Here is a 57,671-nt window from a genome sequence, read left to right as displayed (position 1 = left end):
GCGCCTATGCCCGCGAATTTCCGCTTCATCTCTAACCCCGCCTAACGCCATCCGCACATACTTGCGGTTGGTGGCCCGCGCAATCGACTGGCCGAGAGAGGTTTTACCAACCCCCGGAGGACCGACAAGACAAAGAATAGGCCCTTTCAACGCCTTGACACGCTGCTGTACGGCAAGATACTCGAGTATCCGCTCTTTCACCTTGTCCAGGCCGTAATGTTCGGCTTCCAATACTTCTTCGGCCACTTTCAAATCGTGGCGAACCTTGGTTTTCTTTTTCCAAGGCACGTTGACCATCCAATCGATGTAATTGCGAACGACCGTCGCTTCCGCCGACATCGGCGACATCATTTTCAGTTTATTCAGCTCCGCAGTCGCCTTGGTTTTCGCTTCGGCGGACATGCCGGCTGCAGCTATTTTCCTTTCCAGTTCTTCGATTTCATTACTGGCTTCGTCCATCTCGCCCAGTTCTTTTTGAATGGCCTTCATTTGCTCATTCAAATAGTATTCGCGTTGGTTTTTTTCCATTTGCTTTTTAACACGGCCGCGAATTTTCTTTTCCATTTCCAAGATATCGACTTCGCCTTCCATCAACGTCATCAGATTTTCCAGTCGCTTGGCAACATCGACCATTTCCAACATCAGCTGCTTTTCTTCAACCTTTAACGCCATGTGCGCCGCCATGGTATCGGCTAAACGGCTAAGGTCGTCGATTCCGGCAAGTGAGTTCAACACTTCCGGCGGAATTTTATTATTCAATTTCACGTATTGATCGAACGAGTTAATCGCCGTGCGTTGCAAAACTTCAGCTTCCTGCTCGGAAATATTTAACTCGTCGCCCAATTCAACCACGCTAGCCGCGCAATAATTATCGACTTCCTGATATTTCGTCACCGAGCAGCGCTGACTACCTTCCACCAATACTTTAACGGTACCGTCCGGCAATTTCAGCAACTGCAAAATATTGGCCAAGGTACCGACCGTATACAGATCATCAAAACCCGGCTCATCGACATCGGCCTGTTTTTGCGCAATCAGCAACACTTGCTTGTCCTGTTTAATCGCGGCGTCGAGAGCATCGATCGACATACCTCTACCGACAAACAACGGAATTACCATGTGCGGGTAGACCACCACGTCCCGCAAAGGCAAGACCGGAATCAATTCATCTTTGGATTTTAAATCAGTCATTTCATTTGCTCCCTTGAGCAGCTCAAAACAGTAGATGTCATCCTATATGAGGATGAACTCGCAGAAAACAAGTATCTTTAATTTCGGGCAAAAAAAAGGGGACTTTGCCAACAAAGCCCCCTTTTTACTTGATTAGTCCACCCTAAAATCAGGCGGACAATATCGAATCCAATAGCTAAACGTCCGAAGCCACCAACTTTTGCTCGGCTTCGTAGACCAAGATGGGCTCCGAATTACCCAAAATCACACTCTCATCGATCACAACTTTCGATATTTTGTCGTTGGAAGGCAATTCGTACATGGTATCCAACAACACATTCTCGACTATCGTGCGCAAACCTCTAGCGCCGGTCTTTCTTTCCATCGATTTACGGGCAATCGCCGATAAGGAATCATCCCTAAATTCCAACTCAGCGCCTTCCATTTCAAACAAATGTTTGTATTGCTTGATCAAGGCATTTTTAGGCTGGGTCAGAATTTGAATCAACGCGGCTTCATCCAGTTCGTCCAGTGTCGCGATAACCGGCAGACGACCGACGAATTCCGGAATCAATCCATATTTGATTAAATCCTCGGAACGGACATCGGCAAAAATCTCGCCGACGTTACGTTTATCGTCTTTGGTTTTAACCTCGGCAGAAAAACCGATACCGCCCTTCTCGGTGCGATGTTTGATGACTTTATCCAAGCCAGCAAACGCACCGCCCACAATGAACAGAATATTTGCAGTATTAACCTGCAAGAAATCCTGTTGCGGGTGTTTACGACCGCCTTGCGGCGGCACGGAAGCCACCGTACCCTCAATCAATTTCAGCAGCGCCTGCTGGACACCCTCACCCGACACATCCCGAGTAATTGAAGGGTTGTCGGACTTTCTGGAAATCTTGTCGATTTCGTCGATGTAAACAATCCCTGTTTCTGCCTTTTCCACATCGTAATCGCATTTTTGCAGAATCTTTAGAATGATGTTTTCAACATCTTCGCCAACATAACCTGCTTCGGTCAGAGTCGTGGCATCGGCAATGGTAAAAGGCACATCCAGTAATCTGGCCAAAGTTTCAGCCAGAAGGGTTTTCCCGGAACCGGTAGGCCCGATCAGCAGGATATTGCTTTTCGCCAATTCGACGTCGTTCTTTTTACTGTTGCTGCGCAAGCGTTTGTAATGGTTATATACAGCCACGGCCAGAATTTTTTTGGCATTTTCCTGGCCGATGACATAACCGTCCAACTCTTGCTTGATTTCCTTAGGCTTGGGCAAAGCTCCGCCGGCCACCGACATCTCGTCTTCCAGCAACTCATCTCTGATGATGTCATTGCATAATTCCACGCATTCGTCACAAACGTAAACGGATGGGCCGGCAATCAGTTTCCTGACTTCATTTTGACTTTTACCGCAAAAAGAACAGTAAAGAAGCTTTTCATCGTCTTTACCTTTCTTGTCTCTACTCATAGACAGACTCCACCGTGATACATTGCCTCGTCATGGCGATGAAATATATCAAAAACCAACATTCAAATCACTCCGCACTCTAGACGAGGCAACGCGACACTTATCAAACAGTACGACTGGTCAATACCTTATCGATCAAACCGTAATCAACCGCTTGCTGAGAACTCAGGAAATTATCCCTATCCGTATCCTGCTGGATTTTTTCCAACGGCTGCCCGGTATGATGAGCCAGAATCTTATTCAATCGATCGCGAATAGCCAAAATCTCTCGGGCATGAATATCAAAATCCGATGCCTGACCTTGAAAACCACCCAAAGGTTGATGAATCATCACCCTGGAGTGCGGCAAGCAATAGCGTTTACCATTGGCGCCACCCGCCAACAACAGAGCCCCCATACTGGCGGCCTGACCGATACACATGGTACTGACATCCGGCTTGATAAATTGCATGGTGTCATAAATTGACATACCGGCCGTCACCGAGCCGCCCGGAGAATTGATATACAAATGAATATCCTTATCCGGATTTTCAGACTCCAAGAACAACAATTGCGCTACCACCAGATTAGCCGAGTAATCTTCCACTTGACCAACCAGAAAAATTACCCGCTCTTTCAGCAAACGGGAATAAATATCGAACGATCTTTCCCCACGGGCTGTTTGTTCAACCACTATCGGCACTAGACCGCCCGCCGCTTGCGGCGCCATCATTTCGCTCATCACATTTTGGTTAAACACGTTTAGCCCTCATTCGTTACTGTTTTTCCATGACATCATCAAAACCAACTGTTACGTCGGTGATTTTAGCCTGACTGACAATCCACGCAACAGCTTGATCTTCTAAAACCATCTGCTGCACATCATTTAGACGGGCCTTGTCGGCATAATACCAGTTCACAACGTCTTCGGGGCGCTCATAACTCTTCGCCATATCCTCGATAACCGTACGCACTTTATCGGCATCGACTTTAATATCATTTTTTTGAATGATTTCGCCCAATATCAGACCTAACGCCACTCGGCGCTTGGCTTGGCCTTCAAAGGCATCTCTCGGCAAATTCAGATCTTCCAGCTTCAAACGCATATTTTTCGCGCGTTCTGCGTAAGGCTTCATCAACGCTTGAATCTCTTGATCGATAAGCGCATTCGGCATGGCAATGCTGATATTTTCATATAACGCATCCATCACCGCATTTTTCAACTTGTTTTTCAGGCCTTGGCTTAACTCTCGCTCCATATTGGCGCGTACGTCGCTACGGAAGCTGGCAGCATCGCCTTCTTCCACACCGTAAGCCTTGATGAACTCTTCATCTACCACAGGCAACACAGGCTCTTCAATTTTGCTCAGCTCGATTTCAAACTCGGCAACCTTACCCGCCAATTTTTCGCTGTTGTATTGCTCGGGAAACGTAACCGAAAACGTTTTATTGGCACCAGCGACTAACCCTTTCAGCTCGTCTTCGAAACCCGGAATCATCTGCTTGCCGCCAATCTCGACCTGATAATTTTCTACTTTACCGTCGGTAAAATTCTCGCCGTCAGCCACACCGGAAAAATTAATCGTCACGCGATCGCCTTCCTGAGAAGCGCGCTCTACGGTATTCCAGGTTTTCTTTTGCTGACGGAGCTTTTCTATCATGTTGTCGACATCAGTCTCTTCAACCGTTGCCGAGGGACGATCCACTTTCAAATCGCTAACACCGTCCAATGCAATTTCCGGATACACTTCAAACTCGGCCACATACTCGAAGCCTTCGGTTTTTTCGGTCGGCTTGATATGCGGGTGGCCCGCCGGATTCAAGTCTTGCTGTTGCAGCGCTTCGAAATAAGTCGATTGAATCAGGTCACCCGTCACTTCGTTTCTGACTCTATCGCCGTAAAGTTTTTTAACCATGCTGGCGGGTACTTTACCGGGACGAAAACCATCCACTTTTACTTCGCGAGCGAGTTTTTTAAAGCGAGTTTCCATTTTTTCCTGAACCACGGCATCAGGAATACTAACTGTCATTTTTCGGCTTAATTCTGATGTCTTCTCGACAGAAACTTGCATTGCATTACCTCAAAAAATTAAAAATACGGTTTTATATTTTGGGAGACCTGCCGGCGATGTTTAAATCTGGGGAACTTAAGGTCGTATCGTTACGGATAACGTGGGAATGGTGCGAGCGGGGAGACTCGAACTCCCACGGGGTTACCACTGGAACCTAAATCCAGCGCGTCTACCAATTTCGCCACGCTCGCAAAATAATTGAACGCGGCATTATAATCAGCCGCCCCCTCAAAAACAACTTTATATTACCGGCGCCCAGTATGAAACCACGATTACTCAGCCATTTACTCGGACCGCTATTACTGATTATTGCCTGTTGTTCAAAGGCAAACGAAAACCCGCGAAGCGAATTCAACAGACAAATCACGTTTGAAGAACAACAACGAACCGTCTACGTGGCTATCGCCGCCAATGAAAGCGAGCGCGAACAAGGCTTGATGTTTCGTCAGGAACTTGCCGGAGACCAAGGCATGCTATTTATCTATCCAGACCAAGCGCGGCGCGGCATGTGGATGAAAAACACCTTGCTGGCATTGGATGTCGTGTTTTTGTCCGGCGAAGGCTATATCGTGGCGTTGCTGAAAAATTTGCAACCCTGCCGCAAAGACCCGTGCAGGATTTACGATTCCAAAGCGTCTGCCAGATACATGCTGGAACTAAACGCTGGCTTTATCGATAAGCACGGGCTTAAGGTCGGCCAAAAAGTGACATTACCCTAGCGCTTGCGGCGCCATCAAGCGGGGCCATTCACATCGTCGGCATCGCCCTCATAGGGTGTAGCATATTTGCATTCCTTTTGCGGACAGACTTTTTCAGTCCCGCGGCGCTTGGTGGTCTTTAAGGTCAAAATCGGCCAATTGCAATCCGGACAGCTTTCCTTGATCGGCGCGTCCCACAAGGCATAATCGCACTTCGGGTATTCCGAGCAGGAATAAAAGATCTTGCCGCTACGCGCTTTGCGCTTAAGAATTGCGCCTTTTTTACATTGCGGACATTCGACACCGGTATCGGACGGCTTTTCCAAGGGTTCGATGTGCTTGCATTTCGGATAAGCGCTACAACCGACAAACTTGCCATAACGCCCGGTTTTGATCACCAGCGTAGATTCGCACTTCGGACAAACCCGCCCTTCCACCACTTCCGGTTCGGCCGCTGCGGCGCCGGCATTGTCGTCACCCAGATTACGCGTATAGGAACAAGTCGGATAATTGGTACAGCCGATAAACCGGCCATTACGCCCCAAGCGAATCGACAGCGGACTGCCGCATTCCGGGCAGTGCTCATCTATGCTTTCTTGCGTCACATCCTTGCGCTGCACGCTTTCTTCTTTCTCATTGATCAACTGCGTGAACGGCCGCCAGAAGTCGTTCATCAACGGAATCCAATCCTTCTCGCCGCGCGACACGGCATCCAGGTCGTCTTCCAGATTGGCGGTAAAACTGTAATCGACGTATTTCGTGAAATGCTCGGTCAAGAACTTGTTAACGATGCGCCCCACGTCGGTCGGATAAAACCGCTTGTTGTCAATCGTCACATATTCGCGGTTTTGCAAGGTTGAGATAATCGTCGCGTAGGTGGACGGCCGGCCGATGCCGTGCTCTTCCAAGGCTTTGACCAGACTAGCCTCGCTGTAACGCGGTGGCGGCTCGGTAAAATGCTGGGTTGCCGCAATTTCATTCAAGACCACCGGACGCCCTTCTTCCATCGGCGGCAGCAGACTATCCTGATCGTCGGCGGCTTCCTTGCTATCGTCCACGCCTTCCAGATACACCTTCATGAAGCCCGGATTGGTCACCGTGGAACCGGTTGCGCGAAATACATTCTGACCGCTGCCGCAATTCAGATCGACCGCCACTTGATTCAAGGTGGCGTGGATCATCTGACAAGCGACGGTACGCTTCCAAATCAGATCGTAGAGCTTGAATTGCTCGGCACTGAGCCGGTTTTTCACCTGCTCTGGCAGCCGCTGCACGGACGTCGGCCGTATCGCTTCGTGCGCTTCCTGAGCGTTTTTAGATTTGGTTTTGAAGCGGCGCGGCTCCTTTGGCACATCGTCGGCACCGTATTTTTCCGCGATCAGTGTGCGAATATCGGCAAGCGCCTCTTCGGCCAGATTCACCGAGTCAGTACGCATATAAGAAATCAAGCCGACGGTTTCGCCGCCCAGATCGATACCTTCGTAAAGTTGCTGTGCCACCATCATCGTCCGCTTGGTGGTGAAGCCCAGCTTACGGGCCGCTTCCTGCTGCAAGGTAGAGGTAATAAACGGTGGTGCCGGATTTTTGCTGCGCTGTTTTTTCTCCAGTTTGGCAACGATTAACTGTCCATCGGCCGCATCCAGTAAGCTTTGTTTGACTTGGTTGGCTTGGACTTCGTCGGTAAAACTGAACTGATTCAGCCTTTCGCCATTGAAATGCGTTAGCTTGGCTTTGAACGGCAGCCCTTGCGCACTGGCTTCGGCAGTATGCGACCAATATTCGCGGGTCTTGAATGCCTCGATTTCCATCTCGCGCTCGACGATCATCCGCAAAGCCGGGCTTTGCACCCGGCCGGCCGACAAACCTCTGCGAATTTTCTTCCACAACAGCGGCGATAAATTAAAACCGACTAGATAATCCAGAGCGCGCCGCGCTTGCTGGGCATTGACCAGGTTATTCGATAATTCAGTGGGATGAGCAATGGCATCGGTCACGGCTTTTTTGGTGATTTCATGAAACACCACCCGCAACACCGCTTTGTCTTTTAATAGCTTTTTTTCCTTGAGATGCTCGAACACATGCCACGAAATCGCCTCGCCTTCGCGATCAGGGTCAGTAGCAAGATATAGCGTATCGACGTTTTTGATGGCTTTGCCAATCTCCTGCAGATGCCGTTGATTGCGGTCGATGACCTGATATTTCATCGCAAAACCGTTTTCCGGATCGACAGCCCCCTCTTTCGGTATCAAATCGCGAACATGGCCGTAGGAGGCCAGCACCTGGAAGTCTTTACCCAGATATTTTTCTATGGTCTTGCATTTCGCCGGCGACTCTACAATGACTAAACTTTTGCTCATGCTATCCGTGTAAAACTCAGTGTAAAGAGGTGGGTATCAAGTCGTAAACGATGTCTTCCATTCGGGAAAAAGCGGCGCTATCGCCGGGTTGACTCAATAACACCATCAAAACAATCCATTTCAATTTATCCAGCGTAATGTTTTCGTCTTTCAGGGCCATGGCACGATCAATCGCTATTTCGCGGTTGATTGGCGTCAGGATGCCGCTGTGTTCGAGGTACATCAAAAAATTGCGGCACTCCATATCGAATACGGCAACTTCCTGTCCGCTAAAAATGCGGAATGAGGAAGAAACCGCCGGTGTGATGCTCTCAATTTCGGCCAGAGACTCCAGCCAATCGAACGCCTTATTGACATCAGGCTGTTGAAAACCCGCATCCAGCAATTCGCTGGCGATTACCGAGGTGTCCGGATAGTTATCGCTGTCGCCATCCAGATAATTTTCAAACAGATAAATGAGCACATCGAAAATGTCTTCTTTCATTAGAACCTTTATTTGATTCGGAGGTAGCCACCGCCGGCAAGCCCGGAAATGAAGCCCTGCAACTCCAGCACCAACAGCATTGAGGAAATTTCTTCCACAGTCCAACCGCTTTCTTGCACCAGAGTATCAACCGTTGTGGGGCTGTACGGAATCAATTTCAATAGATTTTGCTGCTCCAGGTCAAGCGAAGTCTGCACCATTTCCGACTCGGCTCGCATATACTGTTGATTATAATGACCTAATTCTTCAAAAATATCCTGAGCGGTTTCCACCAATTTGGCTCCCTGGCGGATCAGCGCGTTGCAACCGCGCGCCAAAGGGTTATGAATCGATCCGGGAATCGCAAAAACCTCCCTGTTTTGCTCCAACGCCAAACGGGCAGTAATCAAGGATCCGCTTTGTTGCGCCGCCTCAACCACTAATAGCCCAACGCACAAACCGCTAATAATCCGGTTCCGCCTGGGAAAATGATTTGCTTTGGCATTTGTGCCAGGCGGAAACTCCGAAACCAATGCACCGTGTTCCGCGATTTGCGTGGCCAATTGTTTATGACAGGCCGGATAGACCCGATCCAGTCCGGTACCCGCTACTGCTATGGTACGACCGTTCACATTCAATGCACCTTGATGACTGGCGGCATCGATACCCAATGCCAGACCGCTAGTCACGGTAAAACCGGCTTGGGCCAGAGCTTCGGCAAATTGGATCGCCGTACTGACACCGACCGGAGAAGGATTACGACTGCCGACCATCGCCAATTGCGGCTCGAGCAGCAATGCCGGATTGCCCTTAACAAACAATAACGGAGGTGGATTGTTGATTTCTCTAAGTTGTGCCGGATAGTCGAGATCGTCGAAGGTCAATGCGTGGTTGCCGGCTTGCGCCAACCACGCCATATCCTCTTCAACCTTTTGCCAATCCGGCTTTTGCAAGGCGTCGATCAATTTTTCACTAAAACCCAAGCCGTTTAAACTGGCGCGGGAAGCGGAAAACACTTCGGCAGGCTCAAAATGTTCCAGCAGACGCTGAATGGCTTGAGGCCCGACGCCGGGGCAACGCAGCATCGCCAGCCAATATTTGAGTTGCGGTTTGAGTGAGACTTCCAAAATAGGGTTAGGTTGAGAATCTGATCGACGGCAACCCGATCGATTGACGCTTCATCAGGGCGTTTGCACTCGATCCAGCGTGTGCATCGCAGCAGATGCCTGCATTACCAAGGCATAACTAACGCGTTCGAACGGCCGAAACACCATTAACACTCCCGCCAATTCATCCGGCATTTTCACCGCCACCGCTTCCTGCGATTGATAGCGATCGACAACGATATGCCCTCTACGGTAAACGTTCAAAGTGTGTCCGACTTCCAAGCCGTCGGCGGTTCCCTTATCGATGACCACCACATCGTGCTGACCGATCTGCGACACACCACCCTTAACCTGGATAATACTGCCAACCACCTGATGGCTTGGCGGCCTAGGAAAATAATTCAGCGCCAACTCACCCTCCGCCGTCGGCATCAATCGATCGCCGCGCTGGATTTCCCTATCGGATTTATTGATGACCAAAGTGGCCGGGTCTCCCGGCTCCTGCAGGGTGGTATCGGCGATATACTGCGCTTCGTAGCCCAAAATTTCCTTCGTTACCGGACTGATATAAGGCTTACCTTGGCGATAAATTGTGTAGCCCAAGCCCTGCGGATCTTCGATTGCCCTGACATATACCCCATCTCCGGCACCGGCGATCAGATGTTCGCCGACAAAACCTATTACATAGGGCGCATGCTGTAATTCCTCGGCGCTAACGATTTTTGGCGAATTCAAAAACTGCACGATAGAATCACTGGGAATCATTTTAATCGCCTGATCGATAGACGACTCGCGCATACGCGGCAGCATCTTTTCCTCGTTGCCTTCCGGTGAAAAACTCAAACGCGGCACACCGTTCACATACGAGAAATACAAAGTATCGCCGGGATAAATCCAATGCGGATCCTTGATTTGCGGGTTATTGTGCCAGAGTTGCGGCCATTCCCAAGGATGCTGCAAAAACTTGCCGGAAATATCCCACAAAGTATCGCCTTTCACCACGGTATATTGGTCGGGATGATTGGGATTGATCTTCAGCTCGTCAGCCCAAGCGACAGAAGTAAAAAACAACGGAATCAAGATTCCCAGTATCACGTGAAGAAACATAATATATCCTGCCAGAGGCTTTAAAACCGTTCAAAATCCGCCAAACACCTAGCCTGCACACTCGGCCGGCATCCGCCAACACGCCGTGTCCCACTTGAGCATAATTGAAACAATTGTCTGAACGCCAACAATCGATTTTGCCGGACAGTTTAGATGAATTCACATAGAATGCCAGCGGCACCGCGCCCAGCCTAGCAGATTCGCACAGGACCGCTCCGCTATCCATGCACCCATATTTCCTTGCCTGCATTTTGGCTTCACATTCAAACTACAGTCAATTTCGGATAAAATCCCGCCATTAAAGTTAGCATGTGGAGTAATGGGTGAGTATTCTTACGATTCTGGAGTTTCCCGATAAACGGCTGCGCACGGTCGCTGCGGAAGTGAGCACAGTCGACGACGGCATCAGAACACTGGTAGATGACATGATAGAGACCATGTATGCCGCCAAGGGCGTCGGCTTAGCGGCGACCCAGGTTAACGTCCATAAACGCGTGATCGTGATGGATGTCAGTGAAAACAAAGACGAACCGATTTGCCTGATCAATCCGCAAATCATAGAACGCGACGGTGTGGAAGAATCCGAGGAAGGCTGCCTATCGGTACCAGGCTTTTTCGAAAAAGTCAGCCGCGCCGAGCACATTAAAATCAAGGCCTTAAACCGCGACGGCGAAAGCTTCGAAATTGAAGCCCGCGATCTGCTGGCGGTGTGTATTCAGCATGAAATGGATCATCTGGAAGGCAAACTGTTTGTCGATTATCTATCGACTTTCAAACGCAACCGCATTAAAGCCAAGCTGGATAAAATCCACAAGGCGCAAGGTTAATAAGGAAAACCTATGAAAATCGTGTTCGCCGGGACGCCGGATTTTGCGGTGCCCAGTTTGCAAGCCTTGCTCACTTCGCGGCAGCAAGTGTGTGCGGTGTATACGCAACCGGACCGACCGGCGGGACGCGGCCGTAAATTGACCGCCAGCCCGGTCAAGGAATTGGCCGTATCCGCCAACGTCCCGATTTATCAGCCGGAAAACTTCAAAAACCCGGAAGCCGTCGCCCAATTGGCAACATTGGACGCCGATTTACTGATCGTTGTGGCTTACGGCCTGATATTACCGCAAGCAGTGCTGGACATTCCGAAACTCGGCTGCATCAACGTGCATGGCTCGCTGCTGCCGCGCTGGCGCGGAGCCGCGCCGATTCATCGCGCGGTCATGGCCGGCGACAGCAAAACCGGCATCACCATCATGAAAGTGGTGAAAAAACTCGATGCCGGCGACATGTTATATAGAATCGAATGCCCCATCGAAGCCGACAGTACGTCCAGCGACCTGCACGATCAATTGGCGCAAATGGGGGCTGAGGGCTTGCTCAAAGTGGTCGAGCAAATCGCTGAAGGCACGGTTATCGCCGAGCCGCAAGACGACACCCTGGTTACCTACGCCCACAAATTGGAAAAACAGGAAGCCATATTGGACTGGCGACATTCAGCCATCGAACTCGACCGTAAAGTGCGCGGTCTGAATGCCTGGCCCGTGGCGCAAACCCTTTATACGGGCCAAGTATTGCGAGTCTGGCGTAGCGAAGTGTTAAACAAAACAGCAGAGCTTCCGCCCGGCACTATCGATTGTGGCAATCACGCCCTGGACGTGGCGACCGGCGATGGCGTATTGCGGCTTTTGGAAGTACAGCTTCCCGGCGGTAAGCGCATTGCCGGCAAAGACTTTATGAATGCCCACCCGTCCGACCGCGTCGTACTTGGTTCATGAATCTGCGCGGCTGCTCGGCACAGATTCTCTCCCGCGTTCTTAGCGACGGTCAATCCTTGACGGCTGCGCTGGAACATGGCCTGCCCAAATTAAAAGACAGCAAGGATAGGGCTTTCGTACAAGCTCTGTGTTTCGGCGTAATTCGCCACTATTACGCGCTGGATTTCTTGCTGAGCCGCCTGCTCAGCAAACCGCTCAAGCAAAAAGACAGCGACATTAAGGCTTTGTTGTTGGTCGGCCTATATCAACTACAACACATGCGCGTTAAATCGCATGCCGCGGTATCGGAAACGGTGGCGGCGACCAGTCACAAACCCTGGGCCAGATCGCTGGTTAACGCCATACTTCGACAATATCTGCGCGATGCCCAGCCCCTGCAACAAGCCTGTACCGAGGACTGCCAAGCCCGTTACAACCATCCTCAATGGATAGTGGACTTGCTTCGCCACGACTGGCCCGACCATTACGAAAAAATCCTGCACGCCAACGATCAGGCGCCACCGATGGCTTTGCGCATTAACCTGCTGCAAGGCAGCCGTGGCGCCTATCTTGACGAACTGACCGCCCAAAGCATAGCCGCACAACCAGTGGACTGTTGCGAGACCGCGATACGGCTCGATCAAGCCCTGGGCGTCGAGCAGTTGCCGGGGTTTGAGCTAGGCCGAGCCTCGGTACAGGACACCGCAGCGCAGTTGGCGGCCGAGTTGCTGGAGCCTCAAGCCGGCCAACAGGTTTTGGATTTATGCGCAGCACCGGGCGGTAAAACGGCGGCAATTTTGGAGCGCCAACCGGCATTGGCCGGCTTGCTGGCGATAGACATTGATCAGCAACGCTTGCAGCGCGTTACGGACAACTTGCTGCGCTTAAATCTGCATGCCGAGACACTGGCCGCCGATGCGGAACAGACATGCAACTGGGCCAACGGCCGCCAATTCGACAGAATATTACTGGACGCTCCCTGCTCCGGTTTCGGCGTGATTCGCCGCCATCCCGACATCAAGCTACTGCGCCGCCCAGACGATATAACCGCCTTACAGGCGTTACAAGCCCGAATTCTGCAAAACGCTTGGCAATTGCTCAAACCCGGTGGCCTATTGTTATATGCCACCTGCTCGGTTTTGAAGCAGGAGAACGAAGAGCAGATAGGCCGATTCCTCGCCGAACAAAGTGACGCCAGCGAAATTCGTATCGACGGCCACTGGGGCATCGCCCGCCCGCATGGCCGGCAGATCATCACCGGCGACCGGCAAATGGACGGCTTTTACTATGCCAAGCTGTATAAATCCGCTTAGCTACGGCCTGCTGCTGCTTTGCCTACAATTTGGCCCGGCCGTCGCCGAGGCCGGCGATTTCGCCGCTAGAATCGACTCCGCCGACCTGGAATACGGCGACGCGGGCTACACCGTACAGGCCCATATCGATTACCGGCTCAGCCCGACCGCCAAGGAAGCGCTCCACAAAGGGGTGCCGCTGAGCTGGAACGTATCGATTGAACTGCGCCAACCCGGTTGGCTTTGGGACAGCGTGATTCTTCGCCACAACCTGGCTTACAGCTTGCAATTCCATGCCCTGTTGAATCAATACGCAGTCCAAACGCCTTACGACCATAGCGAAATGTTTCTTACCTTGAGCGCCGCCTTGAACTTTCTGGCAACGGTACACGACGACACGCCGATTCCGACCGACGTATTGCCACCCGGCAAACCCTACCTATTGGCGGTAAAAACCCAGTTCAACCGCGAGCTGTTACCGATACCCTTACGTCCAGTCGCCTATCTCGATCACCGTTGGTTTCTCTCTAGCACTTGGCACATATGGCCCATTCAAAAATAAAATTGCCGGCCAGCGCCTCGATCATATTGCTGTTCGGCTTCGTGCTGCTGTCGCTGCAATTAATGAGCAGCGCGACCCAAGAATCATCCGAACTCGGCGAATTGTATTCCTGGCTGCTGGTAATCAACACCCTGGGATCGGTAATTCTGCTCGGACTGGTCGTATTCAACGCCTATTCGCTGGTGCGGGAACTGAAAAAGAAGGAAGCCGGCTCCCGACTGACAACGCGCATGGTGTCGCTTTTCGTGTTGCTGGCCCTGGCGCCGGCTGCGATCGTGTTTTATTTCTCCGTGCAATTCCTGCATCAAGGCATAGACAGCTGGTTTAACGTCGAAATCGACCGGGCCATGGACGACGCGCTGGAATTGAGTCAGTCGGCGATGAATCAGCGTATGAACTGGCACATCAAGCAAACCAAACAAATGGCCGATCAGCTGCGCGATAAATCCGAAGCCTTGATCGCGCTCGAAGTGGGCTCGCTATGGGCCGACTCGGGGGCATTGGAAATTGCAGTATTTTCCAATCAGGGCCGGGTATTGGCCTCCAGCAGCGTCAATCCCAGCGATATTCTGCCGCATCTGCCGGACGAACAAATCTGGCTGCAACTACGGCAAAACAAAGAGTATTTTGCCTTCGACCCCGGCGATAACGACGAAATGCTGGTACGCATCATCGTCGCCATTGAAGCTAACCAAAGCCGGTTTTTACAAGTCTTGTATCCGGTCCCGGTGCGCGTCACCGATTTGGCCGATTCGATCGAGTTTGCCTTCATCCGCTATCAGGAAATGAATTTCCTCCGCGATTCGCTGAAAACCAGCTTCTCGCTGATCTTGCTGCTGGTATTGCTTTTGAGTTTGCTGGCGGCGATCTGGGTAGCGTTCATCAGCATCCGCAACATCGTCGCGCCGGTGAAAGAACTGGTAAAAGGTACGCAGGCGGTGGCCGACGGCGATTATCAGCAACAATTACCTGTGATGAGCCAAGACGATCTGGGCTTTCTGGTTGAATCGTTCAATCAAATGACCCGCCGCATTGCCCGTTCCCGCGACGAAACCCGGGCGGCAGGTTTGGAAGTGGAAAATCAGCGCGCTTATCTGGAGACCATACTCGCCAATCTGACCGCTGGCGTCATCAGTTTCGATGCGGCGTTTTATATCCGCACCGCCAATCAAGCCGCGTACCGGATTTTACACATCCCGGTCAGTCATTTTGTCGGCCAGACCCTGCCGACCCTGGCCACAATGCACAGTGAATTGGCGGACGTGCTGACTGCGATCCAAAGCCTTCTGGAAAAAGCCGACGATATCTGGGAGCAACGCATCGTATTTCTCGGCCCAAACGGCCGGCAAGAGCTGCTATGCCGAGGCACGCCACTGTTCTCGCAGCATGGCAGCCGCACCGGGGCGGTTGTGGTATTCGATGACGTCACCGACTTGATTCAAGCGCAGAAAAACGCCGCCTGGGGCGAAGTAGCGCGGCGCCTGGCCCACGAGATCAAAAATCCGCTAACGCCTATCCAGCTTTCCGCCGAACGCTTACAGCACAAGCTATCCAAGGAATTACAGGACGGTTCCGCCGAATTTCTACAGCGGGGTACCCGCACTATCGTGCAGCAGGTGGAAGCGATGAAACGCATGGTGGACGATTTTTCCGAATACGCCCGCCCCTCCAAAAAGCAGGTGGAAAAAATCAATCTGGTCGATTTGATTCAGGAAATCATCGCCTTGTACCTGCCGTCCGGCATCGTATTCAGTACCTTGTTCGCCAGCGACCGAGTGTTAGTCGAGGCAGACCCGGTCAGTATCCGTCAGGTGCTGCATAATCTGATCAAAAACGCCCAGGAAGCCACCACGGCGCCCTGCCGCATCGAGATCAAAATTGCCAAAGTTAGCCGCAACAATACCGATTACGTCGAATTGGGCATATACGATAATGGCAGCGGCCTGAATGCGGAACAGATTGAAACCATTTTCGACCCATACGTCACCAGCAAGGCCAAAGGTACCGGTCTGGGCCTGGCCATCGTCAAAAAGATCGTCGAAGAACATGGCGGAGTGATTTGGGTTGATACGTCTTATAATGGCGGTGCGGGGTTTTTACTCCAGCTGCCGGTTTTTGAATTTGGGAACTTTAAATGAATAAGCAAGCACCGTATATATTGGTGGTCGATGACGAGCAGGACATTCGTCAATTGGTGTCGGAAATTCTAGAGGATGAAGGCTACGATGTAGCCATGGCCGAAAACGCCACGGAGGCCAAAGCCCTCAAAAATCAGCGCCCGCCTAATCTGATCCTGCTGGATATCTGGATGCCAGACAGCGACGGCATCACCCTGCTGCGGGAATGGGTTAGTGAAGACGACGCGCTATGCCCGGTGATCATGATGTCCGGGCATGCCTCGGTGGAGTCGGCGGTGGAAGCGACTCGACTTGGTGCTTACGACTTTTTGGAAAAACCGCTATCGCTGGCTAAGTTGCTGTTAATCGTCGAACGTGCGCTGGAAACCAGTTCCTTACAACGCGAAAACGCCGGCTTGAAACAACAGCTGATGATAGGCGTGGACCCTGTCGGTAAAAGCGCGGTAGTGGAACGTACCAAGGATAAACTTAAACGTCTGGCACAACACGACGCTAGGGTATTGTTCGTCGGCGAAGCCGGGGTCGGCAAGGAAATGTTCGCCCGCTATTTGCATAACAACAGCTCCCGACGCGACGGTTCCTTTGTAGACGTGTCGGTGGGCAGTATCTCGCCGGAAAACTCTGCGGTGGAATTTTTCGGCCGAGAGGACAATGGCCGGGTTTATCGCGGCCTGTTGGAACAAGCCCATCGCGGCACGCTGTTTCTGGGCGAAATTGGCGGCATGGATCCGGAAACCCAGACTCGCTTGCTTAGCGCGCTGGAATCCAGCTCGTTCCTGCGGGTTGGCGGTAGCCAAGCGGTGCGCGTAGATGTCCGAGTCGTCGCATCGACCCGAATGTCTTTGGAAGAAGAAGTCAACAGCGGCCGCTTCCGCCAGGATCTGTATTATTTGCTGAATGTGGTGACGCTGGAGATTCCGCCGCTGCGCGAACACAGCGAAGACGTGCCTAGTCTGTTGAATTTTTACGTCGATCATTTTGTGACTCAAGAAAAGCTGCCATTCCGGCGTTTCTCGATGGCGGCGCAAAATTATTTGCGTAATTACAGCTGGCCGGGTAATGTGCGCGAACTGCGTAATCTGGTACAGCGCTTGATGATACTAGGCGCCGGTGACGACATTGAGCTGGACGAAGTGAAAACCGCGCTTGGATCGATCGCAGAACAACCCAAGCTGGGTCTCAATGTACCGGAGTTTTTCAATTTGCCGCTGAAGGAAGCTCGCGACCATTTCGAAAAATCCTACCTGGAATATCATTTCGAAAAAACCGGCGGCAGCGTCGCCAAACTGGCATCGGCTATCGGTATGGAGCGCACCCATTTGTACCGAAAACTGCATTCCCTGAAAATTAAGCTCTAATGGGACTTGAAGTTAACGGCCCTATTAAGTACAATTCACGGTTTTTATAGCCTCAACAGACTAAAAAGCAAAGATGAAAACATTTAGTGCAAAGCCCGCAGAAGTTAAGCGCGATTGGTACGTGATTGATGCAGAAGGAAAGACATTAGGTCGCCTTGCTACTGAAATTGCACGACGTCTTCGCGGAAAACACAAACCCGAATTCACACCACACGTTGATACCGGTGATTACATCATCGTTATCAATGCCGAGAAAGTTGGCGTAACAGGCAACAAAGAAAAAGACAAAATGTACTATCACCATACTGGTTATGTCGGTAACATGAAGTCTGCTTCCTTGGGCAAGTTAAGACAAACTTTTCCAGACAGAATCATCACCACCGCCGTTCAAGGCATGCTGCCCAAAAATCCATTGGGGCGTGCAATGTTCAAAAAATTGAAAGTTTACGCTGGTTCTGAGCATAATCATCAATCTCAGCAACCTAAAGTTTTAGAATTCTAAGCAGGTAGATAGTTTATGGCAGCTCAATACTACGGAACAGGTCGTCGCAAAAGCGCAATCGCTCGCGTCTACGCCACCATCGGTTCAGGAAAATTCACTATCAACAAACAACCTGTTGAACAATATTTCGGCCGTAAAACCGACGAAATGATTGCCAGACAACCGCTGGAATTGTTGGGCAAAACCGGTGATTTCGACATCAATATCATCGTTACCGGCGGCGGCCCTTCTGGTCAAGCTGGCGCGATCCGTCACGGCCTAACCCGTGCACTGATGGTTTTCGACGAAACCTTGAGACCATCGTTGAGAAAAGCCGGTTACGTCACTCGCGACGCTCGCGAAGTGGAACGTAAAAAAGTCGGTTTGCACAAAGCCAGAAAGCGTCCTCAATACTCAAAACGTTAAGCGTTTCTTTATTGGGATCAACGAAAAGCCGCTGCACAGCGGCTTTTTTGTGCCTTTTGAAATGGAGGGCGGCGTCGCCGGCGGAGCGAAGCCGGTTCGCAGCCGGTGTAGTTATACACAATGGCATAGGCAAATATCTGGCGGATTTTGGCACGTAGATGGTGAGCGGTTTCGAGCTTATTTAACTGGATCAGCGTTTTTAGTTTCGCCAATACATCCCGATGATTTGATCTCCTTTATTGCCTTGTCGCCAAGAATTGGGAACACCAAAAGCTGTTTTTGTGTAGAAGGGTAGCGGGTTAGATGCGAATCGAGTGTAACTATTGGTGGACCACAGTCGATAAAGTTATCTTGTATATAAGTCCTGCATAGACTAGATTTTCTGGATTCCGGCTAGCTGTCGGGCTGTTTTGATTCATTTCTTCCCTCTCTTGGATCTAAATCGTCCGCCGACAGCACGACGGGCGGACTTGAAACAAACAAATAGCCCTTTAAAATCAATATCAATAAATTTACAGGACAAAAGTTACTGTAAAAGTTACTGCGTTTCTAATTTTTACCCCCCAAAGACCGCATCACCGCCAACCCTTATTCCACGCATCCAACATAGCCTTGGCATCGGCCATTTCCATGCGGATGGCGTGAGAAACTGAGCGGATTGTATCCGGCCCCAACGCGTCACGGCGATCTTCCTCGCCGGCGACCTCCATCATGTCGGCAAGCCCCTCCGCCCGTCTTAGTGTGTACATCATGCTTTCGTAAAAGTTCACATTGATGCGGTGGGAAAAATCCGGCGTGACTTTGTTGATCTCTTGGCTTTGTTCACTCATGGCCGGTCTCCGGATTACCGTAGCGAGTGGAACGCTCCAGACAAATTTTCGCCAACAGATTGGCATCGTCCAGCTCCGCCTGGATTATCTCGGCAGCGGCGCGAACAACTGCGGGATTTAGGTTTTCAGCATCCCAATTTGCTGCCGTTTCCAATAACTCGGCCACAGCCCTAGCTCGCTCCAGCGGAGAACAGATAGCATCCTCAATGTGAAAGCTCTGTAGCCGATCATCGCTATCCCAAGGGATACGGTGTTCGAAATTGATTGGGCTTGTGGTCATGACTCACCTCCTTGAGGCGTTGCAGTTTCGAGCAAAAAGGCTCTGACGTGGGTTAATTCGCGAGTGGCGACAGCACCAGACCGGCGCGATTTTGGAAAAGGCGGCGCCAAGCTGCCCCCATTCGCTTGACCGGTCGGCCGTTCAGGTGGCCGGCCGGGCTTGCTGGGCGAACGCCCGCTGTGGACGGCGCCGGCTTCGCGCGCCCGCGCGTTATGGTTATTTGGGTTATATGGTTTGGGTGACGAGGTGTCACCGGTTTTTGCTGAAATGTCACGGGTTTTTGACATGGTGTCACCGGTGTGGATAACTTCAGGCGGTGACGCCGTGTCACTGGATGTTGAAAAGCCTGCCAAATCCGGCGACATGGTGTCACCGGCTGTTGAAAACTTTTCAACCATCAACAGGTAACGATTCGGCCGGCCATTGTCCCGCACCACGACCACCATCCCCAGCGCCTCCATCTCGGCGACGGCCCGCATGGCACTGCGCCGCGAACAACCAGCCCGCAGCGCAATATCTTCAAGCGACGAGCTACAGTATCCGGCTCGGTTGGCACGATCCGCCAACGCCACCAACACGGCTTTGGCCGAACCCATCAGCCGCACCTGAAAAGCGGCGTTTAAGTATTCGTTACTCATGCCTCACCGCCTTGTTCTTGATCGTTATCGGTGACCTGCCCGATCCGGCATTCGAGCGATTCCACATCACCAAAAATCTGCCCATTGGCCACCAGAATAGATTCGAGCAAGCTGCCGCGGATATTGTTTGACTTTACTTCGCTAGGTATCTGATCACCGCAATCGTCATCGATCATGAACTTGAACAACAAATTTGCGCTGCCAGCGATAGCGCTCGACGCCATAGTGATATTTTTCAGATACGCATTCAGCACGTTACGGTCACCGCTGGTCAATACCATGGCCCTGGTTTCTTTCGGCGCCGCTCCGGACTCAAACATCAATGTGGTCAGCGCCGATTGAGAAGCCGCTAACATGTTGATACTGGCGCCGACCATATCGCGCAAGTCGTCGACCGATAAACAGCCTTGTTTGGCTTGATTGACGGCCTCGCCGTGACTGTTGATCACGTAGCCAAAGGCCTGGGTTAAGTTATTAACCAAGGCAAGCTGTTGCTCGATACGAGCGGAATCGGTTTGCTGGCTCATTGTGCACCGCCTTGCGCCCAGCGCTGAAAGCACTCGTCGCCGTTGTCCAGGTAACAATGAATTTCCTTGGCGGTGGCTCTGGCATCGAGCGCCAGCACGGCCATGCAGTCGTCGAACAAGTTTTTATCCAAGCCGCGCAGCGTGACCAGATTGAAGGGGAAGCGGTGGCCGTTGTACAGACCCAGCAGAAAAGCGCGGACGGTGCCGGCCTGGCCGGTGTCGCGGTTGGCAATGGCCGCCAGCCGGGTCAATGCCGGCAGTCCGGCGGCGGTTACGGTTTCGCGCTCGGCGTCCAGAGCGGCCATTTGCCGGAAAAAATCATCAACGGCGTTGGTGGGTTGGGTGGTGATTGGGCGGACTTTGCCCAAGGCGTGAGTATTCATATCGGTTACTCCATGACAGGTAGATAAACCGCCGCCGAAACTTTCCACGGTATCGGGCGACGGACTGAATGGGGTGGAAAACCGGGTCATGGATCCGGCCAGCGCCTAACGCTGCCCAGACAGTCCGCCATAATGTAAACACAATAAGGCTACGCAAATTTTGGGCGTAAAAAAACCGCGATGAATGCGGCGAATTTTCGCCATGACCAGACCAGGTTTCCACGCCCGGTGCCAGTGTTTTGACTGGCGGAAATCATTCTGCTCCGTTATTTGGTTACATGTCAAATTATTTGTAGAGTCTGCCCGAAGGTCAATCGCGTTTCAAAGCGTTTAATTTAAGGTTCAATGTGCCTCAATATGTGCTCTGTGTTGTGTCTTCGGGCAAAATAACCGATGGTCCAATTTTCTTAGATTACCGAGTTCGGCCAATTGCCGCCAATCAAGATGTTTTGTCGAACGGCTGGTTTAGATCAATGATTGAACACTTTGACCGAGACCGTCCACGTTGATGGCGTTAGCCATTTAGCTGGGCCACGCTGACGAGAGGACGAGTATCGGAAAACGCGCGAACGAATGATGCTTCCGCTTCCACGGGAAGACCAACAAGTATTGTCGCGCTGCTGTCCCAGCATACTATTTCAAAGAGCGCGCCATCAAGTTGTGGCAATACTTCATGTCCACTCCAGTAACTCGGATTGTCGTATATGTACGGTGGCGTCTCGACAACGAAACGAAACCCTTTCGGTACAGCACTGAACACCGCCCAAATAAACTGAACATCGTTTTTCTCCAGGAACTCTTGCAGCTCCCGTCCAGAAATCCACCTGTCGTCCTGAGAAAACATCGAATCAGGGCAATTTGTCTCTATATCGCTGACATACCAATCGTAATCTGCGGCGGATAGCCCGAGAGCCTTGAATATCAACAACATGTTGGTGAAGTAACGAACTTGGTCTGTCTTTTCGAGAATGAGGTTCACGTTGCACTATCCGAAATAGTTAACACAGAGCCCACTAGCAAGCAAAAGAGGCATATGTGTAGCGATTGGTTATAAATCATTTTCTTTATTCCAAGTCTTTGGGCCTCTATACCATGTTGTTTTATCGGGTCTCGCTCGCCAAGGGCTAATAAAACCAGATATTTTCTCGAGAGTTGCTATATAACCAAATATCTCTGAATTACCATTATCGTCAACATCATCATCGTAAATAAATACTACCATTCCTTCCTTAGGCTTTAATTCTTTCAGCCTGACTCGATGCAAAGAATAAATGCAGTTATCATCTGATTCTTGACTTAAACCGACTGCATTGAAATCCGCCCAAATTACTGGAATATCTTTTGGTAGTGGTGATCCTTCAGTTTGCATGATGAGTTATAACGACCGGTAATGATCAAGTTGCTGCCATTCAATCAGACAACGCGATAGACTGCAAAGGGTCGGTTTTACTCTTTCAATCCTGGCCATGAAGCATCCTTGATTGGGATGGCAGAAATAAGAATCCGCCGGCGAAATACCGGCGGAAGCCTAAGCGCGGACAAATGACCTACGCATCTCGGGTGCCGATGGTGCGATAACCTACCTCGACCGGTTTGGCATTAGCAATACCACGCGTTTGCGCCGGCGCCACGCGCATGCCGGACGGGGCATTATCGAAGCTTACCCGCACATCGACGGCTCCGCGATTACCGCCTATCAGGCTTTGCTTTTGGTAATAATCGGGCGGACGCATGTCGCCTGCGCCCTGCACCGTCAAATCGGGGAAGTCTGGTAACAGTTTGCCAACCGAACGGCCCAGATAGAGCGGTACGCTGCCAATCGCTTTTAACACTTTGTTATCGTTGACCTGCTTGAGCAGATCAACCATCGACTGGGTTAACCCCTTGGTCGATTCCTTGATGCTGTCGAAATTGTCGATGATCAACGGTGCGGCAACGATGGCGGCCTGTGCGAATAGCATCAAGGGATTCATCTTCAAGGCGGCGTTTAATAAGCCAACGCCGCCGGCGGCGGCCCAAGCAGCGACTTTGACGCCGGTAAACGCCCCGGCCATCTTGACCGCAGTCATGACCGCCGGCCCGTTTTGATCAATAAAGCCGGTTAGACTTTCCGAGATATGGTTCATGTTGTCGGCGGCACTCTTGAGTTCTGGCGCGTAGTGACTGCCGAATTTCGCCATGAAATCGGACCAGGTGCCGCCGGCTGTCTCCACCTTGTTAGTAAGCGTGCCGGCGGAGTTGGCGACTTTGTCCAACAGACTGCCTTGGTTGGCCATCGCCTGCACTTGCCGGTTATAGCTTTCCAAGGTTATCAGCGCGGCTTTGCTGGCGTGTTCCTTGCCGAACAGACCTTCCAATTTTGCATAGCGTAACTTGCTCGGCAGGTGGTTCATTTTGTCCAAATCGGCAACCAGCTTTGGAATGCCCGTGAATTTATTCATTTTTACTGCCTGATTGATAATCTCGCGAATCCCGGTCCCGGCCTCTTCGCCTGAAATCCCTGCGCTGGTAAAGACCGAGACTAGCGGCAACATTTGGTTTGCTACCTCCAGGCCTTGTTTCCCGGCGACCTTTAGCGAGCCAGACACGCGGGACATAGCATATTGCAACTCATCCAACTTGGTGCCGTTGAACAACACCCTTTGAATCGAATCGGCAAACGGCACCATATCCTTATCGGCAATGTTAAACGACCGACTGAGCTTGCCCATTGACTCGGCGGCACTCTCATAAGTCACATTGATGTCTTTGCCGACGACGCCAAGGTAAGCAGTGGCCTTTAATACGCCATTGGCAATGGAGTTTGCATCAACACCAAGGGCTTTCAGTGTTGACGACATCGCGTTAAAGTCGGCTGTTGATCCCGGCAACTGTTTCCCCAGCCTTATCGCTTCCTCGCTAATTTTCTGGAATACCGCCGGGATATTCCCGTTCTTATCCATCAGGGTGTTTTGCAGGTTGACGGCGGAATTCTCCAAATCCATAAACGCCTTAGCCGGCGCCGCCATCGACGCGACAAACCCAGCCGACAACATCGGCGCACCTTTACCGACAGCGCTTAATTGTCTTTGGAATACGTTGAGGTTTTTGGTGATGTTTTTCAGCGTGGGTGACATCCGGTCAACCATGCTGATCATCGCTTTCAAATCGAAATCTTTTGACATGATTAATTCTCCTGCACGTTATTGGACGGAATACAAGCCGCCAAAGCGCGCATGTTGGGTTTTAAACCAAGGCGGCGCGTCGGCCGTTACCGACCGGCAGAAAGCAGCGCCCTGATCGTTAAATAATTCCACCGCCCAAAGCTTTATCTCGGGGTGGGCGGCTTCCAGTTGTTTCTTGATTTCGGCGAACTGCTTGGCCTTTTTCACCGTCAGGCTTTGCACAACATCCTTATCGAAACTGGTATCCAGGTAAACGCCTTGGCCTTCGCGCTTGAGCTCGCAGCGCGTTAAAAAATGCCTTTCGGCGGTGGTAAGGGTGAATCCGACTTTTCTCATGATTGAATCCTTAAGCTATTGGCTTGTTAAATCAACGCATCGCCAGCATGGCGACACGTCGAGAGGTTGGTGTTTGCCGTTGGGCCTGGCTGGTTGTTCCCAATAGTTGATCGAACGATTTCACGCCGTCAGCCATGCCTAGCTTGACGGCATCATCGGCGCCGACAACACGGCCTTGGCCCATGCCCTGGGTGACGGCTTTCACCGACTTGCCACGGCCACGCGCCACACCGGCAACGAAACGGCGGTAAACCTCATCAACAGTGCTTTTAATAAACCGTTTTCCTTCCTTCGATAGTGGTTCGAACGGATTGCCTTCGGTTTTGTATTGGCCGGCACTGACCAAGGTCATTTTTACGCCGTCGTTCTTCAGTGCTTTGCTATGGTCGGTGTGCAATTGGTAAATACCGATGCCGCCGGCTTCGCCGGATGGCGTAACGTAAAATTCGCCGGCCTGGCTGCCGATCCAGTAGGCGCCGGCCACGGCCACGCTATTGGCGATGGCAACCACGCGCTTTTTGCTTCTGGCCCGAAAAACCGCGTCGGCCAGTTCTTGAACGCCATAAGCCGAGCCTCCTGAAGAATCGATCTCGATCACGATGGTTTTCACATCGTCGAACGCCAGGTAACGATTCAGCAATGCGCCGGCTGCTCGCAAGTTGCCGCGCGGATGCAGCCAGCCATACAACGGAATCACTGCCGTGGCGCCGACTGTCTTCGCGGCTGACTGGGTACGTTGAGCGAAGGCGGAGTAGTTGAAGCGACCGGCCGTCAACGCGGCAGGAGATAGGGACACCAGGGCTTGCAGTTGATAGGGGTCACAGGCTAGCGGGGTGGTAAGGTCTAAGATTTCCATAGAATCAGACTCCATAAGAGCGCCGCCCGATTACCAAAGAGACAATCGGGCGACATAGGGTTAGGCCGCTTCGCCGAAGTACTTTTCACCGACTTCGGCAATGCGCACCGAGCAGCCATACTGAGGGTCAAGCTCGACTTCCACCGATTGACCAGGCTTGAGAAGCATGATTTTGTCGGGACCGGCGTCGATATGGGCGGTTTGGGTTCTGTCGTGATTGGTGACGGTAATTTTGTTAGACATGGGTTTTTCCTTTTCTAAAGTTCGAGGGAATTAATACTGCGGTGCATCAAGCGGATACGGATAAGCGGGTTTGCCGTCCTCATTGGGCGGGCGAACTTCGTCGAATTCGTCAAGCCAGGGCGGGTTCATGCTGGAGAGCTTATTGAGCACGGGGATCAGATCGTCGGTCATTTTCCGCAGGGCGGCGGTGACTTCGGCGGTACTGAGAGCGGATAGTGCCAGCGCATCAAGGTCGTTTTTGGTTTTGTCCAGAAGAGTCATTGCTGAACTAACGTCTTCCAGGTTGTTTCGCCATTCACGGTCAAAATAGACCCTACCCCACAAACCCTCTTCTTTCTTCTCAACATGTTCGATCCATCCTTTATCGGCGAGGCGCGCACGGCCCTGGATATTGCCAATTTCGAAGCGATAATCGGCAATGCGCGGATCAGCGCCGGCCAGCAACTCATCGTCGATAGCCTTGATTTGCATGCCTAACTGATGGCCGACGCCGCCACTGACCAGAGCGGCCAAGCGATTCGCCTCCCTGGCCGCATAAAACTCGGCTTCTGCCGCCCTTAAACGCGCGAAAGCAGCTTCAGCGACCTTCGCAGCATCTTCCTGGCTTTTTTTAAATTTGGCCGGCAATTCGGCTTTTTCGGCGATCAACTCCCGGCGACGTGTCAGCCGATCCGACTCATCACCATTGAGAATTTTTTGGATGTCAGATCGTTGAATGAATTTGTTTAATTCAACGCGGTCCGGTTTTGATATTTTCAGACCGGTGATAATTTTGTTTACTACGTGATTCATGATTTTGCCTCCAAGTAAATTGAATCGAGCGAGATGGCCGCCACATCGGCGGCTTGCTTGGAGATCATGTTAAACCGGGAAATATTTCCCAACAATAAAGAGGCTGTCGCAACAAAACGCTCAGAAAATCATTATTTTTCAATAACTAATGAAAATAAGAGCACGTCGGGGGAAATTTTAGTCCGGGATTCCCAAATTAATTTCGATATCGGTAATACCGCCTAGCGCTTCGCGAAGTATATTTCCGGCCCTGAGCGGTCCACGCGGCCCCTTTACACCCAAACGAGACAACTGGCCCTCTAATCGCTGAGAAATCCAGGTACCAGAAGGCCGGGAACCAAACTTTTTTTCGTAATCCAACATAATTTCAATCCCAACCTTCCTTGCGACCGCTTTCCAATTGTCGTCTTCTAGTATTTGATTTTTAGCTGAGGACTCAACATAGCCCCACGGCCATTCAGTTTTGACATAAGGCAGGAAACCAAACGACAAGCCATACCACCGCCATTTCTCGGACTGCAACTCATTCAGCGTCGCCTGCTTACACTCCCATTCGGTAAAGGTTTCGGCGCGCAGCGGGTTAATTTCGGTCAACTCGCGTTCGATAAATGCCAGCTCACCCAAGGCGTGCTCTTGCAACTGGCCAGCGGCTAACCGCAGCTGGTCGAGCGACAGTTCCGCCAGGCTTAACGGGCTGTGAAGATAAACCGGTTCAACAACGTTCAACATTTCCAACCTCCCAATCAATATCAATACTCACCAACAGCGACCCCGCGCCCAGCGATAACGCCAAACGCGGTGGCCGCATTCAAAATCATCCGGCGCAGCCGCCATTGACCAACCACCAACCAAGCCACCACCCCGCGCCCAGACTGGCAACGCCAAGTGGGTGGTGGTGCGCAGGGTTGGTAGGTTATCCACAAGGCTGCCGGCCAGATAGCCTATTCCTGTCGATATACCCCCCCTTCGAAACTCGCGCGCCTGCACAAAACTAGTCGCTACCGGTCTAGAGGCGAAAGGCTTTAAGGAATTTGACCCCCTACCCCCTATTTCAAGGGTAAAACTACCTACTTTGGCCGAAATCCAAGTGTGGATAACTTGCGCCCTGGGCTTTTTGTATTCAGAAAATCCTCAGCGAATTTTTAGCTGGCGTACGGGTCACGGGCAGCGAAGCCCTAGAGATTTGCTACCCCTACACCTACACGCCACACTTGCCAGCAATCCAGACCTACAGCCCACGGCCGGCGCGGATTAGTGCGGCGATGGCTTTAGAAAAAATATTTTTCTCTATATACCACCCCGGAAAAGCTGGGCAAATTGGGCAAAATCCCCTGCAAGCTAGACGCTACAAGGGTTTGACGTTGCCCAGCCGATTAAATTTTCCGGGCATTTGCCCAAAAACTTTCGGGCAAGTTTTACGACGACAGCAATTCAATCGATCAGCGATACAATTCAAGCTTGCCCAGTTTTCGGGCAAATTGCCCATTTTAAAATTAGGTACTGGGCAACATTAAGAATATGATTTACAAAGATAATTCTTAATATTGCCCAATTTGCCCAGCAATTAGAGATAAGGATTAACTTTTCTCTTCACTGCCGGCCGGTAACAAATGGCCAGCGTCCAATGCCAGGATTCGTTGACTTATGCCGTCAATGGTCTTCCGCTTGAACGGACGGCTCTCGGCCTTGTTCTCTTCGCCTTCAATAAAACCTCGGTGCATCATCATCCGCCACAAACTCTTGGCGTTGCCACCAAAGAACGGTTGGCGCTGACGACCGGCAATGCTTTGCGCCACCTCGAAAGCGGCATCGGGCAGCAAGTACACCTTAGCGCTATGCGGCGCTTTCGGTGGATCGAACCAACCAATGCGCTTGCCGTTTGGCGTGTAGTCTTCGCTGCCAGGCCCGGAACGCCCCCAGCCGCAAGCGTGCGGCCTGACCTTGGGCGCTTCCTGAGTATTCTTATCCGGCAAGTGTGCGTCGCCACTGGCCAGGGCGGTTTGAATCAGCTCAACGAAACGTAGGCAGGGATCTTGATCATCTTGATAGGTGCGCTGGCCTTCGAACGCCAATTGCAAAGCGCTTTCAATCTCCGCCTGAAAGGCGTTGATTTCAACAAAGGTCATCAAGTCGCATTCCTGCAAAAATTCGCTAAAGATTTCCACGGCCGCCACCAAACTGGCGTAAATACCGGGGGCGCGGGGATGTGAAACAGATAAAGGTCTGGCTGTTTCAGAATCGGCCAATTGCACAACTAATGCCGGGAATTCCGACTTGAGGCGGTCAAGATTAGCAGCCAACCATTGCAGGTAGGCAGACATCAAGCCGGCGAACTGTCCTGCATCTGAGGCGATTTGCAGAGCCGTCAATGATCGTTCGTCGACATCGTCGCGGGTAATCTCCATTGTCAGCATCCGCGCGAATGTTGATTGCGTCTTGGGCGTGTCCTCGCCTGTGCAAATCAAGGTGCAGCGGCTACGCTGACCATTGCGCAAGCGCCGGTCGGCGGTCAAGGTATCGCGACCCGAGCCGTTGCCGATCTGCATAATCAAGTCGTTGGCGGTCTTGATCAGGTCGTCATCGCTACGCCCGCCGGTGTATTTCAAATCGTCGGCAATGAATACCGTATCCTTGGCCAGGAAGCATTGCATCGGCACGGCCTTGGGTGAGCTTAACCAGTTACCCGGAAAGCCTCGGTTACGCTCGCCACGCGGCGTAAACCCCAGCCCATGAAAGCCCAAGGCCAGCTTAGCAACGGATGATTTCCGGCTACCTGTTAGACCGTGCAGGAACAAAACAAAGTCTGTATCCAGACACTCGTTCAGCGGCGCACGTAATGCCATACACAGCAGCGCCGCGCCCACCTGTGGCTTACCGGGGCAAACGCCAGGCAATTGCAAAGCTGAGGCCAGCGCGGCTTTTAAGTCGGCGCCGGCCAGCGGTGGCGGTAGCTGATACTTGGCTAGGTTACCGGGTAGATCCACCTCAACCGATTCGATCAAACCTTGCGCTGTAATCGCGCCGGCACCGTGGAGAAAATGCCACTGATCATCGATCCTTTCCCAGCCTGAGCATTGATACACCGACCGAACCGGCACATCTCCATCGGTTGCGGAGTAATACTGAATCGCCGCCCGAATATGTTTGATAGTGGTAGCGCCAGGCTCAAGAATCACATTAGGCCCCCATTTCGGGTTTAACCAGTTAGATTGCCCTTGCGAAAACACCGAATCGGCAACCTTGGCTAACGGTAGCGGGCTACCGTTCGACCGCCATCCCTGAATATGCCACTCGCCAACTTCTTCCAGGCCGTTTTTCAGCATGACATATTCGGTAATCTTGGCCGTGATGTTGACTAGCAGCACCTCGACTTCGTTGCCGTCTCGATCGATCTTCACCAAGTACAGGCAACCGTTCTTGATGCAGTACTTTCCGAACTTGTCGCGATTGCCGGACGATTTGCCACCACCGACACCGCCACCGCCGCCGGTCTTCTTGGCGGTTGGTCGCGGTTTTTGCGCGGCTTTCTGGATCTCAACCACCTTGTCATTCCCGCTCATCGCTCACCATCCTTTGCGCCAAGTAGTAGTCGGCGTAGTCCTTATGGGGCTCTGGCGGAAACCAGACCGAGCCATCCACCAACGCCGCCGCCTCGTTGGCTTTCTCGATGCCGATTTCGTCGTTGTCGCCAACCACAATAATTTCGGCTTCCGGATGCAGTTCACGTATGACTTGCGCCACGGCCGGCAGATTGCCGGCAGAAAAGCACAATACACGCGGCGTTTGGTATCGGTATGCACCGCCGCTGCGTCGGCAAAGCCTTCGGTCAGGAAAACGGTAGGGCCGGGCGAACCGATCCGGCAATAACAGCCCGCGATCTCGGCACCAAACAGAAAGGTTTTATCTCGGCCCAACAGCGCCGGCGCTTCGTCGAAGATGGTTTGCACGTTGCGCAACCGGCCGACCTTATTCCAGACCGGCACCAGCAACGTTTTGGAAACCGTCAGGCGCCGAACCTCGCCATCCAGGCAACGAACGCGCCTGTCGAAGCGGGCCAGCCTGGCGCAGTAAGCGGAAGGCAATTGCTTTCGCGTCAGGTATCCGGTCGGCTCAAATGGCCAAGGTTTAGCGCCCCAGAACTGCCGCTCCGCGACATTGGCTTTCCGGTCATGCTGTGCGGACAGTTCTGCGGCCCGTTGCCGGCGCTCGTCCTCGATCCTGGCCAGATCTTCCGATGAATCAGAATCCAGACCCTTGCCGTTCAAAAACCGCATCGCTTTAACACCGGATTTGTAATTGAATGCTTGGACGCGCTGACCGTCTATTGTGATCTGAATCGCGCCGTCGCGGTTTCCGGATGATCGCGCATCGATCACCGGGACGCGGTGAAACCGATTGTCATGCGGTACCCGTTTCCAGGTAATACCAACCTCGCCGCAAGCCTCGACCGCCGCATCTTCTATCGATGGATAACGCTCGGGCCGCTTCATAAATCACCACCGGCATTGAAGGGAGTTGAATTTAGACGTGCGACCAATGCATCAATCTGTTCAAACGTTAGCGGCTTGCCGGTGGGACGGGCCACCCGAACCGCATCGGGATTGGTTGGCACCGAAGGTTCGAGCAAAATCCGTTGTAAACCGTATGCCGAAACATCAATTTTTCCAGCGGCAAATGCATCAATAACCGCTAACGCCAAGCCAAGGTTGGCAGCGTGAATACTTGCCAGCGATTTCATTTCGCCGGCCGGCCTTGGGAATATCGTTTGCGCTACCACGATCCACCCCCATCCCGCGCAAATCCGCCATCGTCGCGGCTTAACGTTTCCAAAATTCGATTAAACTGTATCGAAGAAACAGCCAAGTCATAATCGCGAGGCGCCATGATTTTCACAGCGTCGGCGAGTGGGATCGTGCCAACGGAATCAATAACTCTGAGAAAGCCACGTGCGGAAACATCTAATCCTTCCACCTCAAACGCCTTGAGAATCCTCAAAGCAAAATCCAATTTGTGTGAATTAACCATTGGAGCCACCCCCCAAGCTTTCGAGCAACGCCCGAATATCGGCGACAGGCCAAACACGACAACGAGCGGTAAGCAACTTACCTGCCGGATATTTGCCTTCTTTGATGCCGTTCAGAAAGCTGTTTTTCGATATGCCCAGCACCGCCAGGATCGAAGGCAATCTTACGAAGCCTTCAGCTGGCAACGGTGCAGGGGTGTAGGTGATTTTGTTCCGCTGTTTGCGGTTGATTTTGGTTGTGGCGCTTTGCGCGCATGCGGTTTTCGGTGCCATTGCTAAGCCTCCTTTGGGCTTTATTGAACAACTGGCGCCTATTTTTTAAGATTGGTATTTGTCTACATAAGGCTGGAAAATTACCCCACCTTATAATCTATTGATTGCATTGCGGAAAATGTCGTAAATATGAGAATGTGATGAACCGGGCCTGGAGATTCCAGCGCGGGTAAAAATATCGGCTGCCCATTTCATAAAAGGCGTTTCCTTATCGCCCCATTTAACAACACTTGGCTTCTTGCGATGCTTTCCTTGCCAATACCTAGCCAACACTAATGCGAACTCAACATCACGATTGAATGTCTTTGGACGCCCAACTTTGGCGGGAATTGTTGGGATAGCTATTTCTATGAATTTCCTAATCAAAATCGGGGCATGATCCTCTACATCAAGCCAATCAGGGATAAGCTCGATCGCGCCAAAATGTTGTTTCCAGTATAAATAAGCACCGGTGACCAAACGCACTCTCGTTACATCATCGATCTTTCGAACTGCCAAAAGCAGCTTTTCGTCGTCTAGTTTTGCAAGTGCATTTAATGTGTAGCGCACATCCTGTTGAGTTGGCATTAATTCTATTAGGTAGCGCCAGGCCCTTTCCCCTTGGACAATTTCGGCCAGGTCTGGATCAATATCACGGTCAGAAGGTTTTGCTTCCTCGCCAACCCAGTGAGCAAAAACCGGAAATCGTTCTTTACGAATTCCGCCTTTGCCATCGCTAAATGTATTTTTTGGTCTCGGCATTGTTAAGCATTAACACGTTTAAACGATATCACTTCCACCCCAGCCTTCAAGCCGTCCAAATAGTCGGCCCAGCTCTGCATCATCCGCCTGCGCTCGTCCAGATATTGCGCACGGTTATAAGCCGCCCGGACCTGATCCCTGGGCGCGTGGGCTAATTGCCGCTCGATTGCGTCCGGACTCCAGCCCTGTTCGTTGAGTAGGGTTGATGCTGTGGTTCTAAAGCCGTGCGCGGTCATCACGTCGGAATCATAGCCAAGCGACTTGAGCGCAGTCCGGATAGTGTTATCCGACATTGGCCGACCATCGCCCCGACTGGACGGAAAAACGTACTGCCCGCGGCCTGTTAGCGGTTGAACAGCCTCCAATATGGCGACGGCTTGCGTTGATAACGGCACAATGTGATGAAAATCTGTTTTCGATACATAAGGCCGCCACTCCCTCGCCGCTAGATCAACATCAGCCCAAAGCATTTGCCGGATTTCGCCGGGTCGTTGAAACAGTAGCGGTGACAGTCTGAACGCCGATTGCACAACAAAGGTACCCTGATAGTTGCTTATATCCCTGAGCAGTTGCGCAACTTGTTTTGGGTCAATAATCGCGGCCCGATGCTTTACCTTTTGCGCCGGGATCTGTTTGGCGACCGGCTGAGCAGGATCGTAGTCGGTGAAGTTATGGACAATGGCATAGGCAAAGACAGAACTAATTTCGGCATGGAGCCGATGAGCTGTTTCAAGTTGTTGTTTATCAATCATGGGCTTTAAGACCGCAAGAATATCGGAAGACTTGATTTCCTTGACCGGCTTATCTCCCAGCGTTGGAAAAGCTAAGCGCTCGATGCGGCTGGTTTTCTTGGTGTGGGTTTTGGTGCCGGTCAGATGCTCAATTGACGCCAGCCATTGACGGGTAACATCGGCAAAACTATTGAGAATGGGCAAGCCTTCGCTTTTTCGCTCTTCGTTTAGCCTGACCAACTGTTTAGCTTCTTTCGACTCTTTGCGCGATTCGCTGGGATCGTTGCCGGCGGCTACCGTGGCGCGCGCCTCAGCAGCCCTAGCACGAGCATCGGACAAACTCACAGCAGGATAAACGCCAACGGATAAGGTCTTGCGCCTGCCGTCTACGCTGTAGTCAAACCGCCACCATTTCGAACCGTTCGGCTTAACCAGCAAATACAGGCCTTCGCCATCGTTGAGCCGTTTGTCTTTCGCCTCAGCCTTAGCGGTGCGAATAGAAATATCTTTAAGTATATGTTTTGCCATGCAAAAACACCTCAATCAGCAGTAACTTTGCAGTAACTTTTTGCCCCTGTTAGAGCGTTACTGTAAAAGTTACTGCAAAAAATGCAAGCTGTTACTGCATTTCGTTGCACTTCGCTGGACAATAAAAAACCCGCTAAGCCAGATAACTTGCGGGTTTTTGTACTTCTTTGCACTCTATTGAATGCTCAAATGGTACCGACGGGCGGACTTGAACCGCCACGACTTGCGTCACCACCCCCTCAAGATGGCGTGTCTACCAATTTCACCACGTCGGCTTTACTTATTAACGCTTTATTGCGCTGCCGGCTTTTCGACTTCTTTGATAACCGGCGCGTCAGGTAACTTAGCATCCTGAATCGGCAAACTGCCGTCTGCAGGAATACCTTGAGTTAACGGTACATCAGATTTCACAGGCTCGACAGCAGGCATCGAATCCAATATCACATCGGCTTTTTTGCCTTGATAACCGCTTAATACAGCCAAGCCTAAGCTGGTGATAAAAAACAAGGTAGCAAATATAGCAGTGGTTCTGGATAAAAATGAGGCAGAACCTTGAGCGCCGAATACCGAACCGGATGCGCCACCACCGAAAGTCGCGCCGGCATCGGCGCCTTTTCCTTGTTGCATCAGGACCAAGCCGACGATGCCTATGCCCAGGAAGATATGAATAATTATTATAATTTGGTACAACATAAAGACCTTAATCGGATGAAACTAAACCGAATGGCAAATTTGCAGGAAGCCTTTTGCATCCAGCGATGCACCACCCACCAAACCACCATCAATGTCCGGCATCGCAAACAAGCCCTTTGCATTATCTGGCTTGACGCTACCGCCGTATAAAATTTGTACTTTTTCCGCGATTACCGGATTTCTATCGGCAATCCGTTGACGAATGTACTTGTGTACTTCTTGTGCTTGTTCATCGGTCGCCACTTTACCGGTTCCAATAGCCCAAACCGGTTCGTAGGCAATTACTGCGGTTTCAAACGCTTCGACGCCCGCAGCGGCAATCACTGCGTCCAATTGCTCGTCAACGACTTGAAATGTTCTATCTTGTTCGCGCTCTTCCAGTGTTTCGCCTACGCACAGCACAGGTACTACGCCTTTGCTCAAGGCTTGGCAAAAACGTTTGGCAACCGATTCATTGGTATCGCCGTAATAGCTGCGACGCTCGGAGTGGCCGACCAATGCATATTTGCAGCCGACTTCGCTCAGCATTGCCGCCGATATTTCGCCAGTGTATGCACCGGAAGCCTGATCGGCAACGTTTTGCGCACCCAGAGCGATAGGCGATGCTGCAAGGACGTTACGAATATCTGACAAATAGACGAATGGTACGCAAACCGCAACTTCTTGCTCAACGCTACCAAGACCATCGGCTAAAACTTGAGCAAGTTTTTGCCCATCTTCCCGAGAGCCGTTCATTTTCCAGTTACCCATAATTAAAGACCGACGCATTACGTCCTCCGAGCTAAATAAGACCGCATATCATATCGACTTAGACCCATTAGTTCAAGCCGGAATCGCTTTCTTGACATCAGCCGCTAGTTGATTGGCAAACCTGTTCACGTCGTCGTCGTCAACCCCTTCCACCATGACTCTGATTAAGGGCTCGGTGCCGGAGGACCTGAGTAATACCCTGCCTTTGTCGCCCAATTTTTTCTCTACCGCTTCGACGGCTTTTTTGATGCTATCGATCTCTTCTATTTTGACTTTTTTATCGGTTTTGACGTTAACCAGCACCTGAGGATATTTGCTCATACCGGATTTAAGCTCGTTCAGACTTTTGCCGGTACGTTGCATTTCCGCCAACACTTGCAAAGCGGAAACGATTCCATCCCCGGTAGTCGTTTTATCCAAACAAATGATATGACCGGATCCTTCGCCACCCAACATGCCTTTGTGTTCGGACAACATTTCCATTACATAACGGTCTCCAACTTTGGCGCGCAGTAAAGGTACACCCAAAGCTTTTAATGCATGCTCCATACCCAAATTTGACATTAAAGTACCCACTACCGGGCCGAACAATCTACCTTCATCTAGGCGAGATTTAGCAATGATGTAAATCAACTCGTCGCCATCGACAATTTCGCCTTTGTGATCGACCATAATAATCCGGTCGCCGTCGCCGTCCAACGCTATGCCCAGATCGGCACGAAACTCGAGCACTTTAGCGGCCAGATTCTCCGGTTTGGTCGCCCCGCATTCGTCGTTGATATTCAAACCATCCGGTTCAGCACCAATCGTAACCACCTCGGCACCGACTTCGCTGAATACATGCGGCGCAATATGGTAAGTCGCGCCGTTGGCGCAATCGATGACGATCCGCATACCTTTAAAGTCCAATTGCGGTGGCACGGTTGCTTTACAAAATTCAATGTAGCGGCCGGCGGCATCGCTCACCCGTTTGGCTTTACCCAGTTTTGCCGATTCGACCGTAGTCATTGGTGTATCCAGATACTGTTCAATCTGGTGTTCTACGTCGTCTGGCAATTTGGCGCCGTCCACGGAAAAAAACTTGATACCGTTGTCGTAATATGGATTGTGAGAAGCACTGATTACGATACCGGCTTTGGCTCGTAGGGTTCGAGTCAAGTATGCGATACCTGGGGTAGGCATAGGTCCCAACAAGCGGGTATCCACACCAGCCGCCGACAAACCCGCTTCAAGCGCTGATTCGAACATATAGCCGGAAATCCTCGTGTCTTTGCCCAACAATACAAAGCCACTACCTTCCTTGGCAAACACTCTGCCCGTCGCCCAGCCCAGCTTCAGCATAAAGTCCGCAGTAATGGGGTATTCGCCAACTTTGCCGCGAATACCGTCGGTGCCAAAATATTTTTTTGCCATGCTCAAAACTCTCTAAACTAAATCCCAAAAAAAAGAGAGGCCGGAGCCTCTCTCGCTTTTGCCGTTATAGCATCAGCCTTGCTCGGCCGCGCCTCCGATCGATGGGTCGGTATCTTTTTGATCCCAATGATCGCTTTTGATACCGCCGCTGGAAGACGGGGTGTCGTCCCAACCTTTTGGCTCTCTCACCGGCTTTCTTTCCATCAAATCATCGATTTGATATTTATCGATGGTTTCGTATTTCATCAAGGCATCTGCCATTGCATGCAGAATGTCTTCGTTTTCTTTCAGTATCGTTTCCGCTCTCTCATAATTTCTATCAATGATAGACCGGATTTCTTCATCTATGGTATGCGAAGTCTCTTCAGCAACCGATTTATGCTGTGTAACGGAACGACCCAAGAAAATCTCGCCCTCTTCTTCGCTGTAGGCCAATGGTCCAAGACGTTGCGACAAACCCCATTTGGTGACCATGTTTCTGGCCAACTCGGTAGCACGTTCGATGTCGTTGGAAGCACCGGTGGAAACTTGTTCCCAGCCGAAAATCAATTCCTCGGCAATCCGGCCGCCGTATAGGCTGGAAATCATGCTGTCCAGTTTACGTTTGCTAGCGCTGTATTGATCGCGTTCAGGCAAAAACATTGTTACACCCAACGCACGGCCACGCGGCATGATGCTGACTTTGTAGACAGGATCGTGCTCAGGCACCAAGCGACCAACGATGGCATGACCAGCTTCGTGATAGGCGGTCATTTTCTTTTCTTTCTCGTCCATCACCATGGAGCGTCTTTCCGCACCCATGATCAGTTTGTCCTTGGCTTTTTCCAAGTCCACCATGCTGACCAAACGCTTGTTAAAACGCGCGGCGAACAAGGCAGCCTCGTTAACCAAATTAGCTAAATCCGCACCGGAGAATCCTGGCGTACCTTGCGCGATATACTTGATTTTGACATCGTCCGCCGCGGGCACTTTTTTCAGATGCACGTTAAGAATCTGCTCACGACCTCTGACATCAGGCAGTCCCACTACCACTTGACGATCGAAACGACCTGGACGCAACAACGCCTTATCCAGCACATCGGAACGGTTGGTTGCCGCGATAACAATAATGCCCTCGTGACCTTCGAAGCCGTCCATCTCAACCAACAACTGGTTCAGGGTTTGTTCGCGTTCGTCATTACCACCGCCTAAGCCGGCGCCACGCGAACGACCCACTGCGTCGATCTCATCGATAAAGATGATGCAAGGAGCATGTTTTTTAGCTTGTTCGAACATGTCACGCACCCTTGAGGCACCGACACCGACGAACATTTCCACGAAGTCCGAACCGGAAATGGTGAAAAACGGCACTTTCGCTTCGCCGGCGATCGCTCTAGCCAACAAGGTTTTACCGGTACCTGGAGGACCGACCATCAAGGCACCGCGCGGCACTTTGCCGCCGAGTTTTTGGTATTTCGCCGGGTCTTTAAGAAAGTCGACCATTTCCTCGACTTCTTCCTTGGCCTCGTCGCACCCGGCCACATCGGCGAAAGTCACCTTGTTTTGGTCTTGATCCAGCATCCGCGCCTTGCTTTTACCAAAGCCCATCGCGCCGCCACGGCCACCAACGCCGCCGCCTTGCATCTGCCGCATAAAGAATACCCAAACCGCGATCAGCAACAAAATCGGGCCGAATGACACGAATATTTGCATCAGCATCGAAGGCTCTTCCGGCGGCTGAACGGATATTTCAACACCGTTCGCCAACAGATCGTCGATCAAATGCGGATCGTTAGGCATATAGGTCTTAAACTTATCGCCGGATACCATTTTGCCTTTCACAGTATTATCGGAGATCGCAACCTGCTGAACTTGTCCAGCTTTCACAGCGTCGATCAATTGCGAATACGAAAAAGTCGCATCGCTACGAATCGCCCGCGATCCGAAACTGTTGAATACAGCCATCAACACCACGGCGATGACCACCCACAAAATTAAATTTTTAATCATATCGCTCAAGTTACGCGCTCCGGCCTGGATTGGCCCCAATATTTAAAAACCGAGTAATTGTATCAGCACTACTCGCATCTCACCGCCCATCATAGCCCTATGAACAGCGACTTTCGCACATTTATTTAAAACCTTTCGCCAAAATATACACTTCGTTACTTCTGGGCCGTGAAGCTTTGGGCTTTCTAATCACGACACTGCTGAATTGCTGACGGATTTGATTATAGTATTCATCGAAACCGGCCCCCTGGAACATCTTGATTAAAAACGTACCGCCCTGAGCCAGAATGTGTTGCGCGGCATCCAATGCCAACTCTCCCAAGTAAATCGCCCGCGGCTGATCCATTTCCCGGCTACCACTCATATTGGGGGCCATGTCCGACAATAACAAGTGAACAGGTTCGCCATCAAGCACTTTATAGAGTTGCTCAAGCACTTCGTCTTCCCTGAAGTCACCTTGAATAAAGTCCACGCCGTCAATAGGATCGATAGCCAGCAAATCCAGCGCAATCACTTTATTTTTTTTGCCGACGATTTTGCTGACATATTCCGACCAACCGCCCGGTGCGGCGCCTAGGTCAACTATATTAATACCAGGTTTTATGATTTTGTCTTTTTCTTGAATCTCTATCAGTTTGAATACTGCCCGGGATCGGTAGCCCAAGGCCTGAGCCTTCTTGACATATTCGTCCTGGAAATGTTCCTGCATCCACTGTTGGCTACTTTTGCTGCGTGCCATATTTTCTATTCGTGTAAAATTGCGGGGTTTTTAAAGTTTAAGGAAACAGAGTGAATCCTATTCAAAAGAAAAAGCTGAAAGCTCAAGCTCACCCGCTGAATCCGGTGGTGATTATCGGCCAAGCCGGCTTGACTGAAGCCGTTATCAAGGAAATTAACGTGGCGTTGGACGCTCACGAGCTAATCAAAGTCAAAATTCGCGCGGAAAGAGACGAGCGCACGACCATTAGAGAACAAATCTGTGCGCAAACCAAGGCCGAATTAGTACAATCCATCGGTCAAGTCGCGGTTATTTATCGTTTGAATCCAAAAAAATAAAACCAATGGGGAGGCGTTTCCTCCCCATTTATAGCAGATTAGATATATTTAACCGAGATTATCTCGTACTCGATATCGCCGCCCGGCGCTTTTACAGTTACGACATCTTCGGTTTCCTTGCCGATTAATGCCCTGGCGATCGGCGATCCCACCGAAATCCGCCCTTCCTTGATATTGGCTTCATCCTCGCCAACGATTTGATACGTCACCGTCTTGCCAGAATCGAGATCTTCGATTTCCACCGTCGCTCCGAACACGACCTTGCCGTTAGCTTCGGTTTTTGTGACATCAATGATATTGGCATTGGACAACTTGCCTTCAATCTCAGCGATCCGGCCCTCGGCAAAACTTTGCTGTTCCCGCGCCGCATGGTATTCGGCATTTTCCTTTAAATCGCCGTGTGCGCGCGCTTCGGAGATAGCCTGAATGATGCGTGGTCTGACCACGGTTTTCAGTTCCTCCAGTTCGGCGCGCAATTTATTGGCCCCGACCACTGTCAATGGAAATTTTTGCATTTACTGCTCCCCTCTTGAATTCAACTTCATCCGTTAAAATGTTTTATGCAAGTCCTGCAGACAATTAACATCGCCCGCATCGAGTTCGCCCAAGGCATAGCAGGCCGCGCGCGCACCCGCCATCGTCGTGTAGTAGGTAACCTTGCGCTGCAAGGCTTCGCGGCGCATCGTAAACGAATCAGCCACGGCTTTAACACCCTCGGTGGTATTGACGATTAACTGCACCTCACCATTTTTAATCATATCGACGGTATTAGGCCGACCTTCGTTGACCTTGAAGATTTCCTTGCACGGAATACCAGCTTCTTTTAATACTCGGGCCGTGCCACGCGTCGCAACGATCTCGTAATTTTTGTCAATCAGCATTTTGGCCAATTCCGGCAACTTAGGTTTATCGGCATCGCGAATACTGATCAACACTTTGCCGCTATGACTTAAATCCACACCCGAGGCACGTTGCGATTTGGCGAACGCTTCGCCAAAAGTCTTACCCACCCCCATCACCTCACCGGTCGATTTCATTTCCGGTCCCAACAACGGATCGACGCCGGGGAATTTAATGAATGGGAACACCGCTTCTTTCACCGAGAAATACTCGGGGATGCGTTCCTCGGTAATGCCCTGCTCTTTCAAGGATTTACCGACCATCACCCGCGCGGCGATTTTTGCCAACGGATAACCGGTGGCTTTGGATACAAACGGCGCGGTACGCGAGGCACGCGGATTCACTTCCAGCACATAAATGGTTTCGCCTTGGATCGCAAACTGGGTGTTCATCAAACCGCGCACACCGAGGGCTTCGGCCATTTTCGCAACTTGCGCCCGCAGTTGATCCTGCATGTGCGCGGGCAAATCGTAGGGCGGCAAGGAACACGCCGAATCGCCTGAATGAACGCCGGCTTGCTCGATATGTTCCATTAAGCCGCCGATCAGCACGGTCTCACCGTCGTAAATCGCATCGACATCCATCTCGACTGCATCGTCCAGAAAGCGGTCCAGCAACACCGGCGAATCGTTGGACACGCTGACCGCTTCTTTCATGTAGCGGCGCAGACCCTCCTCGTTGAACACGATTTCCATCGCCCGGCCGCCCAAAACATAGGATGGACGTACAACCAGCGGATAACCCAATTCACGGGCGGAATTAACGGCTTGCTCGACCGAACGCGCGGTGGCGTTAGGTGGTTGCAACAGATTCAGACGCTCCAACAATTTTTGGAAGCGCTCGCGGTCTTCAGCCAAGTCTATCGAATCCGGCGAAGTACCGATGATAGGCGCACCAGCCGCTTCCAAGGCCCGCGCCAGTTTCAACGGCGTTTGCCCTCCGTATTGCACGATCACACCCTTAGGCTTTTCCAGTTCGATGATTTCCAGCACGTCTTCCAGGGTCAACGGCTCGAAATACAAACGATCGGAAGTGTCGAAATCGGTGGAAACGGTTTCCGGGTTACAGTTGACCATGATGGTTTCGTAGCCATCTTCGCGCAGAGCCAAGGCGGCATGCACACAGCAATAATCAAATTCAATACCCTGCCCAATCCGATTCGGACCGCCGCCGAGAATGATGATTTTTTCTTTATTGGACGGATTGGCTTCGCATTCCTGTTCGTAAGTCGAATACAGATAAGCGGTATCGGACGCAAACTCAGCCGCGCAAGAATCGATACGCTTGTAAACGGGGCGCACGCCTTTTTTGTGGCGCACGCTGCGCACTTCCGACTCCTTAGTTTCCAGCAGTTTCGCCAGGCGTCTATCGGAGAAACCTTTGCGCTTCAGGCGCAATAATTCTCCCGGCTCCAGCGTTGCTAAAGTTTTGGTGGCCAAGGTTTTTTCGGTATTAATCAAATCCTCGACCTGCGCCAGGAACCATGGATCGATCTTACAGGCCTGATGAATGTCGGCAAAACTCAAGCCGCTGCGAAACGCATCGGCCAGATACCATAAACGTTCAGGACCGGGATAACGCAACTCCCTAAGTATAATATCCTCGCTGTTAGCATCGCTCAGATCGGCAATTTCATCCAGACCGTCGACGCCCACTTCCAGGCCGCGCAAGGCTTTTTGCAAAGATTCCTGGAAGGTGCGGCCAATCGCCATCACCTCGCCGACCGACTTCATTTGCGTGGTCAGCCTATCGTTGGCTTGCGGGAATTTTTCGAAGGCAAAACGCGGCACCTTGGTGACCACATAATCGATGGACGGCTCGAACGAAGCTGGTGTGGCACCGCCGGTGATTTCGTTGCGTAACTCATCCAGCGTATAGCCCACCGCCAATTTGGCCGCTACCTTGGCAATCGGAAAGCCGGTGGCTTTGGAAGCCAATGCCGACGAGCGCGATACCCTGGGGTTCATCTCGATAACGATCAACCTGCCGGTGTCGGGATTGATGGCAAACTGCACATTGGAACCGCCGGTATCGACGCCAATTTCCCGCAATACCGCCAAGGAGGCGTTCCGCAGGATTTGATATTCCTTATCGGTCAGGGTTTGCGCCGGGGCCACGGTAATCGAGTCACCGGTATGTACGCCCATTGGGTCGAAGTTTTCGATCGAGCAAATAATGATGCAGTTATCTTTCGAGTCGCGCACCACTTCCATTTCGAACTCTTTCCAGCCCAAAATCGATTCTTCGATCAACAATTCGCTGGTCGGCGACAGATAAAGGCCACGCTCGCAAATTTCGATGAACTCTTCGCGGTTGTAGGCAATACCGCCGCCACTGCCACCCATCGTGAACGACGGGCGGACTACCGTGGGATAACCGACTTCTTCTTGTGCTGCAAACGCTTCTTCCATGTTATGAGCGATTTTGGCTCTGGACACTTCCAGGCCGATGCGCGCCATTGCTTCATTGAACAGCGCGCGATCCTCGGCCATATTGATAGCTTCCTTGGTCGCGCCTATCATTTCCACGTCGTATTTTGCCAGTACGCCGTGCTTGTCCAGCGCCAGCGCGCAGTTCAGCGCGGTCTGACCGCCCATGGTTGGTAGCACCGCGTCTGGACGTTCTTTTTCGATGATTTTTTCGACGGTTTGCCAGTCGATAGGCTCGATGTAAATCGCATCGGCCATGTCCGGGTCGGTCATGATCGTCGCCGGATTGGAGTTGACCAGAATCACCCGGTAACCCTCTTCCCGCAAGGCTTTGCAAGCTTGGGTACCGGAATAATCAAACTCGCAGGCCTGACCGATGACGATAGGTCCGGCGCCCAGTAATAAAATCGATTTTATGTCGGTTCTTTTTGGCATATCACTCTGTATAAAACTTAAGCGGAACGAGGCTGGTTCATCAAATCGATGAAATCGTCGAACAAGGACTCGACATCGTGCGGACCGGGGCTGGCTTCGGGGTGTCCCTGAAAGCTGAAGGCCGGCACGTCAGTGCGGGCAATACCCTGCAAACTACCGTCGAACAGCGACACATAGGTTGCCTTTAAATTGGCCGGCAAGGATTCCGGACTAGCCGCAAAACCATGATTTTGGCTGCTGATCATCACCCGACCGGTCGCCAGTTCCTGTACCGGATGATTGGCACCGTGATGGCCGAATTTCATTTTTTCGGTTTTCGCGCCGCTGGCCAAAGCCAATAACTGGTGCCCCAGACAAATGCCGAACACCGGAATTTTTCGTTCCAGGATGGTTTTGATCGCCTCGATGGCATAAGTACAAGGCTCCGGATCGCCGGGGCCATTGGAGAGAAACACGCCATCGGGATTCATTGCCAACACCGTTTCGGCTGGCGTAGTGGCCGGCACCACCGTCACCCGGCAACCGCGATTAGCCAGCAAACGCAAGATATTGCGCTTGATGCCAAAATCGTAAGCCACTACATGTTTAGTCAGATTTGGCGCTGGCGCATGACCTTCGCCCAGTTTCCAAACGTTTTCGGTCCATTCGTAGCTGGCGGCCGTCGTCACTTCCTTTGCCAGATCCATGCCTTGTAAACCGGGGAAACTTTCGATGGCCTGTGTCGCGGCATCCAAATCCACTGTCTCGCCGGCCATGATGCAGCCGCGTTGCGCGCCTTTGTCGCGCAGCAAACGCGTCAGTTTGCGGGTATCGATATCTGCTATCGCCACCACTTGGTGTTCGCGCAGATATTCCGGCAAGGTTTTCTCGATACGCCAACTGCTGGCCAACAAGGGCAAGTCGCGTATTACCAAGCCACTGGCAAACACTTTTTCCGACTCGTCATCTTCGCTGTTGGTACCGACATTACCGATATGCGGATAGGTTAATGTGACGATTTGCCGCGCGTATGACGGGTCGCTGAGGATTTCCTGATAGCCGGTCAATGCCGTGTTAAAAACCACTTCTCCCACGGAACAGCCGTCGGCACCGATCGAAATGCCGTGAAACACCGTCCCGTCTTCTAGTACCAGTAATGCAGGTTTGTTCAAGATTGGCCACCTTAGATGTAGAAAACGGGATAAGTCTTGCGACTCATCCCGTTCCTGATAGATAAAAACAGAGGCGATTTTACGAAATTATGGCTGTTTGGTCATTAACAATTTTCTAAGTTGGTGCATCGCGCCGCCTCTGTTCGATTTCAAACGCACTGTATTTATTGCTAATTTCGCTTTAGCCGGGCGATCCGGACGCCAACAGCCATTGCACCGGGCTATGCAAGGACAACAGATTCATTCAGTGTTCGAATTTGCCGATTTCAGCTTTCAATTGTGCTTGTTGCGGCGCCGTCAGCAACAAGAAAATCGCATTATCGATCTTGGACTTTTCCAACGCCAGTTGCTGGTGAATCGCTACCGATTTCTCGAGTAGCGCCTTAGCTTTGGCTTCATTGTAGTCGGCGGAAAAACTTAAGGCATGCAGTTCCGCTCTAAGCGCGTGATCTTCATCGAAACGAGAACGGCTGTCACCGAATTCGGCTTTCAAAAGACCCTTGATATCCGCTTCCTGCTTATCGCTAAGTTCCAGCTTTTTTAGATAGGGCGGCAACTGCATTTCGCCATGGCCTTCGCCAAACGCATGCATCGGCGGCTTTCCACCACCGCAGTGTTCGTCATGCCCGGGTCTGGCCGCGACTGCGAAGGGTAACAAACTAAGTATCAACACTAATTTTTTCATAACAGTTCCTCAAACAGGCAATTTAAAGTAACGACAAAAATTTCTGAATTTCGTCGTGCTCAGTATTTCAAATCGGAGGTTAAGTGCTGTTATTGCTTTGTAAATTCAGGTAAATCCGACTGGTTAGCGTCGTCCGCCGCGACTATGATGAGTACCGGACAGGATAACGAGCGACGAATATGAACAAAGTTTTAATTATCGACGACGACATAGAGCTAGCCGGACTATTTCAGGAGTATCTGCAACAGGAAGGTTTTGCGGTCGATGTCGCCCATACCGGCTCCGCCGGTTTACAAAATGCCCTGTCCGGCGATTATCGGCTGGTCATTCTGGACATTATGTTGCCGGATATTAAGGGTACCGAGATATTGGCCCGGATCCGCCTGGAAAGCCGTATTCCGGTGCTGATGTTTACCGCCAAGGGCGATGATGTGGATCGGATTATAGGCCTGGAATCGGGCGCCGACGATTACGTCCCCAAACCCTGTACACCCAGAGAATTGGTAGCGAGGATACGGGCAATTCTGCGGCGGACACTGCCTGCCGATACGCATTTAACAGGCCCGATTACGGCCGGCCCGTTGAAAATATGGCCGGAAAAACGCAAAGCGGTCTGGTTTGAGCAAAACCTGGAACTAACCAGTACCGAATTCAATCTACTGGAAACTTTGGCCCATCAGGTCGGCCGCATCGTCAGTAAAAACGAATTGTCGGAAAAAGCGCTGGGCCGGCCGCTGGCACGATTCGATAGAAGTATTGACGTACATATGAGCAGCATCCGCCAAAAACTCGGCAACCAACAGGACGGCCGCTCTTACATCCAGACGGTGCGGGGTCAAGGTTACCAATTTATCAAGGAATAAGATGGGCCGACTGTTTTGGAAGTTTTTCTTTGCCTTCTGGCTGGCCCTGTTAACTGCGGGCATCGGCGTGGGTTCCGCCGTCTGGCTCAGACACACAGCGCAACAAATCCAGACCAACAATCAAGCCGATGTCATCGATATTAGACGCGCGTCGCTGGTTAAATTGGCGGCCAGCACTTTGCCGCATGGCGGCATCGACGGCCTGCGCGACTTCATCGAAACCCTGCATAACACCCGCTTCCCACCGATTTATGCAGTCGACGATATGGATCGAGAGTTACTAAACCGAGCCTTGCCGCCGGAGATTCTGCAACAGGCACGCGCGCTATTTTTGCAAGGCGCCTATCCCGACGCCATTAAGATGATATCGGCCGACGACGGTCATCGCTATTTATTGTTCGTCCCTTTGCCCGAACATGGCTTTACCGAAATATTTACGCCGCCAATCCCCAGAATCGACTCACCGCCATTCGGTTTCGCCGACCATCCACCTCCCGACAACCGGCCTCCTCCGCCCGACCGAGAAAACCACGGCCCACCGCAACGCCATGTGCCACCACCATCGCCGATTTTGCCTATAGTATCGGGCTGCTTAGCCAGTTTGTTGTTCAGCGCGTTGTTGGCGTGGTATTTCTCGAAGCCGATCCGCAGTTTGCGCGACGCTTTTAGCGCGATCGCCCAAGGCCGGTTGGATACGCGAATTGGTAATGCAATGGGCAGACGCGGCGACGAATTAAGCGATCTCGGCCGGGATTTCGATCATATGGCCCGGCAAATATGCTCGCTGGTCAATGCCCAACAGCACTTGCTGCACGATGTATCCCACGAATTACGCTCGCCATTGGCCCGCATTCAGGCCGCTATCGGTCTGGCCCAACAACAACCGGACAAATTGCCGGCGACGCTGGAACGTATCGAACGCGAATCACAACGCATCAGCGACTTGGTCGGCGAGCTGTTGATGCTCTCCAAACTGGAGGCAGGCGTTTCGCCGGGCAAAATCGAAACCATAGATATTGGCGAACTGCTGGCCGACATTGTCGAGGATGTGCGCTTCGAGGCGGAGCAAAACCGTATTGAACTTTTCTACCACTGCCAACTCGACGCCTTCGTGGAAGGCCAAAGCGAGTTATTGCATCGCGCTATCGAAAACGTGCTACGTAACGCGGTACAACACTGTAAAACCGGTGGCACCGTATCAGTGGCAGCCACTTTTGATGCCGATAATCGCCACTTAAGTATAAAGGTGGACGATGATGGACCGGGGGTACCCGATCAGGATTTGGCGGCAATTTTTCAGCCGTTTTTCCGTAGCGGCCAACAACAAAAGCCTCACAGTACCGGACTGGGACTTACCATCGCGCATAGGGCCATTGAGGCACACGGAGGCTGTATCGTCGCCGGTAACCGGCCGGAAGGCGGTTTGCGGGTCGCGATCGAAATTCCGTTTCCTACTCGACATACAAACTAGAGGCACATTATGTTTAAACTCAAACACTGGATAGCATTCCCGTTGGTGGTTTTATTGTCGGCGTGGACTTTTAACGCGGCTGCCGGCCCGCACCATCACGGCGGCGGTCACTTTGGCGGCCATTTTTATCCGCGCTTCGGTTTATACCTGGGAGCGCCGCTGTTTCCACGGCCTTACTATCCGGCATACCCGTATTACCCTTACTACCCACGCTACGGATATTACCCGCCGGAAATCGTGACGGTACCGGCGCAACCGCCGATCTACATCGAGCGCGAGCGCGACGTGCCGCAGAGCAATCCATTACCGGAGGGATATTGGTATTACTGTAACGACCCGGCCGGCTATTATCCTTACGTCAATCAATGTCCGGGCGGCTGGCAACAAGTCGAACCGACTCCACAGAATTAACAGGACGCCGCCATGTTAAAGAACACCTTATTTGCCGGTATCTGCACAGTACTGGTTTTTACCGGCTGCGCAAATCTGCCTTCCGGCCCCAGTGTCATGGCATTGCCGGGAACCGGCCTGTCATTCGAACAATTTCGGCAGGACGATGTTCTTTGTCAACAATACGCAGCCAGTCAATTAGGCACCACGCCGAATCAAGCCGGCGCGGATAGCCAGCTCGGTAGCGCGGTGGCCGGCACGGCGGTCGGTGCCGCAGCCGGTGCTGCGCTAGGCGGTGGAGGCGGAGCGGCCATCGGTGCGGGTACCGGCTTGGTTGCCGGCAGCGGCGAATCCGGGCGCTCCGGTTACGCTACGCAACAAGGTTACGACCATGCCTACGTGCAATGCATGTACAGCAAGGGCCATCGCGTACCGGTGTCCGGACAATTTACCTACCAATCCGCCCCGACCGGCACCCCAACCGCACGCATTCCACCTCCTCCACCCGGTTCTCCACCACCTCCACCCCATCAATAAGTCAAAAGCCGCCATTGTCTGCGCCTGCCGATGGCGGCTGTTAAACTAGGCTGAAACCGCCTATCGCTCGCTCATGTTCAACCATTACACTCAGACCATCCGCCATGAATTTTGCATCCGATAATTGGGCAGGCGCGCACCCGGCCATTTCGCAGCGCCTGCTGGAAGCCTCCGCCGGATTTGCCACACCTTACGGCAGCAGCGAGATCGACCTTACAATCGAGCAGCAATTTAATGCCTTGTTCGAACGCGAGGTAGCGGTTTATTTCGTCAGCACCGGCACCGCGGCGAATTCTCTGGCCTTGGCCGCCGTTAACCGGCCGGGCGGCGTGTCTTTTTGTCACCGCGAAGCGCACATGCTGGAAGACGAATGCGGCGCGCCGGAATTTTTTACTCATGGTGCGCGTCTGGCGCCGGTTGATGGCGACAATGGTAAAATCGATCCCGACAATCTCAGAGCCGAAATCGAACGTTTTCCGCCGAATTTTGTGCATGCCGGGCAGCCGATGGGCATTTCAATTACGCAGGCCACGGAAATCGGCACACTTTATCGGCCCGATGAAATCGCAACGATTGCGCAAATAGCCCGGACTTACGGCTTGCCCCTGCACATGGATGGCGCGCGTTTCGCCAATGCTCTTGCCGCCTTGCAACTAAGCCCCGCCGAAATGACCTGGAAACTGGGTGTGGATATTGTCTCCTTCGGTGCCACTAAAAACGGTTGCTGGTGTGCGGAAGCCTTGGTATTTATGAACCCGGCTTTAGCCAAAGACTTGCCGTTTATCCGCAAACGCGCTGCGCAGCTGCTCTCCAAGAGCCGATTTATCGCTTGCCAATTCGACGCTTACTTACAAGACGGCCTGTGGCTGGAGTTGGCTCGTCACGCCAACGCGATGGCCGAACGCTTGCAGAATGGCATCGGCAACTCCAAGCAGGCCAGATTGGCCTGGCCCGCCGAAGCCAATGAAGTATTTTGTATTTTGGATAAAACCCTTGCTGACCGGCTTCGGAAACAAGGCGCGGTTTTTTATCCTTGGAATCCGCCGCGCGCCAAACCCCAGCTGCTGGCTGAAAATGAGTTGTTGGCGCGTTTGGTGACCAGTTTTGCCACGGAAGCCGAACAAGTGGACCGTTTTCTTCAGCTTTTAGGGTAGCGGCGATTTTATGGGACAATCGAAACTCAATCGTTCTTTCAAAAATTGAGCCATGAGCATACCCAGTTTTTACCTAGAACCGGCCAACTTTCAGGTTGATTTTGAGGATATCCGCCACGTACGCGAGGCGGTATTCGTAATCGAACAACAAATACCGCCCGATATTGAATTCGACGAGCTTGATCAGTACTGCCATCACTTTATCGTGCGCGATGCGAATTATTTAGCTGTCGGCACGGGCCGCTTGTCGCCGGAAGGAAAAATCGGCCGCATGGCGGTTCTGCAACAATGGAGGAACCAAGGGATAGGCAGATCATTACTACTCGCCTTGCTGGAAAAAGCCCGTGGCCTGGGACTGACAACCGCCTTCGCAAACGCCCAGATCGGCGCTTTGGGTTTTTACGAAAAATTTGGATTTATCCAGGAAGGCGACACTTTTGACGAAGCCGGCATTCCACATCGGACGATGCGGCTACAACTCGAACCGCTAGCGCAGATACCTCGCGCCGCGCCGAGACCCCGGGAAACCTCGGTGGACGCTGCGCGAATAGATACTCTGGAATCCGCACTTAGCGCCACGCTGCTTCTAATTAGCCAAGCGCGTCGTCAGCTCTACATCTACAGCCGCGATCTGGAATACGCCCTGTATGGACAAAACGAGTTGGTCGAAGCACTGAAACAGTTTGCACTCCGCGATCGTAACGGCGGGGTGCAAATTCTGCTTCAAGACCCGGCAAACGTGCGCAATCAACAACATCCGCTGATAGATTTGGCGCAAAGACTACCGTCATATTTTCTGATCCGTACCCCGGAACAAGCCGAGGATCTTCAATATCTTTCAGCTTTTGTCGCCAATGATGTCGATGGCTATTTGTTTCGTCTGCTTGGCGACCGTTACGAAGGCCATTGGAGTCCAAACTCTCCGGCACGGAACCGGCAATTGTGCGAGGAATTTGAGCGCGTCTGGCAGCGTGCGCGCCCTTGTACGGAATTTCGCGCCTTGGGATTGTAATTTTGGCGGGCGCTAATAATCTCGCCAAACTTCGAAACCAAAACTGCGAAATAGGATGTTTGTGCCGGCCAAACCCGGCAAAGTTCCCTGGCAGCGCGCATAAAAAAGCCCACCTAAAGTGGGCTCCGTCCAGTTTGTTTAATTATTATTGATTGGACGCCTACTATCAGAGATAGCAGGTTAATAACTAGCGTTTATTATTATTGATTTACCGCATTAGCGGTCGCTTTCCTCCCCCGAAGATACGATCCTGACCCGTCGTATTGACCTAAGTCAAGGTGGGCGCATTCTAGTGAATAAAAATTATAATGTCCAGAAAAAGTGTGACAATTTGTCGCATATTTTATTTATGGACATTATCGATCAGCTAGTACCCTACAAATTCATGGGTTGTAGCGGGATATGTGTAAATCGTTCCGCAAAATCCGGGTAGACTGACAGCAGCAATCACCACAGACTGGTCGTACGCAATCGAAGCATTTGGAGTTGGGAGCATGGACACAATTCATCATATTGCTATTCAGGTGGATAATATTCCAGACACGCTGGAGTGGTACAAAAACCAGTACGACGTAAAAGTCGTATATGCCGACGAAACTTGGGCATTGATCCAATTTAGCAATGTCGCGCTGGCCTTGGTGTTACCCAACCAACATCCACCGCATTTCGCCATTACCTCGAATCACGCCGAGCGCTACGGCCCGTTAAAAACTCATAGAGACGGTACTGCCTCGGTTTACATCCAAGACCCGGCCGGCAACAACATTGAAATGATTCGGCTACCTAAGTAGCTGGAGCATTCGGCACGAGCCAGCCTGTGGTCACCAGAGAAAAGGCGCCCACTTCCAAGTATCCGGGTTGACTTTTCAGCGGGTGCTTATCAATATGAATAGCGCCAAGCCTCAGGAAAGGATACTCAGGTATTTCACAGGGCGGTCGCACTGTTGTTTGTGTTAACTCAATTCTCTACGGCGGTTCACTAAATATCATGAGCACTGCGAAATTCGACACATTAGGGCAATACCTTCTGAAGCGCCTCCATGGTGCCGGCGTTGAACATATTTTCGGCGTACCTGGGGATTACGTTCTTGGCTTTTACGATCTGATGGTGAAAAGCCAAGTGCGGCACATCGGCACCACCCGGGAAGATTCAGCGGCCTTCGCCGCCGACGGTTACGCGCGCTGCCGGGGTATAGGCGCCTTGGCGGTAACTTACGGTGTTGGCGCCTTGAACACAGTGAATGCCATCGCCGGCGCCTATGCAGAATCCTCCCCGGTAGTGCTTATCAGCGGCGCACCGGGCGTGAGCGAGCAAAAAACCGATCCCTTGCTGCATCATCGCTTCGGTCCGTTTACCTTCCAACGCGAAATTTTTGAGCGCATAACCTGCGCATCCGTGGTACTCAACGATCCGGTAATTGCCTTCCGGCAAATTGACCATGCCATCGAAGCCGCACGGCGTTTTTGTAAACCGGTCTACATTGAAATCCCCCGCGACCTGGTGCTGGCCGAAGGCTATCCGATGCCGACCGAGACCGTGGAAAAATTTGTCAGCGATCCGGTCGCGTTATCCGAAGCCGTCGCGGAGGCGCTAGAGCTGTTGGCCAAAGCGGTTTCGCCGATGATAGTGGCTGGCGTGGAGTTACATCGGCGCGGTTTACAAACCACCTTGGCCGACTTTGTCGAACGCGCCGGCTTGCCGGTTGTAGCGACATTAACCGGCAAGTCGGTGATGGCCGAGCGGCATCCCGCCTATTTGGGTATTTACGAAGGCGCGATGAGTGCCGAAGCTGTGCGCAATACAGTCGAACAATCCGATTTATTGCTGATGCTGGGCGTGACCTTGAATGAAATAGACACCGGCATCTATACGGCAAAGCTGGACCCGCATTTGACGATACGCGCCGCGCTGAACGAAGTGGTGATCAGCGCACACCGTTATCCGGGCGTGGCGCTGGATGACTTCCTCAACTCGTTGGCCGGCAAAATCCGCACTGCGGACACCAAATATCCTGCTGCGCCAACAAACGCCGCGCCGTTTGTATTTCCCGAAGCGAACCGGCCGATTACCACCACCCGCTTGGTCGAGCGTCTGAATCAAGCACTGAGCCACGACATGATTGTGGTATGCGATGTCGGCGACTGCCTGTTTGCGGCTATCGACTTACGCGTACATGAGCAAAGCGAATTTCTGGCCTCCGGTTTTTATACCACCATGGGTTTTGCGGTTCCGGCCGCACTCGGCGCGCAAATTGCCCGTCCCGACCGCCGCACCCTTATTCTAGTCGGGGACGGCGCGTTTCAAATGACTGGCACCGAACTGTCCACCCACGCCCGGCTGGGGCTGAATCCGATCGTGGTGGTGTTTAACAATCGCGGTTACAGTACCGAGCGTTGTATTCTGGAAGGCCCTTTCAACGACATCAATCTATGGCGTTTCGACCGGCTGGGAGAAGTGTTTGGGCCATTGATGGGCTATGAAGCCGATTCGGAGCAGGCATTCGAAACGGCGCTGTTGAGTTCATTGAATAATTGGGACATGCCCAGCATTATTAACGTGCATCTTGCCGCAGACGATTCTTCCTCGGCGATGAAACGTCTGGCCGAGCACTTACAGTCCAAGATCAAAGGCAGCGGCTAGCAGCAAACATACGCCTTGCCCCAAAGGGATTACCGCCCGGCCAAGGTTTCGGAAAAATAATCAGAACGTCATGCGCAATCCCGCTTCCAGGATGTGATCGGCAATATTGGCTTGACCCAGGCGGGTTTCGTAACGCACGAAGCCGGAACCGCCGTTGGCCAGAGTCGCGCTGACCGAACCGCCGAGGTTGAAGTAATCCCTATCCGGATCGCCGGTCTGAATCACGAAATTGCCCTGTCCCGGCGCCGCCTCGGCTAAACGCATTTGAATCAGACGATTGTCGTTGAGGTATTGATGCTCCCATTCCATGCGCACGGCCGGCGTGATCACTCCCCATGGCGTGCTGAGCGCGTAGCTGACTTGGGTGCCGAGATTGCTAAGGAAAGAATGATTGATTTGCTCGCCGGTTATGATATCGAAACCATTACCGCTATGTTCCCGGTATTCGGCGATGTTCATGCCGAGATATTCCATGCGCAGATAAGGTCCGATCACCCATTCCCGCCAATTCAAATCCTTACCGCCGCTCAAGGCAAAACCGTATTGATTGCCGGTAGTAGCCGAGCTGGATTGGCCGGCGAAACCGGAATAGGCGTATTGGCGATTAAATGCGTATTGATTGCCGCCGTAATTACCTACCCAATCCAGATAAATATCGTGGGGCAGATAATAGCTGCCGTAAATCGCGCCCAGATAGGTGTCGCTATTCATGGAGCCCGCGGTATCGGCATATTGCGTCGCCGAATGCGTATAGTTAAAGGCCATGCCGGCGACCAATTTATCACTTAAACGATAATCGGCACCGGCGGTAACGGTGCGGGCCTGCGAATCGAACCCCCGATCCCACGGGGTGCCTTGCATATTGGCAAAATTGAACCGGGTTTGAATAAACAAGCCTAGTGGAGAATCGCGGAATAGTGCCTCATCATCGCCTGCGGCACCGCCTATGCCTCGAGATCCCAATTTGTTGGTGGACAATTGCATACCGTTAAAATTAACCGACAACGGCGCACTGCCGCCGCTGCCGCGTAAACTGGCCAAACGGGCAAGCGGGCCATCCAACCGCGTTGCGCTCAATTTTACAGGGCCGGCCATTTGCCCCGGCACTTGGTCGGGTGTCAACGCCGCCACAGCAGTTTTTTGTTGTTCGGGACTGAGTGCCTCAAGTTGCAGGCAGCGGGCAAGCAGAATACCGCTAGGTGCGGCGCAGGCTTCATTCAAGGCCGGGGCAAAACTCTGCTGATTAAAGGTTAACTCCTTATCCTCGGTAGTCCTGTTATCAAAAGGCTGTGCGCTCCATGGCGCCAATTGCCCCGTGCCGCTGCCAAAGCCTCTCAGCGTACCCAGCAGATACTGATTTTCGGGCAAGGTCGGGTCGATATAGATGTTGTAATTGCTATTAATGTTACTTAATTGGCTGACACCGTCCGGCAAAATGAGCTTACTGGCATACAACGCAGCCCCAGGCGTATCGTTAGCATCGACCAAGCTCAAGCCGTTGCCGGACGCCAGGGTCACGGAACCCCAGGCAAAATTGTTGACGGCAGCCGTCGTAGTCTGCCCTTGGTCACTTCCCTGCAAGCCCATCATGTGCTGAGTGGCATTGGGCCCACTGAATATCAAGTCGGCATTCGCGGTGTTCCACAAGGTGTTTTGGGTGCTGGCGTTATTGAAATCGCCGGTCACAATGAAAGTATCGCCGGCACCGCCCACCAAATAACCATCGGATGTTATCGACAGATTATTAAACTGGTTAACAGAGGGATCGCTCTCGTAGCGACCGTTATTAGTGAAATTGCCGGTAAATGCCACCGAGGTGTCGACGGCTCTGAAAACGCCGTCGTTCGTGACATCACCGTCAATTTGATGTACGCCGGCACCGAAAATATTCACCTGGCCCTGACTGCTATTGTAGAAAGTTCCCGAACCCGTTATCCGGCTGGTATCCGCCAAATTGATCTGACCGGTATTGCTGATGCTCCCACTATTGTTCAGTATCCCGTAATTAGTGAAAGCGCCCTGGTTGTTAATCTGCCCTGCATTGTCGATTACCCCCTGATTGCTAACACTACCGTTGTTCGAAAAAACACCACTGCTATGGCTTAGATTGGCGTTGTCATTAATCAACACCCCGTCATTGCTGAAATTGCCGCCGGTGGCGTAATAAAAGCCGGGAGCCGTGCTGAAGCTGTCGTTAACCGTCAGCGGATTCGGGCTGAGAGCGATGGGGACAACCGTCACTTGAAATGGCGCGAATCCGGGGTTTGCATTCTGATCCTTGCCAAACTCACCTCCTACGTTAGGTTGGTAAAAATAGTTCAAGGTGGAACCAAGACCGATGAAATAACTGCCGGGAACTTTGGGGGCATTGAGTTGAATCTGGAACGATCCGCTCTGACTGCCAAAACCGGGGCCTATCCCTCCGGAATAAAACCCCGCCGACCCGGCCTGGGCCGGCGCAATCCAGGCGCCATAAAGTTGGATCACGCAGCCAGGGCAATAGCTGGTATTGCCTTCCTGAATACTGTAACTGCCTGCCAGATTTACGCTGGAACCCGAATCCACCGTAGCCGAATTGCCGGTAAAACTGCCGCTGCCCACGCCGGTAAATGCAGGTTGCGTAATGCCGATATTGCGCCCGATCACCGACCACGACACATCGCTCGACAGCGTATCGGCCGAAACTGCGTCCGCTATGCAGACCGTCAACAGAACGCAGAGTTTTATCCGTAACGGAGCTATCAGTGTCATCACGCTGGTATTTGTCGAATTCTGGAACGATGAAAATTTAAGTCAAACTGCACATTAAGCGATTTGCGGCGGAAGTTGATACCAACGGGAAGACTCTTGGCCGGTATTAGACTAGCCGAAAAGCCAAGCGAAGCAAGCCGCATCGCCGGGATACTATCAGCGACGCGACCGCCAATTGTAATAATTTACAAAGACCCCAAGTAAGCCGCCAGCGCCTTAATGTCATCTTCGCCGAGCGATTGCGCCAAGGCATTCATTTGCGGCGCCTTGCGCGCACCTTTTTTGAAATCGGTCAGTTGCTTAGCCAAATATTGCGGCTGTTGTCCGGCCAGTTTCGGCACCATACCCATACCTTGCGCGTTATTGCCGTGGCAACCCAAGCACATCGCCGCTTTGTCTTTACCCGCTTTCACTAAGTTGGCATCGCCGCCACCGGCCGATTTTCCGTGCAAACTGGCGTAATATGCGGAAATATTTTGAACGTCGGTTTCGCTCAAGCCCGACGCCAACGGTTTCATCACTTCATTTTCACGTTGCCCGTTGCGGAATTTGTTCAATTGGCTCTCGATATATACCGCGCTCTGCCCGGCCAAACTTGGCCATAGCGGACTATTACTGACACCCGCGGCACCGTGGCAACCCTGACAAGCGGCGGCTTTGGCTTTACCGGCTTCTATATCGGCCGCGTTGACGCCGGCCGCAAACAGCCCCAGCATGACGATATACTTGATTTTATGGTATTTATTATTCATCGCGATCACCCTCGGTTGGCTTGTTGTACAATCCTGACGACAGAATGCGCTATCAGGCCTTTCCATCATAGTCAGGCCGTATAGACTACGCAAACCCAAATCTCCTTAATCATCTGCAACCCAAGGAATAGGCCATGTCCTGGCTGTTATCGCTTTTCAATCAAGACTCCGTCCCACATACCTTGCTAATTATCAGTTTGGTGGTCGCCAGCGGTTTGGTATTAGGCAGACTTTCGCTAGCCGGCATTCAGCTCGGCATCGCCGGCGTGTTGTTTTCCGGACTGATTTTTGGCCACTTCCAGATCAGCATCAACCCGGAAGTCATGCATTTTTTACGCGAATTCGGCCTGGTACTGTTCGTTTACGCAATTGGCTTGCAAGTAGGCCCCAGTTTCGTCAGCTCGTTTTTCCGTTACGGCTTACGCCTTAACGGCATGGCAGCGGCAATCGTCGTGTTGGGTGCCCTGATCACTGTATTAATCGGCGTCATCGGTAATATCCCGATGCCGGTCGCGGTCGGTCTGTTTTCCGGCGCCACTACCAACACCCCGTCGCTGGCCGCTGCGCAACAGGTATTAGGGGGTATTCCCGGCCTCAGCAGCGAAACATTGAAAATGCCGGGCTTGGGTTATGCCGTCGCCTATCCGTTCGGTATCGCCGGCATCATTCTGGCGATGCTGGTGAACAAACGGCTATTTAAAGTGGATATTGCCGCCGAAGCGAAAGACTTTGCCGACAAACAGCAGCAAGAAGCGCATGTGCCTATCTGGAAAGATTTGCGCGTAGAAAACCCCAACTTGAACGGCCTGACGCTACGGCAAATTCCGTT

The 57,671-nt window shown here is 52.0% G+C and carries 59 protein-coding genes and 2 tRNA genes (2 of these 61 only partly in view); 19 read left to right on the top strand and 42 right to left on the bottom strand.

Features of this window, described 5'->3' with window-relative positions; translation table 11 throughout:
* The 5 genes from lon to ACH50O_RS01575 all read right to left on the bottom strand — a co-directional run.
* Positions 1-1,191, bottom strand: the 5' end (the start) of a protein-coding gene (gene lon, locus ACH50O_RS01595) for an endopeptidase La (RefSeq protein WP_446810315.1). The gene continues 1,227 nt to the left of window position 1, outside the view; the window shows 1,191 of its 2,418 coding nt (coding positions 1-1,191); it begins with the start codon at positions 1,189-1,191; its stop codon lies off the left edge, out of view.
* 175 nt (positions 1,192-1,366) lie between these two features.
* A complete protein-coding gene (clpX, locus tag ACH50O_RS01590; RefSeq protein WP_446810314.1) occupies positions 1,367-2,641 on the bottom strand; it encodes an ATP-dependent Clp protease ATP-binding subunit ClpX in 1,275 nt (424 codons plus the stop codon).
* A 103-nt stretch (positions 2,642-2,744) separates the two neighbouring features.
* A complete protein-coding gene (gene clpP / locus ACH50O_RS01585) occupies positions 2,745-3,350 on the bottom strand; it encodes an ATP-dependent Clp endopeptidase proteolytic subunit ClpP (protein ID WP_446812100.1) in 606 nt (201 codons plus the stop codon).
* Positions 3,351-3,396: 46 nt separating this feature from the next.
* Positions 3,397-4,650 carry a trigger factor gene (tig, locus tag ACH50O_RS01580; protein WP_446810313.1) on the bottom strand — a complete coding sequence of 418 codons (1,254 nt, stop codon included), beginning with the start codon at positions 4,648-4,650 and terminating at the stop codon, positions 3,397-3,399.
* Positions 4,651-4,799: 149 nt separating this feature from the next.
* Positions 4,800-4,883 (bottom strand) — tRNA-Leu (locus ACH50O_RS01575).
* Between the two features lie 69 nt (positions 4,884-4,952).
* On the opposite strand from ACH50O_RS01575, the gene ACH50O_RS01570 reads away from it, so the two are divergent.
* Positions 4,953-5,411, top strand: a complete 459-nt coding sequence (locus ACH50O_RS01570; protein ID WP_446810312.1) for a DUF192 domain-containing protein — start codon at positions 4,953-4,955, stop codon at positions 5,409-5,411.
* Between the two features lie 14 nt (positions 5,412-5,425).
* Here the strand turns inward: ACH50O_RS01570 and topA are convergent, their stop codons facing one another.
* The 4 genes from topA to ACH50O_RS01550 are packed head-to-tail and all read right to left on the bottom strand — an operon-like array spanning position 5,426 to position 10,423.
* Complete coding sequence (gene topA, locus ACH50O_RS01565) at positions 5,426-7,747, bottom strand: type I DNA topoisomerase (protein ID WP_446810311.1); 2,322 nt, start codon at positions 7,745-7,747, stop codon at positions 5,426-5,428.
* Positions 7,748-7,763: 16 nt separating this feature from the next.
* On the bottom strand, positions 7,764-8,231 hold the full coding sequence (locus ACH50O_RS01560; RefSeq protein WP_446810310.1) for a DUF494 family protein: 468 nt from the start codon (positions 8,229-8,231) through the stop codon (positions 7,764-7,766).
* A gap of 8 nt (positions 8,232-8,239) precedes the next feature.
* On the bottom strand, positions 8,240-9,337 hold the full coding sequence (gene dprA / locus ACH50O_RS01555; protein WP_446810309.1) for a DNA-processing protein DprA: 1,098 nt from the start codon (positions 9,335-9,337) through the stop codon (positions 8,240-8,242).
* 54 nt (positions 9,338-9,391) lie between these two features.
* A complete protein-coding gene (locus ACH50O_RS01550; protein WP_446810308.1) occupies positions 9,392-10,423 on the bottom strand; it encodes a LysM peptidoglycan-binding domain-containing protein in 1,032 nt (343 codons plus the stop codon).
* A 323-nt stretch (positions 10,424-10,746) separates the two neighbouring features.
* On the opposite strand from ACH50O_RS01550, the gene def reads away from it, so the two are divergent.
* From def to rpsI, 8 genes are all read left to right on the top strand, one after another.
* Positions 10,747-11,250, top strand: coding sequence for a peptide deformylase (def, locus tag ACH50O_RS01545; protein WP_446810307.1), 504 nt, complete (start codon positions 10,747-10,749; stop codon positions 11,248-11,250).
* A 12-nt stretch (positions 11,251-11,262) separates the two neighbouring features.
* A complete protein-coding gene (gene fmt, locus ACH50O_RS01540) occupies positions 11,263-12,189 on the top strand; it encodes a methionyl-tRNA formyltransferase (protein WP_446810306.1) in 927 nt (308 codons plus the stop codon).
* Positions 12,186-13,481, top strand: a complete 1,296-nt coding sequence (gene rsmB, locus ACH50O_RS01535) for a 16S rRNA (cytosine(967)-C(5))-methyltransferase RsmB (protein ID WP_446810305.1) — start codon at positions 12,186-12,188, stop codon at positions 13,479-13,481. The genes fmt and rsmB overlap by 4 nt, the downstream gene beginning before the upstream one ends.
* A complete protein-coding gene (locus tag ACH50O_RS01530) occupies positions 13,456-14,022 on the top strand; it encodes a DUF4390 domain-containing protein (RefSeq protein WP_446810304.1) in 567 nt (188 codons plus the stop codon). Before rsmB ends, ACH50O_RS01530 begins: the two co-directional genes overlap by 26 nt.
* Positions 14,004-16,160, top strand: a complete 2,157-nt coding sequence (locus tag ACH50O_RS01525; RefSeq protein WP_446810303.1) for an ATP-binding protein — start codon at positions 14,004-14,006, stop codon at positions 16,158-16,160. The genes ACH50O_RS01530 and ACH50O_RS01525 overlap by 19 nt, the downstream gene beginning before the upstream one ends.
* Positions 16,157-17,518 carry a sigma-54-dependent transcriptional regulator gene (locus ACH50O_RS01520; RefSeq protein WP_026601903.1) on the top strand — a complete coding sequence of 454 codons (1,362 nt, stop codon included), beginning with the start codon at positions 16,157-16,159 and terminating at the stop codon, positions 17,516-17,518. Before ACH50O_RS01525 ends, ACH50O_RS01520 begins: the two co-directional genes overlap by 4 nt.
* Positions 17,519-17,591: 73 nt before the next feature.
* Positions 17,592-18,020 (top strand): 50S ribosomal protein L13, encoded by a 429-nt coding sequence (gene rplM, locus ACH50O_RS01515; protein WP_446810302.1) that lies wholly within the window; start codon positions 17,592-17,594, stop codon positions 18,018-18,020.
* Between the two features lie 15 nt (positions 18,021-18,035).
* A complete protein-coding gene (gene rpsI / locus ACH50O_RS01510; RefSeq protein ID WP_020482942.1) occupies positions 18,036-18,425 on the top strand; it encodes a 30S ribosomal protein S9 in 390 nt (129 codons plus the stop codon).
* A 17-nt stretch (positions 18,426-18,442) separates the two neighbouring features.
* Here rpsI and ACH50O_RS01505 read toward each other — a convergent pair whose 3' ends face one another.
* From ACH50O_RS01505 to rlmE, 27 genes are all read right to left on the bottom strand, one after another.
* Positions 18,443-18,637, bottom strand: a complete 195-nt coding sequence (locus ACH50O_RS01505; protein WP_446810301.1) for a hypothetical protein — start codon at positions 18,635-18,637, stop codon at positions 18,443-18,445.
* Positions 18,638-19,000: 363 nt separating this feature from the next.
* Entirely contained in the window at positions 19,001-19,255 is a 255-nt protein-coding gene (locus tag ACH50O_RS01500) for a hypothetical protein (protein WP_446810300.1), read from the bottom strand.
* Positions 19,248-19,535, bottom strand: a complete 288-nt coding sequence (locus tag ACH50O_RS01495; protein ID WP_446810299.1) for a hypothetical protein — start codon at positions 19,533-19,535, stop codon at positions 19,248-19,250. Before ACH50O_RS01495 ends, ACH50O_RS01500 begins: the two co-directional genes overlap by 8 nt.
* Complete coding sequence (locus ACH50O_RS01490; protein WP_446810298.1) at positions 19,532-20,173, bottom strand: helix-turn-helix domain-containing protein; 642 nt, start codon at positions 20,171-20,173, stop codon at positions 19,532-19,534. The genes ACH50O_RS01495 and ACH50O_RS01490 overlap by 4 nt, the downstream gene beginning before the upstream one ends.
* Positions 20,170-20,700: a hypothetical protein gene (locus ACH50O_RS01485; protein ID WP_446810297.1), complete on the bottom strand. Its 531-nt coding sequence runs from the start codon at positions 20,698-20,700 to the stop codon at positions 20,170-20,172. Before ACH50O_RS01485 ends, ACH50O_RS01490 begins: the two co-directional genes overlap by 4 nt.
* Positions 20,697-21,173: a DUF7673 family protein gene (locus ACH50O_RS01480; protein WP_446810296.1), complete on the bottom strand. Its 477-nt coding sequence runs from the start codon at positions 21,171-21,173 to the stop codon at positions 20,697-20,699. The genes ACH50O_RS01485 and ACH50O_RS01480 overlap by 4 nt, the downstream gene beginning before the upstream one ends.
* Positions 21,174-21,597: 424 nt before the next feature.
* Positions 21,598-22,062 (bottom strand): hypothetical protein, encoded by a 465-nt coding sequence (locus ACH50O_RS01475; RefSeq protein ID WP_446810295.1) that lies wholly within the window; start codon positions 22,060-22,062, stop codon positions 21,598-21,600.
* 69 nt (positions 22,063-22,131) lie between these two features.
* The gene (locus ACH50O_RS01470; RefSeq protein WP_446810294.1) at positions 22,132-22,452 is read right to left on the bottom strand and encodes a hypothetical protein; all 321 of its coding nucleotides are present in this window, start codon (positions 22,450-22,452) and stop codon (positions 22,132-22,134) included.
* Positions 22,453-22,630: 178 nt separating this feature from the next.
* Positions 22,631-24,247, bottom strand: a complete 1,617-nt coding sequence (locus ACH50O_RS01465) for a phage tail tape measure protein (protein WP_446810293.1) — start codon at positions 24,245-24,247, stop codon at positions 22,631-22,633.
* A gap of 18 nt (positions 24,248-24,265) precedes the next feature.
* Positions 24,266-24,583, bottom strand: a complete 318-nt coding sequence (locus ACH50O_RS01460; protein WP_446810292.1) for a hypothetical protein — start codon at positions 24,581-24,583, stop codon at positions 24,266-24,268.
* A gap of 31 nt (positions 24,584-24,614) precedes the next feature.
* Positions 24,615-25,439 (bottom strand): S49 family peptidase, encoded by an 825-nt coding sequence (locus tag ACH50O_RS01455; RefSeq protein ID WP_446810291.1) that lies wholly within the window; start codon positions 25,437-25,439, stop codon positions 24,615-24,617.
* Between the two features lie 60 nt (positions 25,440-25,499).
* Entirely contained in the window at positions 25,500-25,682 is a 183-nt protein-coding gene (locus ACH50O_RS01450) for a hypothetical protein (RefSeq protein ID WP_446810290.1), read from the bottom strand.
* 30 nt (positions 25,683-25,712) lie between these two features.
* Positions 25,713-26,330 carry a hypothetical protein gene (locus ACH50O_RS01445; protein ID WP_446810289.1) on the bottom strand — a complete coding sequence of 206 codons (618 nt, stop codon included), beginning with the start codon at positions 26,328-26,330 and terminating at the stop codon, positions 25,713-25,715.
* 321 nt (positions 26,331-26,651) lie between these two features.
* On the bottom strand, positions 26,652-27,203 hold the full coding sequence (locus ACH50O_RS01440) for a hypothetical protein (RefSeq protein ID WP_446810288.1): 552 nt from the start codon (positions 27,201-27,203) through the stop codon (positions 26,652-26,654).
* An 848-nt stretch (positions 27,204-28,051) separates the two neighbouring features.
* Complete coding sequence (locus ACH50O_RS01435) at positions 28,052-30,034, bottom strand: cell wall-binding protein (RefSeq protein WP_446810287.1); 1,983 nt, start codon at positions 30,032-30,034, stop codon at positions 28,052-28,054.
* A gap of 3 nt (positions 30,035-30,037) precedes the next feature.
* A complete protein-coding gene (locus ACH50O_RS01430) occupies positions 30,038-30,964 on the bottom strand; it encodes a hypothetical protein (RefSeq protein ID WP_446810286.1) in 927 nt (308 codons plus the stop codon).
* Complete coding sequence (locus tag ACH50O_RS01425; RefSeq protein ID WP_446810285.1) at positions 30,961-31,212, bottom strand: hypothetical protein; 252 nt, start codon at positions 31,210-31,212, stop codon at positions 30,961-30,963. Before ACH50O_RS01425 ends, ACH50O_RS01430 begins: the two co-directional genes overlap by 4 nt.
* 32 nt (positions 31,213-31,244) lie before the next feature.
* Positions 31,245-31,499 (bottom strand): hypothetical protein, encoded by a 255-nt coding sequence (locus ACH50O_RS01420; protein ID WP_446810284.1) that lies wholly within the window; start codon positions 31,497-31,499, stop codon positions 31,245-31,247.
* Positions 31,492-31,770: a helix-turn-helix transcriptional regulator gene (locus ACH50O_RS01415; protein WP_446810283.1), complete on the bottom strand. Its 279-nt coding sequence runs from the start codon at positions 31,768-31,770 to the stop codon at positions 31,492-31,494. The genes ACH50O_RS01420 and ACH50O_RS01415 overlap by 8 nt, the downstream gene beginning before the upstream one ends.
* Positions 31,771-31,860: 90 nt before the next feature.
* The gene (locus ACH50O_RS01410) at positions 31,861-32,511 is read right to left on the bottom strand and encodes a hypothetical protein (protein ID WP_446810282.1); all 651 of its coding nucleotides are present in this window, start codon (positions 32,509-32,511) and stop codon (positions 31,861-31,863) included.
* Between the two features lie 2 nt (positions 32,512-32,513).
* Positions 32,514-33,770 carry a tyrosine-type recombinase/integrase gene (locus ACH50O_RS01405; protein WP_446810281.1) on the bottom strand — a complete coding sequence of 419 codons (1,257 nt, stop codon included), beginning with the start codon at positions 33,768-33,770 and terminating at the stop codon, positions 32,514-32,516.
* A gap of 190 nt (positions 33,771-33,960) precedes the next feature.
* Positions 33,961-34,045, bottom strand: a tRNA-Leu gene (locus ACH50O_RS01400).
* Between the two features lie 16 nt (positions 34,046-34,061).
* Positions 34,062-34,463 carry a preprotein translocase subunit SecG gene (gene secG / locus ACH50O_RS01395; RefSeq protein ID WP_446810280.1) on the bottom strand — a complete coding sequence of 134 codons (402 nt, stop codon included), beginning with the start codon at positions 34,461-34,463 and terminating at the stop codon, positions 34,062-34,064.
* A 21-nt stretch (positions 34,464-34,484) separates the two neighbouring features.
* A complete protein-coding gene (gene tpiA, locus ACH50O_RS01390; protein WP_446810279.1) occupies positions 34,485-35,231 on the bottom strand; it encodes a triose-phosphate isomerase in 747 nt (248 codons plus the stop codon).
* Positions 35,232-35,285: 54 nt separating this feature from the next.
* Entirely contained in the window at positions 35,286-36,626 is a 1,341-nt protein-coding gene (gene glmM / locus ACH50O_RS01385; protein ID WP_446810278.1) for a phosphoglucosamine mutase, read from the bottom strand.
* Between the two features lie 72 nt (positions 36,627-36,698).
* The gene (gene ftsH / locus ACH50O_RS01380) at positions 36,699-38,615 is read right to left on the bottom strand and encodes an ATP-dependent zinc metalloprotease FtsH (RefSeq protein ID WP_446812099.1); all 1,917 of its coding nucleotides are present in this window, start codon (positions 38,613-38,615) and stop codon (positions 36,699-36,701) included.
* A 121-nt stretch (positions 38,616-38,736) separates the two neighbouring features.
* Positions 38,737-39,354, bottom strand: a complete 618-nt coding sequence (gene rlmE / locus ACH50O_RS01375) for a 23S rRNA (uridine(2552)-2'-O)-methyltransferase RlmE (RefSeq protein WP_446810277.1) — start codon at positions 39,352-39,354, stop codon at positions 38,737-38,739.
* A gap of 50 nt (positions 39,355-39,404) precedes the next feature.
* On the opposite strand from rlmE, the gene yhbY reads away from it, so the two are divergent.
* Positions 39,405-39,671: a ribosome assembly RNA-binding protein YhbY gene (yhbY, locus tag ACH50O_RS01370; RefSeq protein WP_446810276.1), complete on the top strand. Its 267-nt coding sequence runs from the start codon at positions 39,405-39,407 to the stop codon at positions 39,669-39,671.
* 38 nt (positions 39,672-39,709) lie between these two features.
* Here the strand turns inward: yhbY and greA are convergent, their stop codons facing one another.
* The 4 genes from greA to ACH50O_RS01350 all read right to left on the bottom strand — a co-directional run bounded on the left by greA (position 39,710) and on the right by ACH50O_RS01350 (position 45,271).
* Positions 39,710-40,186, bottom strand: coding sequence for a transcription elongation factor GreA (gene greA, locus ACH50O_RS01365; protein WP_446810275.1), 477 nt, complete (start codon positions 40,184-40,186; stop codon positions 39,710-39,712).
* Positions 40,187-40,219: 33 nt separating this feature from the next.
* Complete coding sequence (gene carB, locus ACH50O_RS01360; protein ID WP_446810274.1) at positions 40,220-43,435, bottom strand: carbamoyl-phosphate synthase large subunit; 3,216 nt, start codon at positions 43,433-43,435, stop codon at positions 40,220-40,222.
* A gap of 17 nt (positions 43,436-43,452) precedes the next feature.
* Positions 43,453-44,586 (bottom strand): glutamine-hydrolyzing carbamoyl-phosphate synthase small subunit, encoded by a 1,134-nt coding sequence (gene carA / locus ACH50O_RS01355; RefSeq protein ID WP_446810273.1) that lies wholly within the window; start codon positions 44,584-44,586, stop codon positions 43,453-43,455.
* A gap of 244 nt (positions 44,587-44,830) precedes the next feature.
* Positions 44,831-45,271, bottom strand: a complete 441-nt coding sequence (locus ACH50O_RS01350) for a Spy/CpxP family protein refolding chaperone (RefSeq protein WP_446810272.1) — start codon at positions 45,269-45,271, stop codon at positions 44,831-44,833.
* Positions 45,272-45,450: 179 nt separating this feature from the next.
* Between ACH50O_RS01350 and ACH50O_RS01345 the strand changes: the two genes are divergently transcribed.
* The 8 genes from ACH50O_RS01345 (at position 45,451) to ACH50O_RS01310 (ending at position 53,339) form a co-directional block, all read left to right on the top strand.
* On the top strand, positions 45,451-46,134 hold the full coding sequence (locus ACH50O_RS01345; protein ID WP_446810271.1) for a response regulator: 684 nt from the start codon (positions 45,451-45,453) through the stop codon (positions 46,132-46,134).
* Between the two features lies 1 nt (position 46,135).
* Complete coding sequence (locus ACH50O_RS01340; RefSeq protein WP_446810270.1) at positions 46,136-47,605, top strand: sensor histidine kinase; 1,470 nt, start codon at positions 46,136-46,138, stop codon at positions 47,603-47,605.
* A 9-nt stretch (positions 47,606-47,614) separates the two neighbouring features.
* Positions 47,615-48,016, top strand: a complete 402-nt coding sequence (locus tag ACH50O_RS01335; protein ID WP_446810269.1) for a hypothetical protein — start codon at positions 47,615-47,617, stop codon at positions 48,014-48,016.
* Between the two features lie 12 nt (positions 48,017-48,028).
* Positions 48,029-48,532, top strand: a complete 504-nt coding sequence (locus tag ACH50O_RS01330; RefSeq protein WP_446810268.1) for a hypothetical protein — start codon at positions 48,029-48,031, stop codon at positions 48,530-48,532.
* Between the two features lie 104 nt (positions 48,533-48,636).
* Positions 48,637-49,686, top strand: a complete 1,050-nt coding sequence (locus ACH50O_RS01325; protein WP_446810267.1) for a threonine aldolase family protein — start codon at positions 48,637-48,639, stop codon at positions 49,684-49,686.
* Between the two features lie 52 nt (positions 49,687-49,738).
* Complete coding sequence (locus ACH50O_RS01320; protein WP_446810266.1) at positions 49,739-50,698, top strand: GNAT family N-acetyltransferase; 960 nt, start codon at positions 49,739-49,741, stop codon at positions 50,696-50,698.
* Positions 50,699-51,192: 494 nt separating this feature from the next.
* On the top strand, positions 51,193-51,489 hold the full coding sequence (locus ACH50O_RS01315; protein ID WP_446810265.1) for a VOC family protein: 297 nt from the start codon (positions 51,193-51,195) through the stop codon (positions 51,487-51,489).
* A 197-nt stretch (positions 51,490-51,686) separates the two neighbouring features.
* On the top strand, positions 51,687-53,339 hold the full coding sequence (locus tag ACH50O_RS01310; protein WP_446810264.1) for an alpha-keto acid decarboxylase family protein: 1,653 nt from the start codon (positions 51,687-51,689) through the stop codon (positions 53,337-53,339).
* 60 nt (positions 53,340-53,399) lie between these two features.
* On the opposite strand, the gene ACH50O_RS01305 is transcribed toward ACH50O_RS01310, so the two are convergent.
* Both ACH50O_RS01305 and ACH50O_RS01300 read right to left on the bottom strand, forming a co-directional pair.
* Positions 53,400-56,090, bottom strand: coding sequence for an autotransporter domain-containing protein (locus ACH50O_RS01305; RefSeq protein ID WP_446812098.1), 2,691 nt, complete (start codon positions 56,088-56,090; stop codon positions 53,400-53,402).
* A 185-nt stretch (positions 56,091-56,275) separates the two neighbouring features.
* Positions 56,276-56,842, bottom strand: coding sequence for a c-type cytochrome (locus ACH50O_RS01300; protein ID WP_446810263.1), 567 nt, complete (start codon positions 56,840-56,842; stop codon positions 56,276-56,278).
* Between the two features lie 134 nt (positions 56,843-56,976).
* Between ACH50O_RS01300 and ACH50O_RS01295 the strand changes: the two genes are divergently transcribed.
* On the top strand, positions 56,977-57,671 hold the 5' end (the start) of the coding sequence (locus ACH50O_RS01295; protein ID WP_446810262.1) for a putative transporter. It continues 967 nt past the right edge of the window; the window shows 695 of its 1,662 coding nt (coding positions 1-695); the start codon lies at positions 56,977-56,979; its stop codon lies beyond the right edge, outside the window.

Source organism: Methylomonas sp. 2BW1-5-20, assembly GCF_052474515.1.
The sequence above is the reverse complement of the archived record's forward strand: the minus strand, read 5'-3'. Positions and strand labels throughout refer to the sequence as shown.

Excerpts from the sequence above, each read along its gene's own strand:
- clpX (WP_446810314.1), bottom strand. The coding sequence starts at position 2,641 with ATGAGTAGAGACAAGAAAGGTAAAGACGATGAAAAGCTTCTTTACTGT.
- clpP (WP_446812100.1), bottom strand. The coding sequence starts at position 3,350 with ATGGCGCCGCAAGCGGCGGGCGGTCTAGTGCCGATAGTGGTTGAACAA.
- tig (WP_446810313.1), bottom strand. The coding sequence starts at position 4,650 with ATGACAGTTAGTATTCCTGATGCCGTGGTTCAGGAAAAAATGGAAACT.
- ACH50O_RS01570 (WP_446810312.1), top strand. The coding sequence starts at position 4,953 with ATGAAACCACGATTACTCAGCCATTTACTCGGACCGCTATTACTGATT.
- topA (WP_446810311.1), bottom strand. The coding sequence starts at position 7,747 with ATGAGCAAAAGTTTAGTCATTGTAGAGTCGCCGGCGAAATGCAAGACC.
- ACH50O_RS01560 (WP_446810310.1), bottom strand. The coding sequence starts at position 8,231 with ATGAAAGAAGACATTTTCGATGTGCTCATTTATCTGTTTGAAAATTAT.
- ACH50O_RS01550 (WP_446810308.1), bottom strand. The coding sequence starts at position 10,423 with ATGTTTCTTCACGTGATACTGGGAATCTTGATTCCGTTGTTTTTTACT.
- fmt (WP_446810306.1), top strand. The coding sequence starts at position 11,263 with ATGAAAATCGTGTTCGCCGGGACGCCGGATTTTGCGGTGCCCAGTTTG.
- rsmB (WP_446810305.1), top strand. The coding sequence starts at position 12,186 with ATGAATCTGCGCGGCTGCTCGGCACAGATTCTCTCCCGCGTTCTTAGC.
- ACH50O_RS01530 (WP_446810304.1), top strand. The coding sequence starts at position 13,456 with ATGCCAAGCTGTATAAATCCGCTTAGCTACGGCCTGCTGCTGCTTTGC.
- ACH50O_RS01525 (WP_446810303.1), top strand. The coding sequence starts at position 14,004 with ATGGCCCATTCAAAAATAAAATTGCCGGCCAGCGCCTCGATCATATTG.
- ACH50O_RS01520 (WP_026601903.1), top strand. The coding sequence starts at position 16,157 with ATGAATAAGCAAGCACCGTATATATTGGTGGTCGATGACGAGCAGGAC.
- rplM (WP_446810302.1), top strand. The coding sequence starts at position 17,592 with ATGAAAACATTTAGTGCAAAGCCCGCAGAAGTTAAGCGCGATTGGTAC.
- rpsI (WP_020482942.1), top strand. The coding sequence starts at position 18,036 with ATGGCAGCTCAATACTACGGAACAGGTCGTCGCAAAAGCGCAATCGCT.
- ACH50O_RS01500 (WP_446810300.1), bottom strand. The coding sequence starts at position 19,255 with ATGAGTGAACAAAGCCAAGAGATCAACAAAGTCACGCCGGATTTTTCC.
- ACH50O_RS01495 (WP_446810299.1), bottom strand. The coding sequence starts at position 19,535 with ATGACCACAAGCCCAATCAATTTCGAACACCGTATCCCTTGGGATAGC.
- ACH50O_RS01490 (WP_446810298.1), bottom strand. The coding sequence starts at position 20,173 with ATGAGTAACGAATACTTAAACGCCGCTTTTCAGGTGCGGCTGATGGGT.
- ACH50O_RS01485 (WP_446810297.1), bottom strand. The coding sequence starts at position 20,700 with ATGAGCCAGCAAACCGATTCCGCTCGTATCGAGCAACAGCTTGCCTTG.
- ACH50O_RS01480 (WP_446810296.1), bottom strand. The coding sequence starts at position 21,173 with ATGACCCGGTTTTCCACCCCATTCAGTCCGTCGCCCGATACCGTGGAA.
- ACH50O_RS01470 (WP_446810294.1), bottom strand. The coding sequence starts at position 22,452 with ATGCAAACTGAAGGATCACCACTACCAAAAGATATTCCAGTAATTTGG.
- ACH50O_RS01465 (WP_446810293.1), bottom strand. The coding sequence starts at position 24,247 with ATGTCAAAAGATTTCGATTTGAAAGCGATGATCAGCATGGTTGACCGG.
- ACH50O_RS01460 (WP_446810292.1), bottom strand. The coding sequence starts at position 24,583 with ATGAGAAAAGTCGGATTCACCCTTACCACCGCCGAAAGGCATTTTTTA.
- ACH50O_RS01455 (WP_446810291.1), bottom strand. The coding sequence starts at position 25,439 with ATGGAAATCTTAGACCTTACCACCCCGCTAGCCTGTGACCCCTATCAA.
- ACH50O_RS01450 (WP_446810290.1), bottom strand. The coding sequence starts at position 25,682 with ATGTCTAACAAAATTACCGTCACCAATCACGACAGAACCCAAACCGCC.
- ACH50O_RS01440 (WP_446810288.1), bottom strand. The coding sequence starts at position 27,203 with ATGTTGAACGTTGTTGAACCGGTTTATCTTCACAGCCCGTTAAGCCTG.
- ACH50O_RS01435 (WP_446810287.1), bottom strand. The coding sequence starts at position 30,034 with ATGAGCGGGAATGACAAGGTGGTTGAGATCCAGAAAGCCGCGCAAAAA.
- ACH50O_RS01430 (WP_446810286.1), bottom strand. The coding sequence starts at position 30,964 with ATGAAGCGGCCCGAGCGTTATCCATCGATAGAAGATGCGGCGGTCGAG.
- ACH50O_RS01425 (WP_446810285.1), bottom strand. The coding sequence starts at position 31,212 with ATGAAATCGCTGGCAAGTATTCACGCTGCCAACCTTGGCTTGGCGTTA.
- ACH50O_RS01420 (WP_446810284.1), bottom strand. The coding sequence starts at position 31,499 with ATGGTTAATTCACACAAATTGGATTTTGCTTTGAGGATTCTCAAGGCG.
- ACH50O_RS01415 (WP_446810283.1), bottom strand. The coding sequence starts at position 31,770 with ATGGCACCGAAAACCGCATGCGCGCAAAGCGCCACAACCAAAATCAAC.
- ACH50O_RS01410 (WP_446810282.1), bottom strand. The coding sequence starts at position 32,511 with ATGCCGAGACCAAAAAATACATTTAGCGATGGCAAAGGCGGAATTCGT.
- ACH50O_RS01405 (WP_446810281.1), bottom strand. The coding sequence starts at position 33,770 with ATGGCAAAACATATACTTAAAGATATTTCTATTCGCACCGCTAAGGCT.
- secG (WP_446810280.1), bottom strand. The coding sequence starts at position 34,463 with ATGTTGTACCAAATTATAATAATTATTCATATCTTCCTGGGCATAGGC.
- tpiA (WP_446810279.1), bottom strand. The coding sequence starts at position 35,231 with ATGCGTCGGTCTTTAATTATGGGTAACTGGAAAATGAACGGCTCTCGG.
- glmM (WP_446810278.1), bottom strand. The coding sequence starts at position 36,626 with ATGGCAAAAAAATATTTTGGCACCGACGGTATTCGCGGCAAAGTTGGC.
- ftsH (WP_446812099.1), bottom strand. The coding sequence starts at position 38,615 with ATGATTAAAAATTTAATTTTGTGGGTGGTCATCGCCGTGGTGTTGATG.
- rlmE (WP_446810277.1), bottom strand. The coding sequence starts at position 39,354 with ATGGCACGCAGCAAAAGTAGCCAACAGTGGATGCAGGAACATTTCCAG.
- greA (WP_446810275.1), bottom strand. The coding sequence starts at position 40,186 with ATGCAAAAATTTCCATTGACAGTGGTCGGGGCCAATAAATTGCGCGCC.
- carB (WP_446810274.1), bottom strand. The coding sequence starts at position 43,435 with ATGCCAAAAAGAACCGACATAAAATCGATTTTATTACTGGGCGCCGGA.
- ACH50O_RS01350 (WP_446810272.1), bottom strand. The coding sequence starts at position 45,271 with ATGAAAAAATTAGTGTTGATACTTAGTTTGTTACCCTTCGCAGTCGCG.
- ACH50O_RS01345 (WP_446810271.1), top strand. The coding sequence starts at position 45,451 with ATGAACAAAGTTTTAATTATCGACGACGACATAGAGCTAGCCGGACTA.
- ACH50O_RS01340 (WP_446810270.1), top strand. The coding sequence starts at position 46,136 with ATGGGCCGACTGTTTTGGAAGTTTTTCTTTGCCTTCTGGCTGGCCCTG.
- ACH50O_RS01335 (WP_446810269.1), top strand. The coding sequence starts at position 47,615 with ATGTTTAAACTCAAACACTGGATAGCATTCCCGTTGGTGGTTTTATTG.
- ACH50O_RS01330 (WP_446810268.1), top strand. The coding sequence starts at position 48,029 with ATGTTAAAGAACACCTTATTTGCCGGTATCTGCACAGTACTGGTTTTT.
- ACH50O_RS01325 (WP_446810267.1), top strand. The coding sequence starts at position 48,637 with ATGAATTTTGCATCCGATAATTGGGCAGGCGCGCACCCGGCCATTTCG.
- ACH50O_RS01320 (WP_446810266.1), top strand. The coding sequence starts at position 49,739 with ATGAGCATACCCAGTTTTTACCTAGAACCGGCCAACTTTCAGGTTGAT.
- ACH50O_RS01315 (WP_446810265.1), top strand. The coding sequence starts at position 51,193 with ATGGACACAATTCATCATATTGCTATTCAGGTGGATAATATTCCAGAC.
- ACH50O_RS01310 (WP_446810264.1), top strand. The coding sequence starts at position 51,687 with ATGAGCACTGCGAAATTCGACACATTAGGGCAATACCTTCTGAAGCGC.
- ACH50O_RS01305 (WP_446812098.1), bottom strand. The coding sequence starts at position 56,090 with ATGACACTGATAGCTCCGTTACGGATAAAACTCTGCGTTCTGTTGACG.
- ACH50O_RS01300 (WP_446810263.1), bottom strand. The coding sequence starts at position 56,842 with ATGAATAATAAATACCATAAAATCAAGTATATCGTCATGCTGGGGCTG.